The sequence below is a fragment of the Segatella copri genome (assembly GCF_003465495.1).
In the GTDB taxonomy this organism is placed as follows: Bacteria; Bacteroidota; Bacteroidia; order Bacteroidales; family Bacteroidaceae; genus Prevotella; species Prevotella copri_G.
Window position 1 is genome coordinate 1 of the sequence record NZ_QSAV01000015.1, and the last position, 57,671, is coordinate 57,671.

Below are 57,671 nucleotides of genomic sequence, written 5' to 3' on the forward strand. Positions count from 1 at the left end.
CTTATTTTTTAGCGGGCAATATGGAGAAGTAGATGGTTACACCTCTTTGCTAATTGGGATAAACCAATTCGAATAAATTTTCCTTATACAAAATGGTATTCTTAAACTACCATGTTCAAAACCAATGACTTCTAATGACACATCATCAAAACCACAAGAATAACTCTTATTCAAACTAAGATTCAAGGATTTGGTCATTCCCTGAAAACCTTCTAGCAATAAAACAACATCAGATATCGGAAGTGAAGAATCTTCAACTCCGAATATAACATCAATTTTTTCTATACTATTCATTTTTATCTCAATTTAGTGAGCATAAATATCCCATCATATGAAACCTTCATTTAACTCCCCAAGCCATCAGGGCTTGAAAGTAAGCAACACGTTACTTACTTCTCTTGCTATACATCATAGCAATACAACAATCCTCAATATCAAAAGCGGTTGCACCTATGAGTTTTATATTAACATAAATAACGAAAAGAGGATATGACTTGCAAGCCTTTAAAACTCTTTGCCTCCAAAATATTGTTCTAAGGGAAACGCCATTCGGAGTTGCTTGGCATTGGAGCTTTGACACCTTTGTTGACTATATCCAAATAGAAGTTGAGACTGGTGGATAAGAAAGCATCCAACTCCTATAGCAATACAACTCCATCCCCAGTGTTTACTGGGGATACAGAGTATTTTAAGAATTTGAACTTTTTCGATTTTTAAACAGGTTTAACTAAAAGTGCCTCTGTCATCAAGGCATAATCCCTTCTTCCAGCTACAATCATGTCAAAGAATCCCCTGAAGAAATTCTGCCATTATTCTTGCCATGCATCTTACGCCTACTGGCTTGCAGTTCTCCTGTAAGCTTGTCAACCTGCTTCTGCAAACTGGCAATCTTACGGTCTGACTCTTCCTTTTGCTCCTTCTGCTTATTACCCAAAGCAATATTGGCATCCAGAAGTGTCTGGACAGTCTGAACCAATTCATGTATTTGATCTAGATATTGTTTACGTTCCATATCCAATACGTATATCACCTACACTGCGTCCCCACTATATTACAAGTAGTTACACCTATCAGTTTTTTGAAAAAAGTTACAAAAGAAACCCATAAGTACCTCCCCACGCCTTCGGCGCAGGGAGGTGAGCGGTACGTTACTTACTCTTCTTGCTTTTCTTCGTCTTCTTCGAAGGCTTGGCGGTTCCTATCTCGCCCTTTTCCTGCATGTGCTTGAGGAGTCCTTCAAAGTCGCAACGTGCCGCTGCTTCCAATTCGACGTACTCATCTTGCTGGCCTCTGTTGTAAAGACCAGTGATTCTTAAATTAATCATAACTTGATTGAGTATTATAAAATGTAGAAGCAGTACGATTGTTTGGATTGTTAAGCGACAATCGTAAAACGCTTATTTTTCTTTGCTTAAGATGGGCGAGTAACCCGCCGTAATATTGTTCCTCATTGCAGTATCGCTCTGCACTTGTCGCCACTCGAATGAGGAATATTGTATTTATAAACCGAGACTTGGCTTATGGCTAAACATTACAGCGCACAAAATGATTCTGCTTCCTTACCGGTTCTGCGGCGATAGTCATCACGCATACGCTTTTCCATTTGTGCTATGTATTCTGCCTTCCGCTCTCTAGAAGCCTTGAAGCGACGCATAAAATCTGCTTTTTTTTCTTCTATGTTCATAACGTAAGCTTCTTATTAATTATTGTATTGCTTCGACTCCCCTGTCCCCCTCTTGCGAAGAGGGGGTCCTTACCCAATACCCAAGCCCTAAATCCCTACCATAGGGATTAGGGATGTAACCGCCCTCCGGTGCTCAGAACCGCTACGCTCTAAGGTTGGCGGACCATCAAAGGTCTTCGCCATGTTGTGCGGGATGGGACCGCCTTACTATAGCTTGCTGATTGGGGGCGGCTTGCAATTACCCTCATAAAGGCATGTTGGAGAACCTTGATATAGAGGATTAATCATTAAACTCTTCAAAGAATTGTTTTCTTTTTCCCTCTAATTCACAAGTCTTCTGACTCATAAATTGACAAGTGAAATCATACATCGGAATGGCAACACAATGCTCATCTGCCTTTTCAAACTTCAACTGATCTGAATAATAGCGTATCAGCTCTTCATAAGGAGTCAAGTCGGCAGCAAATAAGAAAACATATTCACAACCTACTATTTTCAACATTTCCAATATCTTTGGTACTATAAAATACCAAAATACAGTTGTTCCCAAATTCTGAGGTAAACCATATCCATCCCACACTTCACGATGAGCATCATTCGCACAAAAATGAACCAACTCAACTCCAGGGAATGTCTTGCCTACATTCTTTAGATTCTTACCAAATATCTTGGAGAATTCATCTGAATCAACTGACAAATGCAAAACTCTCGCAACATCCTCTTTCTTAATACCCTTCTTTGAACGAACGCTTTCAAGAATAGAAGCTATCGCCTTCTTGTTTTCTACAGACTGTGTTTCATCCAAACTCATGCGGAGAATCGTATCATAAAAATATTGTATCTCTTTCAAACGGTCACCCTCAATGAATTCATCATAAAGCAAATCTTCATGCGTAAACTGGTTTGTGGAATTGTTCCAAGTTAGTTAACAAGAAACGTCTTACTCGGAAACGGGCGGCATCTTCTTTGATGTCCTGGATATCCATTGATGTACCCTCTCCTTGCATCATGGCACGTTTCCAAGAATCTTCACCATGAATAAGATTGCTCAAACTTCTTGTTTTCTTTGCAGATAACAGTTCGAAAACACTATCAAAAATGGTCTTATATTCTGCTATAATGCTTGACGGCAAAACATCATGCAATGAATTTGATATATATGCGGCATGAACTTCCGGAATATATGGTCCGAGAGTATGAGCATAAAATATTGCTTCAAACAGAGGGCTCCCTGTTTGAACTATACACTCACGCTGCATAAAATAAAGCAAAATCTGCAACTTCATTTCAGCAATACGAGAGCCATACTGGTACTCGTAACGCTGACTGATATAAGATGCTATCGTATGTACATCAACCATAACGTTCCTTTCTTTTTGTTCGTTTACACGAAATGTTACCATTTTTGTGCAAAAATAAGGTTTTTCTGTGAAACTACCAAATTTTTGGGGGAGTTTTTGCTTCATATCCTAATGTCTCACACATCATCCAAATTAACATCCGCCAAGTCTGCTCCAATAATCGTCACTCGATTGTTGTATTTGCGTATCTCATGCCCATCCTTTATTTGCTTGGTGTAGCGATTGGCATCCAACTGGAGGCAACGACACACATTGCGACTTGCAGTTTCCATGTTCTTGTCGATAATGATGATTTGTGCATCGTGGTTCTCTCGCAACATATCACAGAAATAGTTGTCGGCAGAAGAGAATGAATAGCCAAGAATGATGATCTTACTTGCACGCAGCACCATCTGAGAAGCATGATACCATGTATCAATGTAATGCTTGGATATAACAGGGCGCAACTTTAATGGTGGCAAGAATGATGGGATGGGTATAGACTTGTGGTCTGGATCAAAACTTATCTCGGCTGCAAGTTGATTCTTGAAGAAATCTTCTAAATCAATGGTCGTTAAATCATCATGCAGAAAATCGTTCTTGTTCTCTACATCTACATACTCTTTGAGTGAGCCATGGAAATAGAGAGCAGTCGGAGAAGTTTGGGAAGCATACGATGTATAGTTGAACGTGATGACTTGGCAGTCTTTTCCGTCCAATTGGTCGTAAATAGTGTGGTTGTCTTTGTTCTCTACAGCCACATTCTCTTGTGCCTTTCGCTGCTCCTCGCTTACCAAGTATGCCCATAGAATCCAGGATATGTATAGATAGTCGCGGATATAACTGTTTTGCCCCGTATAAAATCCATAGAAATACCCTGCGAGCAATTGCTCTATATCGAGCATATTCTTATAGATATGGCGCAAGATGGGATTGTTCGACTCATGGATGCTTTTCTGAAGTATCTCCACGATGATGTTCTTGAATGTGTCGGTATAGTTGAGATGGCTTAAATCTATGATGCTGTCATCTTTTACAACCGTATCAAACACCTCTTCTATCAAGTTCATCGTCTCAGCATCTATCTCAGCTCCTTTCTTGAAGTCCAACACCTTTTTGAAAAGGCGAACGATAAGCATACCCAACTTGCGTTGTGACTCATCAAGGCTTGCGTTGTTGGCAAGCTCGTCGTTGATATTATGGCAAATGGAAACAATCTCCTTATCCAAGTCTTTTGCCAAACGGTCGATGGCTGTACTCACAAACTTGTCGAAGTGGAAATGTACTCTGCCTATTGCCTTACGCAAAATGGCATCAAGCGTCTTGCCTTCATCGGTTTCCAAGAAATCGACAATGCGAGGTATAAGGTCGGCTGATGTCGGCAAGCCTATTGTGGCATCCACTCCAGCACCGAGCACTACCAGACTAAGTGGCTTATCCTTGCTTCCCAATATTTTGCGAGCGAATTCCTCACCATAGAAATATTGGTTCTGAGTCATTGCATTGGGAGCAATTTGATTGGCTCCGTTGTTGATATCAAATGATGCATCTGCCATTTTCAAAATTTTAATGTTAGAAAGAGGGTTAGGATACTTTCCAAAGTATCTTAGGATACTTGGCGAAGTATCTTAGGATACTTGCCCATGTATCTTAAGATACTTTTTTGGGGGTGTTTTAGCGACCTACTTGACGGATAGTCTTTTTGCGGGCCGTCCAGGCAGTATTGATTGCCACCCGGATGTTGTCAATGGTCTGCCCTTTCTCCCATTTCGGAACGAAGGGAAGGAGAAGGGAAATGAAACTCTGCTTCACTATCAGATCATCGGTGAGGGATGGCTCTTGCTGTCGCATGGTTGCCACCACCTCGCCCAGGTCTCTCGCTGTCTTGCAGGAACGAAGGAGGGTGATGTAGCCTCGCAAGGATTCCACCTTATTTATATATATAGACAAAGCCTGTTCTTCCTCGGTGAGAGGTTGAGATGCTTCGCCATCCTTGGCAAGCGTCTTCTCTGCGAACTGGTCGCCATAGAAGTTTTGCTCTGCCTTTGTAGCGCTGGGGAGGATTTGGTTATTGCCTCCGTATATATTGAAAGTTACATCTGACATCATATAAAGGTAAAAAAGTAAAAGGGTAAAAAAGTAAAAAATGACTTGCTGGCTATGATTTCTTAATGATTTTCTTAACCTTATTCAATAGATATTCAACGTTTTTCAATGCCTTTCAACGGAATTGTTTTCGAACCACGGATGTTGTATCTTTGCAACAGCTTAAACGAAGAACGAAGAGTGATGAGTGATAATTTCTATACCCGGGGTGCTCGACATTCGAAGTTTGGAGTAGCTGACAATTTAAGTATTAACAATTTAAAAGAAAGGAATCGATTATGATTGAGTATTCTATTTACATGATGGGTAATCCTATCAAACCAGAGGAGCCTCAAAAGGCTTATGCCAAGAACCAAGTTCGTGAAATCTGGGACTTGAACAAGTTTTGCAAGCACATTGCATCACATAACGCTGGCTACAGCCGTGGTATGGTGAAAGCCATCCTGTCGGACATGTGCGACTGCATTGTAGAACAACTGCTCAACGGCAACAAGATTAAACTCGGTGAGTTTGGTGTCTTTAGCATCTCCATCAACTGTGAGGGTGCGGAGTCGCTGGAGAAGTTTACCGAGGAGAACATCAAGTCGGTGAACATCAAGTTCAACCCTGGTGTGGACTTTGAGAACCTTGTTGATCAAGCTGAGTTCAAGCTCGTGGCAAGCCGTGCTGGTCAAGCTGCCTTGCTCAAGGCTGAAAAGGCGAACGAGACTACCGTTGACCTGGAGGCTGCGAAGAAGAAGCCTACCAAGGACGACAAGAGTGACAACAAGCCATCGGGTGATGGTGGTGATACACCAAACCCTGGCGGTGGAAGCAGTACCGACTCTGGCACCGACGGTGGCGGTGATGGCCTGGAGTAGGATTCTCCCTGTGACTGCATCCTGCATAATGCAGGGTGTGGTCACCCCTTCAAACTTATGTTTCACTTTTAAACACATTTCTGATTATGAAGAATTTTAATGATGGTTCCAAGAAAATTTCTTGGGTTTCAATTTTGAATGCTGCTGTTCAAGCTTTGATTGCAGCTCTTACTGCACTGGGAGTAAGCTCGTGCGCAAATGCCTTATAGCAATGTTAAGTGTTGAATGTTAAATGTTGAATTATTAATTATGAGACAAAGTCAATATATGTCGGCTAACGACATTAAATATCTGGTTTTGCATTGCTCGGCTAGCCGATGCAATCAGGACTATAGTGTGGAACAGCTGCAACGTGACCATAAGGCTCGTGGGTTTTATGACATCGGCTACCACTTCTACATCCGTAAGGATGGAACGATGACGCAGCACCGGATGCTGTTGGAGGTTGGTGCTCATGCCAGACCTTATAATAGATGCTCTATCGGCATCTGCTATGAGGGAGGGCTCGATGAGCAAGGCAAGCCTTGCAACACCATGACCACTGAGCAGGAAACGAGACTCATTGATCTTTTCAGGAATCTGAAGATTCTCTTTCCGAAAGCGAAGATTGTGGGGCATCGGGATTTGCCGGGGACTACTCCCAAAGAGTGTCCGTGTTTGGATGCGGGCAGCTGGGCTGCTCATCATCATCTCGATTAATACTCTGTTACTGGCGAGGTACTTTTCCTCGTCAGTAACACTTGCTTAATATCTGACATTTTCATATACTCTATTCGATTTTTTGCAAGTATGCTTTAGGAATATATCCTGTCGTAACAGCACACAACCCCTTGATACTCACATAAAGTTTATGATCTTTTTTGATACGGACGACATAGCCTTCCGCTCCTTTCAAAGGACCTTCAATGACTCGGAACTTGTCGCCTTTGGTAAACTTGGGATTATACTCATCGTAAAAATCCAGTCCTTCAACACCAGAAGTTGCTACAATATTGAAGATTTTCACTTCACGTTCTGAAATTTTAGAAGGTTCTTTCAAGTTCTCAGAATTTTTGCCACGATAGAGCATCACTTTATTGAGAAATTTGCGTTCAATCTCTTCGGCATCTGTTCTCGTAGTACGGAAAAGAATGAGAGATGGCATAATAGGAACTTCCTTCACCAAACTCTTTTTCTTATTCTTGTCCCAATATTCTTGTTTCACATCATAAATATGCTCTATCCCTTTGGCAACGAAATATGCCTTGATAGGCTTTCCTTTCCCAAAAAATATCTTGAATGCGTACCAACTCTCCTCGTTGTCTGGTTGTATCATTGTTTATTTTTTTCTATTTTGATCAGGGTGTACTTCTCATTCCCCCGTGTCGTGAAATCATGTTTCAAAACACTTGGCAAGTAAGGGTTGGTTAGTCTATTTCCAATAACGGAAACCTCTAATCACAGACGTACTCCTGATCCAAGAGCATGATAGGCTGCAACCCTTGGAATGATTAGCTGTCCGATTCCTTTGTCCTCAAAATCCTTCCCTCAATCACTCCCGTTCTTCTGAATCTCTACATAAGAGATACAGAATCACCTTGCAAAAATACGAAAAATGTTGGAAACAAGCAAATTATGCGTGTTAAAAAATTAATATTGTTCTATAAAAATCAACATTTTTTTACTATTCTTTTAATACATAAATTCCTAAGTCGTTGATTGAACGAAAGTTTTCGACATTTCTGTATCTCTTATGTAAAGATTCAGAAAAATTGGTTCATTTTGGTTCATTTTACATAATCCCTCTTTTTATTCTTTTTTGTGGCTTATAGGGCTGCCAGTATCTTGGCGTTGGCATCATCTACTTCTGAGCTTTTGATGGAACGGAGATAGATTTGTGTGGTGTTTTCGGAATGATGTCCCAATGCCTCGCTGATGACAGAGATAGAGATATGATTATCTCTTGCCGTCGTTGCCCAGGAATGGCGGGCAACATAGAGGGTGAGCTTGCCCTTGATGCCTATCGTAGCTCCAAACTTTCTGAGGTGGTAGGAGATACGCGCTTCCGCATTGTGATATAGGCGTGCCTCATCCTGCTTTTTGTCAATAGTTTTATCCTGTCTTTTGTTTCCATCATCAACAAGGAAAGGAAAGAGATAAGATGAGGAGGCGGTCTGCGCCTGATACTTTTCCAACAACTCCTGCATCTCCTTCTCCCATCGGATGGTGAGACGCTGTCCTGTCTTTCTTCTTGTATAATGAAGATAACCGTCCTTGAGGTCAGATTTGCGGAGATGAGCCAGGTCGATGAAAGAGATACCACGCAGATAGAAACTCATCAGGAATGTATCTCTTGCCATCTCTTCCTTGGGATTGAGATCCTTGATAGATTGCAGATTCTTGATCTGGCTGACATTCTCTGTAGGTATGGCTCTCTTGCGAGTTTGGGCAATACCGGTATAGACATCCGAGAAGGGATGCTGCTGTGGCGTCAGTCCCTTTGCCACAGCTTTGTTGTAGGTGGCACGGAGGATGCGGAGATAGAAGGAGCTGGTGTTTTTGCATACCTCCGCCGTATGATGCAGGTATGCTTCATACGAGCGCATCACTTCTGCATCTATCTCTTTTAGGGCAATATCCTTGTTGTCACGGTATCGCTTAAAGCTGTTGAGGGATGCCTTGTAATGCAGCGAGGTGCGGTATTGCCCGTTCTTCAGCAACAGGGCGATGAGGAGGTTCATGAACTGGAATAAAGACTCTGATGTTTTCTTGTTTCTTGACATAATGACAGTGAATTTATGAAGTTTATTAATATATGATAGGGGAATGGAGGACTAGTTTTAGATAATTCAAGGTAAAATGTCGATATTTTACATAAAAATCGGACTGTCTGTAATTCACCGGCATCATGATGTTCAGAACAATCGCCTCTATCGTATAATGGTAATCATTATTACAAAAAACTCCGAAGAACCAAGATTGATTCTTCGGAGTTTTTTGTACACCCTTAGGGATTCGAACCCTAGACCCACTGATTAAGAGTCAGTTGCTCTACCAACTGAGCTAAGGGTGCCTCTGCTAAAAGCTTTGTTTTCAAAAGCGAGTGCAAAGGTAATACATTTTTCTGAAACCACCAAACTTTTATGGATATTTTTTGAAAAAATCTTTCATTTTATCCATTATGATTGGTTCATGAAAGCATTATTCCTTCAGCCAACCACCTATCAGACTGATGATTTCCTGTCTTGTAGGCTCTGGAAACGACAAGATGCGAGTTTTGTGCGAACCGCCATGACACATATAAACATGCAGGTTCTGGTTTACATGATGCAGATAAGGAAATCAGAATACAAATCCTGCATTGATATAGAATCCTACATTCTTACCCAAGCTAGAATAATTAGCCTGAATGCTTACCGGACCCAATACGAAATCATAGGATGCCCGCAAGGCTCCTCCCCACAAATCATCACCGATGAGAATATGGGAAAACTTGCGAGCTTCCTTGCCATACTCTCCCAAAGCGGTAAGATAGAACTTTCCTTTCACCCGATAGCGGAAACCGAGCTGACCAGTCACCACATTGCGCTTCAGCAGATGGACATGCTGCGCACTCTCCCATGCCACCTGCCAAGGCAGATAGTAACCGTCAGCTACTCCACCTGCATAATTCTGATAAATGGCTGGTACGGAACTGCCAAACAAGAAGCGGCTCTTGAGCTTAGGAAGCAGATAGAATCTGGAATTGAGACGTACGGCACATTCTCCTTGAAAAGCAACCTCGCCAAAAGGATTACCATCAGCATAATGTATTCCGTCATCCGTATGCAGAATGCCCTGAACCTGAATGCGGCTGCCACGGGTCGGAAAATAGCGGCGGTCGTAAGTATCCATCACAACAGATGCAAAGTAGTTCAGAAAATGGTCTGACGAACGTGTCTGGATGCTTCCGTCGCGTTCGAACATATCAGAATGATAATGATAATAATCAAACTGCACTCCCGACTTCAATCTGAAATTACCGATATCGCGGGTATAGAATCCAGCAAAAGAATGCGAAAGAAACTCCAGGGCATCCAACTTATGCTTGTCCGCATAAAGGTCGAAATCATAATGAGCCATACGATAGGAAATGCCTATTTTCGCTCCGAAAAGGTTGCCATAGGCATATTTCATTTCCAGATAGGGATTACGGGAAATGCGTCCTGTAAAGGCATAGTGGTGACGGGTAGAAAACTGCTGGTTATTGGATATCTGAGCAATGACGCTCGCCAGATCCTGCGTATCAAAACGTGCACCTACACTGATTCTTCTCGATTCGTTGGGTTCCAGCATGAATACCAGGTCATAAGGTTCCTCGTTAGACTGTCTGTATTCTACACGCGAAAAGATATTCAGTCCTCTGAGCATGGCAAGTGTGCCATCTATCTCCTCAGGACTGACTTCCGAATTCTCCCGTAAAGCTATTTTCTTTCTAATCCACTTTTCCTCCTCTCCGCTGATGCCTTCTAACCGGATGTTGCCTATATGATAAGCTTCCGTCTGAGAAGGTTTCTGCAGTTTGAGGCGTTTATCCTGCAATGTATCATCAGAGGCTACAGAATCACAAGCATCAGCATAGATATACTTTCTCAGAGCCATCAGCTCATCCCATTTCTGACGGGCAGCCTGTTCTCCCCGCTGTATCATCGTATCAATGGCTTCAGACTGGAAGCTGGCTGCCGAATAACCTTTCAGAGAAGGATTGATATAAAGATCGGCTTCAGCCATATTCTTCCGGTATTTGTTCTGACCCATCATACTTATGAGCTGTTCTACAACAGAAGAAGCCGATTTCAGCTCTTCCTTCTTCTTCCAACCGGTACTCAGATCCACACAGATAATCACATCCGCTCCCATTTCCTTTGCCACATCAACCGGCAGATTGTTCAAGGCGCCGCCATCCACCAGCATCTTCCCTTTCCATTCTACCGGAGCAAACACGCCCGGTATCGACATGCTGGCACGCATCGCCAATGGCAACGAGCCCGATGAAAACACCACCTCCTTGCCTTCTACCAGATCTACCGCCACGCAACGGTAAGGAATAGGTAGGTTGGAGAAATCATCCACCTGATGATACCCCACGGTAAGTTTAGAGAAAAGGTTAAAGATATTCTGCCCCTTCACATAACCGGTTGGCAACGAGACCTTCCTCTCTTTGGAAAGAGGAATATGAACGATATATTTCTCCCTTTCTTCTTTAGAAAGAAAAGTCTCCGATTCACGTTTCACCTGGTCGCTCAAAAGGAAAAGCCAGTTCTGGTTACGGTAGAGGCTATCAATATCCGCAGCATCGTAGCCGATAGCATAGAGTCCGCCCACGATGGAACCGATACTGGTTCCGGCAATATAATCTACAGGAATATCAGCCTCTTCCAGCACCTTGAGCACACCTACTTCAGCCGCACCCTTGGCACCACCTCCACCCAACACGAGCCCCACCTTCTTGCGTGGCTGCTGGGCTTGCAGAGGAGTATATGCAAAGAAGCAGCAGAATAAAACCAAAAAACATAATATCTTATCTCGATGTACCATCATATTGCTCCTTGTTTAAATGAATAACTGACACGGCAAATACTCTTCACTCTTCACCAACCCCTCTGAAATACCGATAAACAGGGCGGTTGGCGGAGGTGAAGAGTTCTCAGAAGCTCTTCACTCACTCTTCACCACTCTTCACCTAAATACTTTTTCAAGAATCCGACTTTATCTCCATTGCGCAATCTTCTGTTCTAATCTTGCAATTAAATCATCCACTGGATGACCATAGTTCGGGTCATCCAAGTGCTTGTCTATTTCTGCGCAATGCTCCATCACCTGCTCCAGCGAGCGCCCCATAGGATAGGAATCGGTGTCGTAAGCCTCATCCCATGATACTGATGATGCAGATGATGCTGCCGAACGATAAGCTGGCGATGGCTCACAGACCTTATCCCCCGCTACCTTAGATTCATCGATATGATATTTCTTTTCCTCCATATTTCTTTCGCTTTTAAATTCTACATTGCTTATTGGTGCAAAAGTACGAAGAAAGATTGGTATTCGCAAGAAAAATACTAGAAAATTGCAGAGAACGCTGAAATTTAATGGATTATGCGGATCAACATGGATAAAAAACGACCAAGTATTAATTTTTCTTCTTAAAATCTTTGGAGTATTAGCAAATATCTATATCTTTGCACATGAAATATTTAAAATTAACAATTATGGCAACACAAGTGAAGCGCATGAACGAGCGGATGCAGCAAGAATTAGATAAACTTTGGGAATCTGGCGAACTGAGCGATGAAAAAATGCAGAAACTGCAGTCAGAACATTTGCGCACGGCTTATAAAAATGCTTAAGACTAGACTTTTTATTTATGCGGAATGCCCAACAGGTTGAGCATTCCGCATATTTGGTCTAGTTCTATTCATCCTCTCCTGATAGTCTAAACTCTATCTCGTAATTTTCGATAAAGTTAGTTTCTTCTGCACTCAAACCATAAAGAGGACAAATCAAATCGTCTATCTTATCAATGATTGCCTTCGACTTACCTATCTTATATTCCTTATAAGAATCCACCTTATAAGTAGAGTCTCCCGAGGTTAGGCGCTTATTAGCATTCGCCTCTATATCGGCAAGATACTCCTTGTAAAGTTCATCCAACTTTTCTATCGTTTCATTAGATAATGGAGGAATCGGTGTACTCTCGATTTCACAATTCTTCCAATTTAAATTGTCGGAATAAATCTGATAGAACCAGAAAGATAGATTACTACTTAAAATACTCCCTATAGCATTAGCATATTTATCACCAAAATAAATTGCACGCTCAGCAGATGAACCAGTAGAATAATTGGTTACAACTTTAAAGTATCTACCACCTGCAAACCTATAATAAACTGCAGTTCCCGATTCTCTCACATAACTCTTCAACTTATCACAACCAGACAACTTCTTCAATATGTCCTTTTCCATCTCCAAGCTAATCTTAGGGATACGACCGAATAGCATCAATTCTTTGACTTCCACAAACTGCAGATGTTCTACCAACATCTGCAAATTGAAGTTCTTTCCTTTGCGATACATCTTGGTGGCATAGATGCCACTACAAGGCTTTCCTGTTTTGCGGAATGCCAAGATTGAAGTATTGACCATCGCATTCTTGAAAACCGGCTGTGGACGAACAGCGTATGAAGAGATATAAATATCATCACATTTGCTCTTCAGTATATTGTGAACGCCCGACAGAGAGTCACTGGAAGTCAGAGAGATAGGCACAATCATCGTCATGCAGCCATTTATCCTCATGATGTTATATGCCAATTCAATAAACATGGTGTAGGTATCCATAGACCCTTTCTGGACTGTCAGACTCTTATTATTCTTGTCCTTTAGCGTCTGGGTTGTCTGATATAACGATTTCAAAACTTTCTTCTGAACAACATCCAGTTTAGCGCCATAAGGTGGATTTCCTATCACAATATCGAATCCACCATTTCCCTCTGCACGTTTGAAAACATCATTAAACCATGTGTGCCATAAGAAGAAACAATTGTTTGCAGCAATATCTAGATCGAAGAGTTTATCTCTCAAGGCTGGATTGTTCGATTCGATAAGTCCCTCAACTGCACCCGAAATTTTACCACGCAACCTGATACGTTCCTCGTGATTGTTGGTTTCAAAATATTGGTCCAACCATTTTTTGATGAAAGTAGGATTGGTAGTTTTTTCTCTGAAAGTGATGGTATCTCCAACCTCGCCCACAATGCCACGCAAATCTACACCCTCATACCATTCAAACAAAGAGTTACCCTGCATAATCTTGAAATCCAAGTTAGGCAAAGTATGCGGGGTTTCCTCATCAACAACCAACGTGAGCCAAAAGCGGAGGCGAGCAATATCAACAGCACCTCGCTCATAATCTACTCCATAAATATTCTTCTGGATAATATGGCGCTTAATATCGGCAGCATTACTGAAATTCTCGATGGCACCACGACAAAGAAACAGTTCTTTCAATAAGCCCATAGGAAATGCACCCGAACCGATGGCCGGATCACATATCTTTACATCTTTCAAACGTTCATCAATGAATTGTGCAAAGTCAGACACACTTCCACCCAACAACTCCGCATCATAATTTCTCACGAAATCAGCCACTTGTTGTTTCTTTGCCTCATCATCAATATCAGTAACAAGATACGCCACCAGCGACTGACGGCACATATAACGTACAATTTCCTTCGGGGTATAATAAGCGCCCTTATCCTTATTGTCCTCCAAGAGATTCTCGAAGATACGTCCCAACATCTCCGGGTCTACACCCACCTGAGCATCATCTGGATCATTCTCATCTATCGTAAAATTATATTGATGCAAGAACTCTAGTAAATTTTCAAAATACTCACTCGGAAACTTAGTGGCAATCTCATCAAGTTCATCCCGTTCAAAAAGTCCACCATTAAGATAAGGCACCTTTACCTTACTTCCTTCAGGCAATGCCACATGCGTATCAAAGAGATCATCCTCTGCAGTGCGGTCAGTATCCAGACCATCTGCAAACAAAGGTTCCAGAACTTCATCCAAAAAATTCTCCTTCTGTTTCTCAGAAGAATACTCAAATAGATGAAGCATGAATTCTACATCTCCTTCACCCCAATTTTTATCCTTAGGTACACCCATCCAGCCTTTCTTCTGCAAGAAATGAAGGAACACAATGCGTCCCATCATCTTCTTTACATAATCGCGCACATACTTATCGTTCCGCCCAAAGGCCGCATACATCTGCTCGTGAGGTTCGTGTATTTTCTTCTCCTTCCATTTGCCACCACTCTTCACAAATCGCTTACCCGTAACATACTGTACAAACTGCTCGTAGAACTCCTTGTACTTGCCAAAGAATTCATCAGAAAGAGCCTCAACATCGAAGGCTTCCTCGATATCTTGCAATTCGATTTCTCCCTCTTTGTCCATCAGTTTCTGAAAATTATCAGCCACGGTACGACACGACTGCTTAGGGCCCAACATAAAGGTAAAACGTTTCTTGTCGGTTAACTCATCATTACGTGCCTTACTGCAGAAAGTGAATCGCCAATCCCAATTATCAGCATCCTCATAATGAAAAATCATGAAGGCACTGGAATATGTGGGCATAATACGACGAATCAACTGCTGAATACCCACCCTGTTCCGATTCATCAGTACATGACTAGACACGGTTATGTCGAAGATATTGATAGGATTGAAATCCACCAATATCGTCCCGACACAAACCACAGAAGAGATACCCGTACTATCGGCTAAAGGTTTCATTTCAGGGCGCTCATCGAATACCGACTGGTCGTAGAGGTCTGAAAAGTTCTCTTCCCCAAAAATAGGGAATACGATGTTTTCAAGGAAGGAATCCCTACCTTGATATTTTTGTTGGAAATATTCTTTTAAATCAACCATATTACTCATCATTTATAGGTTCATTTATTTACTTTTGTTGTTACTCTATGGCAATGTCAGTTATTTACTCAATGCCATATACACTTCTGCCTTTCCATTACGAACCTGCACTCGTTCAACAATCTTTTGAATCTCGCGTTCCAAGATATCATCTATTTCATCCTGTTTCAACTCGAAAAGCGAAGGCCCCGAATTCCGGTTCTTATCCAATGCTATCACCTTATTAATAATATCGATATTTCCATTGCTAATGAAATTGAATGCATTGGCAAGTATCTTGCGAGAAGACTTCGACAACGTTAGTTCATTCTTCATCCGAGTGATAATTTCCTTGGCTAGTGTTGCCTTCTCTGAATTACGTACATGTAGATTCACATGATTCAGCGCTCTATTCACCTCCAATTCAGCAGCAGCCTTTCTCTTATCCCAGTCATCAGGAAGCTGACACGTCTGCACATCAGGATTGGTTCTAAACTCACAATACATATCGATGCCAGACAACAACTGGGCTTTTCCGTCTTTATCCACCTTGACGAACATACCAGACAGTCTTTTGTTCCTTACCAAGAAATAGCTATTACCTTCGCCGGTAGGAATAGCAAGTTCAAGTCCACTCTCCTTTGCAACAATCTGTTCGAAACGAAGAGGATTGGCAGCCTTATATTCCTTCAGCTCGCTGATATATTTCTCCATAGGAGATTCCTCTCCATTCACCTGGATATTGAGATCGTAATGCATCACTTCCTCATCAGATGTAAACACCTGACTGTCCTCGCCAAAGAGTGTATGGAAAGACTGGAGCTTGGTATAGGCTTTCTGCACCAACTGTATCTGAGCATCGCCCTGTGCACTCGGCATGAAATTATATACATACACCGTATCTGCAGTGGAACCGATACGATTTACACGTCCAATACGCTGCATCAGTCGGGTTGCATTCCAAGGTGCATCATAGTTCAAGATGCAATTGGCACGATGTAGGTTAATACCCTCTGCAAGAACCTCGGTAGCAATAATTACCTGATAATCATCTTTCCAAGTTCCCTTGTAATTTGCATCAAAATTTTCTTGAATGGTCTGCTCCAAATCATCTCTATTAGAAGCCTTAACTGTAAGCACCCGAAGAGAAGGATTTGTTGTTTCCACTGCCAGTTTGATATTATCTACCGTATCTATCGCCTCACTGAAGATAACCAGTTTCTGAGCTGGATTACGCTGTTTGTCAAAGAGTACCCCAGTCAGACACTTTTTGAAAGCTTCCAACTTCGGGTCATAACTATAAGCATTCCAACGCTTACACAGGAATTCTATAATAGTCAAGTCCTTACGCAGACACTCGATATATTTCTCATTGAAGGAATCACGAGTCAACTCTCTATTTCGTTTTTTATCGTTTTTGCCATTCTCGTCCAAACGCTTGATCTTCTTTCTCAAGTCATCCACACATTCAGCAAATGTGCAGAGTCTTTTTTCACGAGCCAACTTTTTCTCTCTGTCCAATTCTGCATTAACGTTGATATCCGGACAGATAAAGATAGTATTTGCCTCCCACATTTCAATCATATTCTGGGTATATTGACGAAGATTGGCAAGTGAAGTTTTGAAAGCAGAAAAACTGCTCTCAATACGCTTCACAAGATTGGTTTGCATGATTTTAGCCAACTGGCGAGAATATCTGTCGGGATCTATATTACCACCCTTATAAAGAGCCTTGATATCAGAATCTAACAAGAACTCGATGGCACGATACCGATAATATCCCAATCCCTTACCTTGCATAAACTCCACCTTGATAGTAGGCGCAATACAGTTCATCGTCTCGGCAAACAATTTTGCTAAACCATCCTCCATCTTATATTTCAGCATGTGCGGACCGCTTATCTTTGGAAATTTCAGACTACCGCCATAATACCTCCTAATATCAGTACGAGTTCTGCGAACAAGAATATCCTCCAGAATATGATCACGAATATCCTGCGACAGTGCCTTCAATTCATCTCTTCGCAAAGCCTTTTCCTCTGCGGTTAATTCTCTCACTTCTCCATCTTCATCTTTTGGCGCAGCAATCAACTCAGCATATTTCTTGTTAATGGCTGAGAAATACCCTTCCAAGTTTCCGCCCCTTGCCTTTTTCAATGTACTGTCTGTGTGATTACGTTCGAAAAGATAAATCTGATTTTGTAAATCTGCAGGTCGGTTGTTCTGTGGAGTAGCTGAAAGTAATCCAATATAAGGATAAAAACCTGTGGCAGATCCGATATCGCCAATCAACTTGTTTAGAGATTGATACATGGCAGTTTGACTATTACGAAACCTATGACTCTCGTCGATAAGAATCATACCATAGTTTTTGAACTCCAAAGCTGAATCGAATTCTCCCGAATCTGCAGCATCATCTTCCACATCGGCAATATTACCTATGCTTCCCGTTGTTACGAAGTCTACCAGGGGCATCATTTTATTGTCCTTACCCTGATCAAACTCGTCTAAAGTTTCAAGCCATGCAGAACGAATGGCTGGAGGCGTTATCACTAATACTTTTCGCTCACGCCCATCATCATCCGGCATGGTAAGGAAATGCTTAATAACTAATGCACCAACTATAGTCTTACCTAATCCCACGACATCGGCAAGCATAAAACCGCCATGTTCTCGCATGATGGAAAAGCACTGTTTTACGGCTTGAATCTGATAATCCAACGGATCGTATCGCTCAGGCAAATAACTCTCAATCAACTGCTGCTGATTGAGATCTACAATATCACCAAACTTATAGTTGAGTAACTTGACGTAAAGTTCATAAGGAGTAAGTGGAGCATCTTCTGAGGCTCTCAGAGTAGTTTCTTTCTCCTCAGCTTTTTTATCTATTGGAGAACCATGCAAAACTTCTTCCAAGAAATACTGATTCCATGATTCTGATAGTTTCCATTTCTCATCAAACCAAAATACATGTCCCTTGGAATGAGAATATTCATTAGGTACAAGAGAAACCTTACCATTATCCCATTCCAGATAGTTCAGTTCAGAATTCCCCTGCAATCCTTTTTGGGTAAAGTTACTGCTGCCGATGATTCCCTTGGCAAAGTTCTCGCCTAAGAAAATATAGCACTTGGAATGAAAGAACTGCACATTTCCTTCATCATCTTTCTGATAGATGCGAATCTGCAACTTACTCTCAGTCTCATCATTCTTGCAATATTCTCTAATCATACGCACCACGCTTACATATTCTTCCTTCACCTCCAGTTCGTGAATATCCCGCTTGATGTAATCCTGAGGAAATTTGGCATCCTTATAAAGTGGATTTTTCAATTGGTTCACTCTTGCCACAGGGTCTGCTCCGATAAGCAATTGCACTTTCGTACCTTCCTTGTGTAAGAACTGTTCTAGAGTTTTGAGTACAAGCGAAGTACCGGGAATATCCCAATAACCTGTGGCAATTTTTATAGTACGACAAGCAGGATGTGCTGTCAATACACTGATAGCATTGACCATATTAAGAGCATCGTTAGAATTGTCGAGCAACAGACTATTGTCGATTTGATATAATTGTGAGTCCATAGGCAGCACGAAAAGTATCTAAGTCTCCATTGACTCCCCCAGAATGGAAAACAAAAAGCTGTTTTGTTTCTAAGATAAAAGAAATGGCGCAGGGAATCTACCGCTTACATCATCCTTGCCTATTGAGGTCGTAGGAAGAACCCTTTGTGTCAAGGATAAGAAGCCAATAGATACACCTACGCCAAATGGGTATATATATAAAGCACAGAGCATACCCTTCTTGACAAAAGGGTACACTCGTGCAAGTGTATATACACACAGCGGAGGCATCTATCGTCATCATCCATCTGAACACAAGTTGAAGTTTCCTACGTTTCAATAGGTCAGAAGGAAAACGCTGATAAACGTCTTTCTCGTTATGTTAGGCCAAGCATGAGATTAGCGCAAGCAACGCATTTGCCTACAATCTGCATGAATGACAAATGCAAAGGTAATGAAAAGAATCGAAATGACAAAGAAAAACTGAAAAATATCTTCCAATATTTGGTTAATCTGCTTTTTTTTAGTACTTTTGTGCCATAAATAACAACACGTGACTCTATCCTCACCATATATAAAAAGAGGTATAGTTTCATCTAAAACATAGAGAATATGACAAAGCTCGAAAAACTATATGCAAGTATCAAAGGTCTTCAAGATCTTGGCTTGCCGCTAAACCAGGAAACCTTGAAGGCTGCTGATGAATTGGAAGAGCAACTCATCAAGGAAGAAATTCTCCCTGCCATGTCGCAAGACATTGAACCTTTACTATCCAAGATACAGCGTGAACTGGTGCTCGTAGTAGAGTACAAGCCTGGCTCCCCTATCAGCGTGGCATTGAGTCGTAAGACCAATATCTCGGAAATCATCAATGCCAAGAAACTGGAGATTGACCCAGAAGTCTCTCATCGCGAAGGCATCCATCGCACACAGAAAATAGAACAAAAAGCGCCAAGAACAGGCATCTTAGTGCATACGCCCAACGGCACTACTATTCATGAGAAAGATGCAGCTTCTACTTTTACAGAAGCTATCAAGCAAGCTGGTATTCTCAATGTTCGCTCTCTTGGTTTAAAATATTGCGGTGTAAACATCGTCTCAACAACTAAGGACAAGAAATACGGAAAATCCCAACGTGAGGTTACTCCAGGACTATATGTCTTAACACATAGCAACACAAAAGATAAGAAGAAAATGCTTGATAAGATTTCTGTTGCCCTTAACCTAGGTTGGAAAATTGAAATCATATAAAAAGAGTCCATCTTTTTGTAATTTCAGCAATTCTCCTTGAAAAGTAATAAAAATAAGCTAGACTTGGATTAAGCAACACCTAGGAGAAAAGGAATACAAAACCTGTACGCAAAGGGTGCAGGGCCCTACGTGCCCGTTCCCTGGCCCATTTCATCAAAGACAACCCAGGGCTTAAAGAATTACGCATCTCCATGAAAGGATACGTAGATCAAGAATGGATGGAAAATATCCCTCTCATAGCCATTGGCACATATTTCGAGAGATAAAATTAAAAAGAGAAGAAGCAAACACGGAAATACTCTTCACTCTTCACCAACCCCTCCGAAACACCGATAAACAGGGCGGTTGGAAGAGGTGAAGAGTTCTCTGAAACTCTTCACCCACTCTTCACCACTCTTCACCTGAATACCTTTTCAAGAAACCTACTGAAAAGAATACAGTTGGCTACCTCCATCATAAATAAAACGCCCCGCCATTTTACGAATTGACAAGAATACTGCAAAAATCAGAGATAACAAAAAGATTCGCCACCTTTTTTATATTATCCCCCATTTTTCTTGCAAAATCAAAATATTCATCGTATCTTTGCAAATAGAATTTGTAGTAAGGCGAATAGCTCGCAAAAAGCTATCCTGAAAACATAGGAGATTAGATTATGACAGAAATGAACGATAGAAGATTGCCCGTAGGTATCCAGTCTTTTGAAAAAATTAGAAAGGAAGGATACCTATATGTTGACAAGACAGATATCATCTGGCAACTTGCCAACAGAAATAAAACGTATAATTACCTAAGCCGCCCACGCCGCTTTGGCAAGTCGATTCTCGTGGATACACTCCAGGCTTACTTCGAGGGGAAAAAGGAACTCTTCGAAGGATTGAAGGTGATGAAGCTAGAGAAAGACTGGACCTGCTATCCCGTAATTCGACTCGACATGAGTTGCGGAGGAGCTACCCCCGAAGAACTCAACTCCTATCTCGACGATGCCTTCTATAAACTCGAACAGAAGTATGAAGTTGCGGTACGTCCGGAGGTTTCCCTTGCCGTACGTTTCCAGAACATCATCGAAACGATGTTTCAAAAGACCGGAAAACAGGCGGTTATCCTCATCGATGAGTATGATTCTCCATTGCAGCACTCCTGGAAGACTCCTCAGCATGATGCCTGCACAGCCATCTACAAGTCCGTGTTTGCCGTCTTGAAAAAAGAAGACGAACACGAGCGTTTCGTCTTCATCACGGGCATCACCAAGTTCACACAAATCTCCCTCTTCTCCGTGCTCAACAACCTGAGCAACATCAGTTTTGATGCACCCTACGCCACCATCTGCGGTATTTCAAAGCAGGAAGCTGCCGAAAACTTCATACCTGAGATTGAGGCAATGGGAGAAGAAAATGGATGGACTCCAGAGGAGACTCTGAAGCAGCTCACGGCGTTTTACGACGGATATCATTTCTGCCGCAAAAATATGGTGGATATTTTCAATCCGTTTAGCCTCATCAATGCCCTGGATGATAGGGAATTGAGAAATTACTGGGCTTCATCAGGGGCCACTTCCCTATTGCCAAAGTTCGTGGATGACATGGAAATGAAGATGGAATATTTTGACCATTGCTTCATCGAGCGCGATACCCTGGAAACATCGGATGTGGTGAATGGCGGAGCCGAGCTCTTCCTCTATCAGTCGGGTTATCTCACCATCAAGGGTTACGACGATGGCGTTTACATCCTGGGCTTCCCTAACTTTGAAGTTCGCAAGGCATTATACAGCGTAGTGGTTCCAGCCTTGACCATGAAGTCGAATTCGGAAGTGGTTTCTGCGCAGAGCTTCCTCAGAAAAATGATGCAGGACGGCAATACCGCTGAAGCCAAGAAGGCATTAAAGGCTCTTATCGCCGATGTTCCATACAGCAACAAGAAGATGGCAAGTATGGATATGGAGGAACGTTACCGACTGATAATGAGTACGATATTCAGAGCCTTGGGCTTTAGGGTGGAAGTAGAAAGGATGCTGGCCACTGGCAGGATTGATATGATTGTAGAGGTTCCATCCTTCATCTACGTCCTGGAGCTGAAGCTATCGAACAATGGCGGCATTTCTGCTGCCGAGAGCCAGATAAAGGAAAAGAGCTACACAGAACCATTCAAGGCAGACAAACGCAAAGTTATCGCCCTGGCAGTGGAACTCGATGAAAAGGGCAAGGGATTGATAGATTGGAAAGAAGTGGATGAGTCTTTGTAATCAAGATAAAGCTCTTCACCCTACCCCAGATAAACAGGGAGGTTGACGGAGGTGAAGAGTGGTGAAGAGTGGGTGAAGAGTTGCTGATGACTCTTCACCTCCCGAAATGCCGATAAACACAGGGGATTTGGAAGGAAAGGTGAAGAGTGAAGAGATTTTTGCAGAATGCTAAACATAAATCATATTAATAGGATTGGGAAATCTGGTTTTCCCGTCTGAGATGACTGTCTTATAGGAACAGCTGACTGTTCCCTATTCTGCCAGTCGGCTGTTCGCCCCAAACAGCCGACTGACCATACGCAAACAGCACACTTATCTTTCAGAGATAAATATCAGAACATCGGAGATTTATCTGCCAAAAACAGCCATATCAAAACAAAAACGAAATGAAACTTCCCTGAAATTTGGAGGGTTTAAAAAAATATATTACCTTTGCACCCGCAAAAAAGATAAGATTATGAACGGATTGTATACTATATTATTATTGGTGCTGAGCAACATCTTCATGACGCTGGCTTGGTACGGACACCTCAAGTTGCAACAAACGGGCGTGAGCAGCAACTGGCCTCTTATCGGTGTCATCGCCTTCAGTTGGGCCATCGCCTTCTTCGAATATTGCTGTCAGGTACCAGCCAACCGCATCGGTTTCGTGGATAATGGCGGACCGTTTAATCTGGTCCAGCTCAAAGTGATTCAGGAATGCGTATCGCTTATCGTCTTCGCCATCATCGCCAATATCCTCTTTCAGGGACAGGGATTGCACTGGAATCATTTCGCAGCCTTCTGCTGCCTGATTGCAGCCGTTTATTTCGTATTCATGAAATAGCCGGATAAGGAGTTAACTCAATATAACTCCTTATCCGGCTAACTTTTTAGTTTTACACCTGCCCTACACCAGGTTATAGATTTCGCTCGGCGTCTTGCGCTTCAATACTTCCAGTTGGAAGTCCTTGCCGGCTATGATGCCTTTGCTGCGCAGAATCTGCTCCACGGTTTTGCGTGCCAGCTCAGGATGGTTGTTCTCCTCGCTGAGATGACAGAGCCAGACGTGATGAAGCTCCGGTGTAGCATAATTGGCAAGCGCCTCGCCACAATCGTCGTTGCTCAGATGACCGTTATCTCCCAGAATGCGCTCCTTCAGATACTGGGGATAATGACCCTGTTGGAGCATCTCTACACTATGGTTCGCCTCGAGTACAAGATAGTTGGCACGGCCGATAAAGTCGTGCATCTCTTCGGTAATATGACCCACATCGGTGATGAGACAGAAGTTTACACCTCCGCACTCCACGAAATAGCCAACATTGTCGGTACTGTCATGGGGTACGCCGAACGGAGTAATCTTAAACTCGCCCAGTGTGAAAGTTACGTTCTTCTCTATCACACGAGCATGGTTAGGCTCTATCTTCTTTCGAACACAATAGTTGCGCTCGATGCCTTGATGTACTTTACGGGTCGTATATACCGGTAGATGATAGTCAGTACTCAGACTCCCCACCGACTTTACATGGTCGGCGTGGTCATGCGTGATGAGGACGTGATGCACATCCTCGAAGCGAAGTCCATAGTTATGGAAATGCTTCTTCAATATTCTTATTCCTACTCCTACGTCTATCAGTATCGAATCCGTATCAGTGTAAAGATAATAGCAATTGCCACTACTTCCACTGCCAAAGGATATAAATTTCAGCATTTTAATTGTTATTTTCCATGCAAAGTTAGCAAAAAAGATTCTTATTACAAAGTTTTTTACTATCTTTGTGCCGAAATATCGCAAAAAAATAGAATTTTTAAGATTTGAGAATCATGATAAAGAAGTCGATGATAGGTTTATGCATAGCTGTGGCATGCATGACCGCAAGTATATTCAGCCTTTCGGGCTGTGAACCTCACGAAGGCAGCGAGGACCAGCTGAAGGCTGATGTTGATTCGTTTGCCAACTATTATTTCAACTGGCATTTCCAGAAAGCCGTGAAGTATTGCACCCAGGAATCGGAGCGCTGGCTGCGCTATGCTGCAAGTAATGTGAACGAGACCGACGTGGAACTGCTGCGCCAGAAACCGGAGGATGCCAGCATCGAGATTACGGATATTGATTTCGGTGACGATGAAACAAGTGCCACCGTTACCCTTACGGTTCATAATTTTCTGCTGATGGACAGCATCGGGCAGGATCCGCAGCTCATAGAACAGGCCGATTTCCAACTGCCGATGTGTATGGAAAAGGGACTCTGGAAGATTAAGTTGGATAAATTGCCTTGAAAAAAGTAAGGAGTTTCTGAGGGACATCATAATCAAAAAAGATGCCCTACAGAAACTCCTGGCTATAAACTGTTAACTATAAACTATTAGCTGCATTTAGAACGGCAGACCAACTGCGAAATGGAAGGCGAAATCGCGGTCTAGTTTCGGGTGGATAATCGCCCAATGCTCTTCCTTCGTTCCGTAGGCTGGATTGATCGCCTTCATACCCATATCCAAACGGAGGATGAAGTAATCGAAATTCAACCTGAGACCTAAGCCATAGGCTACAGCTATCTGTTTGTAGAATTCATCTATCTTGAACTGGCCACCAGGCTGATCCTGATAATTGCGAAGTGTCCAGATATTACCGGCATCGATAAACGCTGCACCCTCAAACTTCCAGAAGAGCGAAGTGCGGTATTCTGCATTCAAGTCGAGCTTCACATCACCCGTCTGGTTGATGAAATCTATTCTGCCGTCAGTTCCCTTAAACTTGCCCGGACCTAATTCTCTTACGCCCCAACCTCTTACCGAGTTGGCACCACCCGAGAAATAACGCTTTTCGAAAGGCAACACCGTACTGTTGCCGTAAGGATAAGCCACACCGATGCCCGCATGCAGCGCCAGAGCATTGCGCTTATCAAACTGCATCAGATGGGTATAATCTACATCAAACTTGGCATACTGGGCATAAGCTATATTAAATAATGTACGCTGCCCCTGGCTGTTCACCTTGAAACCGAAAGCCTTGGAAACACCGCTCAGCAGATTGCCCGAACTCTCTACATTCACTCGCACAGCATCTACCCCATCGCTATAACTCAAACCGAAACCCATCTTCATGATAAACAGGTCTTCGTAATTGTAGCGGAGGATGGCATTTCTGTTTTCTGCATTATCGAGATAGTCTCTCTTGAAAGTCTCGGATATCCATGGCATATACACATAGTTGAGATCGAGCAGGTCGAAACGCCAAGCCAGGTGATGACGCGGTTCTGTCCAGCGATAACGCCAGGCAGTAGAGAATACGCGGCGATGAAACTCCGGACGGTTCTGAAGATTCCAACTTGCCGACAACTCGCTGTTTGCCGTCTGTCTTCTTCTGAAATTTCTTGAAAGGAAAGGCGCCAAGAAACGAGGGAAAACCAGTTTGCCTTCAACCGAATATTCAGTATAGTTCTGGTCCTGATACCCCTCCAGACCGGTAATAGCCTCGTAGGCTCCACGAAGTTCTATGCTCAGCTGCTCACTACCTCTGAAGAGATTTCGGTTGGTATAAGTGAGCGATGCAGCAGCTCCCAAGTCGCCCGCCGTATTGGTTCCCTCCGGCTGGAAGGCGATGGTAGAAGGCTTGTTGGTACTGATCTGGATATTGCAATCCATCTGCCGGCTGATGCTGTTCCTCACCATTCCGTTCTCCGTAACATGGTTGCTGTCAGGAACTTCAGAGAAACTGATATTGGTATACTTCACCGCCTGCAGACGGGCAAAGTTGTTATAGGTGCGCTGCAAGGCAGCGGCACTGTAGGGACGGCCTTCTCTGAGGGCAGTGGCATTGAGCAAAACCTGATGGCGCAGATGGATTCGGTCGCTGTCATTACTCAGATAGTTGATGTTTCTGATTTCATATCGGGGATGATCAACCTCAGGAGCATTACTGTTTGCCTTATACTTCATCAGGTGGAGCGTCAGGGCGATATCCTTCTGTCCCGCAATCGTATCGGCAGAAAACTGGATAAAATCTTTATGAAAGCGGAAATAGCCATCATTGGTCAGAAGGCTGGAGATACGCCTGCGCTCATTATCCAATGTTTCTACCGTAAATCTCATACCCGGCTTAATCTGCTGATTATCGGGGTTATCGAGATGCAGAAGTTGCTGGATATGTTCATCTTCCACCTCATATTTCACCTTACCTATCATAAAAGGTTCTCCGGGATGCAACAGATAGGTAGCATCCAGTTTCTTTCCTTTCTTGGTGGTATAGAGCGACACCCCGGCATGCATGAAGCCCTGGTTCTGCATGGCAGTAAGCAGATCCTGACAGGAGAGCCGCGCCTGCAAAGTATCGTAGATGACAGGCTTCTTGCTGAAAGGATTCTTGAAGAGCGAGAAGAGTTTCGGTTTCTCTTTCTGGCGCACATACTGCTTGAGCGCCCCGGCATTATACCCTGCCGAGTCGCTCTTCACTTCCACCTTATTTAATATATACTCCCCTTCCGGCACCATTTTGCTTGAAGAACAAGATGCTATGAGCAGCGGCAAGGCAAGTAATGAAATCGTTTCTTTTTTCAAAATATCTATCGTTTTTGATATGCAAAGATAATGCAAAACAAATTAAATACAAAATATTTAGCACTTTTTATTTTGAAATGTCTATATTTTATGTTACCTTTGCACACATATAGACAAAAAATAAATGATTAGCAAGAATAAAATAAAGTACATACGTTCGCTCGAACTGAAGAAGAACAGAAATAAAGAAGGAAAGTTCGTGGCAGAAGGTTTCAAGGTGGTAGACGATCTGCTCGCTCTGCAACCTGCCGACCTAATTGTAGCTACCGGCGAATGGCTCCGGGGCAAACACTTCGGGGCAGAAACCGAAGTGATAGAGGTTACTGATGAAGAACTGAAGAAGGTGAGTTTCCTGCAACATCCGCAACAGGTGCTTGCCGTATTCAAACAGGCAACATCAGGAGATTACTCTATTAATACCAGCGAACTGAGTCTGGCGCTCGACGGCGTTCAGGACCCGGGCAATCTGGGCACCATCATCCGCATCGCCGACTGGTTTGGCATCACTCATATCTACTGCAGTCAGGATACTGCCGACGTATACAATCCGAAGGTGGTGCAGGCCACGATGGGCAGCATAGCAAGAGTGAAGGTAGAATACGGCGACCTGCTGGGACTGGTAGAATCACTTCCTGCCGACGTTCCCGTTTACGGCACCCTGCTCGATGGCGACAACATCTATCAGCAAAAGCTCGAAAACCGAGGACTTATCGTGATGGGAAACGAAGGAAAAGGCATCTCGCCAGACCTGGCAAAGAAGGTGAATCACAAGTTGCTCATCCCTAACTTTCCGGAAGGTAGAGCTACAGCCGACAGTCTGAATGTGGCTATCGCTACCGCCATTACCTGCTCTGAATTCAGAAGAAACTTTTAAAGGTAAAAGGGTAAAAAAGTAAAAGGGTAAAAAACAAAAGCGATAATTAAAAATTAAAACAAGATAGTTATGGAAGTAAATGAATTATTTAAGCACCGCAGTATAACTTCCTGCATGAGAGCATCATACGATACCATAACAAGTGACTTCAGATCACTCGTAAAACAGACATGGACTACCCATGTTCCATTTGCAGTATTGCTGGCTATCGTACTCTATTTCCTCCTCCCCAACAAACCGCTTCACGATTGGGGAGCCGTGAATCCGATGGCTTCGTTCATCCTGCAAACCATCATTTACGGAGCCACTATCGTAATGGCTATCGTATCATTCTGGCATCTTCTGCCAAGAAAGCAACTGTGTCCTAAGGGCGAAAAGCGCAAGATAGGAAAATCCCTCCTCCGCATTCTCCGCCACTTCGGTGGTTTCTTTCTGACCAGTTTTCTCGGCATGATTATCGTAGGCATCGCTACCTTTATCGCAGCCCTGCCTTCCATCATCCTCATCATCGCACAGTTCTATTCACAGCTTGGTGCACTTGATGGCGACCCGCTCGGTGTGCCGGGTTATTTCACCCCACTCCTCTTCCTGGTGTTCACCATCACCTTCCTGCTCATCATCTACGCCCTGAGCTGGCTCGGCATTTCACTTGCCTATCAATTCGGCTCTTACAAGGTGCAAGACGAAGAGAAGAAGAGAATGAAGGAAAGCCAGAAGATGGCAACCGCAGAAATTGAAAAATATTAATCGTATTAACATATATAAGAGACATGAAACAGACAAGATTACTCTTCATCGACCGCGATGGAACTCTGATTCAGGAACCAGAGGATGAACAGATTGACAGCTTCGAGAAGCTGGTATTCACCAAGGGCGTGTTCCGCAATCTCTCCTTCATTGCCCAGCACACCGACTACGAGCTGGTGATGGTGAGCAACCAGGACGGACTGGGTACCGACTCCTTTCCGGAAGATACCTTCTGGCCAGTCCACAACTTCATCATCCAGACCCTGGAGAGCGAAGGCATCCACTTTGCCAAGCAGCACATCGACCGCCACTTCCCTGAAGATAACTCGCCGATGCGCAAGCCAGGAACAGGCATGCTGACCGAATACATCGATAACCCGGCCTACGATATGGCAAACAGTTATGTAATCGGCGACCGTGAAACCGATGCCCAGCTTGCAGAAAACCTGGGTTGCAAGAGTCTGATTCTCGGAAAAGACGGCATGGACTGGGATAAGATTGCCGAGATTCTCTTTGCCGGTGACCGTATCGCAGAGGTGAAGCGCACCACCAAGGAGACAGATATCTACATCAAGGTAAATCTCGATGGTTCAGGCAAATGCGACATTTCTACCGGTCTCGGTTTCTTCGACCACATGCTGGAACAGATAGGCAAGCACGGCATGATGGATCTCACCATCCATACCAAGGGCGACCTCTATGTGGATGAGCACCACACCATCGAAGATACGGGTATTGCACTGGGCGAATGCCTGCTGCAGGCTTTAGGTGACAAGCGCGGAATAGAAAGATACGGCTACAGTCTGCCAATGGATGATTGTCTCTGTCAGGTAGCATTGGACTTCGGTGGCCGTCCATGGCTGATTTGGGATGCCGAGTTCCACAGAGAGAAGGTGGGCGAAATGCCAACCGAGATGTTCAAGCATTTCTTCAAGAGTCTGAGTGATGCAGCAAAGATGAACCTCAATATCAAGGCTGAAGGCGAAAATGAGCATCACAAGATAGAAGGCATCTTCAAGGCACTTGCCCGTTCGCTGAAAATGGCGGTAAAGAGAGACATCTACCACTTCGAGCTTCCTAGTTCTAAGGGAATGCTGTAAGGATTTTATAGTTAAGAGTTTATAGTTTATAGATGACTGTTGCTATAAACTATAAACTCTTAACTATAAACTATTATTAGAACTTTGTCATGAACTCCACAACAATCTTATCTTTTTCTGAAACTTTAGCTATACCACCTTTACGATAGAAATATTTCTCGTAGTTGATACGGATATCCGAGATGAATGGCTTGGCAAGACTCAGGGTTACACCGCCCGTAACACGATGGCGCTTGTAATCATTAATCTTCAAGGCACCCAGTTCTGTATCAGAACCGCCATATCTTGTACCATCACTGTGGTCGCTCATGAAATCATATCTTGCCAAAGGCGAAACCTTCCTGATAAGGCTCTTAGGATTAGCCACCGGAATATCATAGCATACGAAACCATCGAATGCATGAACATCGTGGAAAGCATCCTTACTGTAATGCTTGTAAAGATACTCAGCCTCAGCAATGAAACCACCCTTGTGGAAGGTGATACCGCCATCATACATCGTTACCGTAACATCAGATGGCTTGATCTTCTGGGTACTCAACACCAGGTTGACATTTGGGAAGAGGAACTGAGCCTTGGCTGAATAGTTAACGCCCTTGGTCCAGTAATCCTTCTGGTTGGTCAAACCCGAACCGTTGAAGATACCGGCATTCACCACAATTGGGAAACCTACATTCCAGGTGTATCCTATTTCGGCACCCACGTCGCGCACGTTGCCCACCTGCTTGGCGATGAACGAGCGGTTGGCGAAGTACTGCTGATGAGGAGAACGGTGAGCATCAATAGTGAATGGCACACGCTCCTGACCAATGGTAAGCTGCAGTGTCTTCCAAGGCTTGATGCGGGTATAAGCATCGAGCATCTTGATCTTACCCTCATCACAGAGATCAATCTCAGCCTTATAACTAACCTCCTTTGTTACATTTCCTGCTACATTGATACGGGCCGTACGCACCTCAAATCGTCCCTCCCCTTCCTCGGTTTGGTATTCATACTTAGAACGGATGGTTCCACCTATCTTCATTGTCTTGACGAATTCAGGCACATTGTTTCCAAGAGAACTCTTTTCTGAGTTTTGGGCATTCATTCCCATCGACACCATAGCGAGCGCCATCAACAGATACGTTTTCTTCTTCATTTTTACCTTATTATATATAGCATAATTGATTGTTACCAACAAGAAAGCAATCCCGTTATGAATTGAAATCCTACAAGATGCCTTTCTATTTCTTTTCGGCTGCAAAGATAAGGATAAAATATTTCTTTCACAAAACATAAGTATTAAAAAAGTGTTACATTGCCTGTTTACAAAGCGTGTAATATGATTGTAACGCCCGTAATATCGATGTAACATCATCGTCATAAACATGTAACCATCTTTTCGCTCTAGTTTAAAAATATCGCCGTACCTTTGCAACCGAAAAGAAATACAATTAACATATATGATTATATGAAGGAAAATAAAAAAGCGATTTTGGAGATTCTCAAGAAGAAGTCCAAGAAAGACGGTAAGTTTGAAAACTTGGTTCTCAACCTCGCCTTACAGAAGATTGACAGCGATAATTTTGAGTTTGACGGCGGGGCAGTCTATACCGCCGACAAGAAGCGCTTGGTTTACTACATGAACCATGATGCCAGTTTTACGATTCCCGAGGGAGTAGAGATTATCGGAGAGATGGCTTTCCGTGGCAAGAAACAATTGGCTCATGTCATCATCCCTAGTACGGTGAAGGAGATTGAACATGATGCATTCTATGATTGTGATGAATTGGATAACATTTATATACCAGCCAGCGTGAAAGCTATCAAAGCATACGCTTTCGCTGAATGCGACAAACTGAAGAAGATTACTTTCGCAGGAACTCCAGAAAAGTTGAGCCGTCATACTTTCGATGACTGCGACCAGTTGCACGACATCATCGTTCCAGCAGGCAGCAGCAAGTTCTTCCGTAAAGAGCTTCATTTTATCGACGGAGATACAGATTTCCTCGTTCTGGAAGTACCAGGCAAAGACTCTAAAGAACCTTCTAAGAACAAGAAGGACGAGAAAGTTTCTGAAAAGAAAGCTAACGCAGAGAAGAAAGAAAAGACTTCTGAAAAGAAAGCTGACTTAGAGAAGAAGGAAGCTGCTCCAGAAAAGAAAGTTGAAAAAAAGAATAAGAAAGAGTCTACAAAAATAAAATAACCCACAAACTTTCGAATGTGGTTCAAGAACGGACTGCAAGCCCAAAAGCCCCTAGCCCAGGGCGTATGGAAAGACATTAGAAAGTTAAATAACTCTATAATTAGCAAACGACTATGACCAAAGAAGAATTACTCAAAAAGGCATACGTAGAACGCGATATCAGTTGGATGTACTTCAACCATCGCATTCTCCAGGAAGCAGAGAAAGAGTACGTCCCATTGTTGGAGCGTCTCTCTTTTCTCGGTATTTATTCCAATAACCTTGACGAGTTCTTCCGCGTCCGCGTGGCATCACTCAACCGCATGCTCAACCAGAAGCTCGACAAGGATACCGAACAGCAGATTAAGAAATCACTTAAAACAATTAATAAACTCAATGAATCTTATTCGAAAGAATACACTGAGGCGGTGGATACGGTTTTCCGAGAGCTTGAAGTACACAAGGTTCGCCTGCTCAACGAAGACCAGCTCAACGACGAGCAGAAGGAATTCCTTACGCAGTTCTTCTACGACAAGCTCAATGGTTCTATCAACCCTATCTGGCTCAACGAGATAGACGACCTCTCCACACTGGAGGACAACCGCATTTACCTTGCCGTAGAAAAGGCTGAGGATGACAAGAAGAAGAAATATGCCGTAGTAAAGGTACCAGATAGAGTTTACGGACGCTGGGTAAAGGTGCCGGCAAACGAGGGTTTTGACAACATCATGTATCTGGACGATGTCATCAGATACTGTCTACCTCTGGTATTCCTCGGTTTCAAGGAGAGCACCTACCGTGCTTTCAGTTTCAAGTTTACCAAGGATGCCGAAATGGAGATGGACAATGATGCCGACTTCGGAACCATGGAGAAGATTGCACTGGGTGTAAACAGCCGTAAGAAGGGTGAAGCCGTGCGCGTAATCTACGATCAGGAGATGCCGAAGGAACTCCAAAAGAAACTCCGTGAGCGATTGAACACCAAGGAGTTGGATGCTTCACTAGCTGGCGGTAGATACCAGAACCACAAGGATCTGATGTCGTTCCCTGATTGCGGCCACAAGGAACTGAAGTACGAAAAATGGGCTCCTATCATGAAGCCTGAGTTCCTTTCCAACGAGAGCATCCTCGACCAGATTCGTGAGAAAGACCGTTTTATCCATGTACCCTACCATAGCTTCAACGGCTACATCCGTGTGCTCCGTGAGGCAGCTATCAAACCCGAGGTGAAGGCAATCAAGACCACCCTCTATCGCCTGGCAAAGGATTCAAAGGTAGTGAAGGCACTCATTACCGCTGCCCGCAACGGCAAGAAGGTAACAGCCGTAGTAGAACTTCTGGCACGTTTCGACGAGGAGAGCAACATCAAATGGAGCAAGCGCATGCAGGAAGAGGGCGTGAACGTAATCTTCGGTGTAGAAGGACTGAAGATTCACTCCAAGCTGCTCTATATCGAATCAAAGAAGGGCAACATCGCCTGTGTGGGAACCGGAAACTTCCACGAGGGCAATGCCAAGATCTATACCGACTATCTGATGATGACAGCCCGTACTAAGCTGGTAAACGAGGTGGCTAAGGTATTCGATTTCATCGACCGTCCATTCTCACCATTCCGCTTCAATGAGCTTCTCGTCTCTCCAAACTCCATGAAGAGCCGCATCCTGCGCATGCTTGATACAGAAATCAAGAATGCCAACGAGGGCAAGGAGGCTTGGGTGAAGATGAAGATCAACCACATCACCGATACCGATATGGTAACCAAGCTCTATCAGGCATCGAAGGCTGGCGTGAAGATAGACATCGTGATCCGCGGCAACTGTTCGCTGGTGCCAGGCATCGCCAAGCTCAGCGACAACATCCGCTGCGTGGGCATCATCGACCGCTATCTGGAGCACAGCCGCATCCTTATCTTTGCCAACGGAGGCAAGCCAAGATACTTCATCGGTTCTGCCGACTGGATGCCAAGAAACCTCATCAACCGCATCGAGGTACTCACCCCGGTATATGACGAGGATATGCAGGCAGACCTGCTCCGCACCATCTCCTATGGTATGAGAGATACGATGAACGGCAGAGTGGTAGATGGCAAGGGCGGCAAGGAGTTTGTGGAAGGTGAACCATTCCGCAGTCAGGAAGAACTTTATAAGGCATATAAATAATAAAGCATATAAATAATGATGAATTTAGCATCCATTGATATCGGCTCAAACGGAGCCCGACTCCTTATCAAGCGCTTCGATCCCGAGGCAATCCGAGAGGAAGACCGCATCAAAAAACTCATGTTCATCCGCATCCCATTGCGATTGGGTAAGGATGTATTCACCCTGGGAAAGGTTTCCAAGGAGCGTGAGAAGATGATGCTCCACATGATGAAGGGCTTCAAGCAATTCATGAAACTCAATGACGTAGAGGCATTTCGCGCCTGTGCCACTTCAGCCATGCGCGATGCCGAGAACGGCAAGAAGGTGCTCAAGAAGATAGAGAAGCAAACCGGCATCAAACTCGAAATCATCAAGGGGCAGGAGGAGGCACAGCTCCTCTACAACAACCTGGTAGAGAAAACAGACTCCAACGAGGGCAGCTTTGCCTACATTGATGTGGGCGGTGGTTCCACGGAGGTGAGTATCATCCATGACGGTGTGCTCGCCGAAAGCTATTCCTACAACATGGGTACTCTGAGAATGCTGAGCGGCAAGGTGACTGCCGAAACCGAAAAGCTCTTCAAGGAGAACCTGACGAGATATGCCGAGCAATACGGCGACATCAGGATCATCGGTTCGGGTGGCAACATCAACAAGTTGAACAAGCTGGCACGCCACAGCAAGCAGGACTCCAAAAACCTGACGCTTGCCGAACTGAAGCGTCTCTATTCGATGATGCAGCCCCTGAGCATCGAGGAGCGAGAGATTTCTTTCTCCCTGAAGGAAGACCGTGCCGATGTCATCATTCCTGCCGCTGAGATCTTCCTCAAGGCATGCGAATACCTGAAGTGTGAAAACATCATGGTGCCCAACATCTCCCTCGCCGACTCCATCGTGGATGGACTCTATGAGAAGATGATGGCAAAAACAGAGAAATAAACCACTTCATCCACAAATAAAAAAGATCCGAGACAGACTGGCTAGAAATAGCCGCTGTTTCGGATTAACTTTTTTATAATTCGGATAAAAGAGGTATTTGCTATACTTCAGATAAGAGAGTAAGTACGTATCCCTTTTTCTTCAGCGACTCAATCTTAACGGTCGCATCATGCTGAAGAGCATGACGGAGATACGTCATCTGCACATTCACAGCCAGGGAGTTGGCATAGCTCACGGTTCCCCACACCGCCTCCTGTATCATCTCCTTGCTTACTACATTACCGATATTCTTCGCCAGCAGACGGAGGATGTCGGCTTGTCGGCTGGTGATGAGCACACGAGAGGAACGGGTGCGAAGTTCATTGTTATTATAGCAGAAGGTGGTTTCACCGAAATGATACACCTCTTCTTCTATCGTCTCACTCTCATTCATGGAGAACCGCTCCTCTATTCTTGCCAGCAACTCTTCCGGATAGAAGGGTTTGGCAAGATAATCGTTTGCCTTCAGGGAGAAACCTTTCAGTCGATCGTTCTTCTCCGTACGGTCGGTGAGAAAAAAGATAAGCACCTTCGGGTCGATGGTTCTGATGCGTTCTGCCACATCATAGCCATCCATCTCCGGCATATTGATGTCGAGCAATACCAGGTCGGGCTTCACCTCCGGGAACTGTTCCCATGCCTTCTTGCCATTTCCGGCATAAGTCACGTCGTAGCCATGCTGCTGAAGGAAACTCTTCAGCAACATGGAATACTTCAAGTCATCGTCTGCAAATAATATCTTGATCATTTTTTCTGTTGTTTATAGCGTTAAACCGGATGCATCAGGAGTGCTGCGGGATGACGATTGAAATTCTGGTTCCCTTGCCCACTTCGCTCTGCATCATTTTCCTGCCCCCATGGGCCTTCACAATCATATCAACAAAACTCAAACCCAAGCCGATGCCCGGCTGCATCATATCCGGGTAAGCATTGCTGCGATAGAACTTCGTCCAGACTCTCTGCTGTTCATCGGACGAGATGCCGATGCCATTATCTGATACAGAAATCATGACTTCCCCCTTCACGGTATCTCGGCAGGCAACATGGATATTGACGATATCGCCGGAATACTTCACCGAGTTCTCCATCAGGTTGCTGACCACATTCAGAAGCTGGTCTCTATCTCCCATCATCAGGTCGGAAGTGCGCTGGTAATCGAGCGAAACATTCACCTCCTTCTGTCTGTTCTTTCGATACACAGCCACTAGATTCAGCAAGGCGGCATGGATATCGAAAGACGTTATCTGGAGCGGGATATGTTCCTCTGCCCTGATTACTTCCCGGAGTTTGGCGAGATAGGCGGTCAGGTTATCGCTTTCCTCTCTAACCGTCTCCATGATGAGAGCATTCTCATCCTTCTCATCTGTCTTTTGAGCAGAGAATACAGATACACACATCTTCAGCGTCTGCACGGGGCGTTTCAGCTCGTGAATCATCGTATGCACAAAGTCGCTTCGCATCTTATCCACCTTCTTCTGCAGGAGCATCACCTTGATGAGATAAGCTATGCTCAGGAGAAGCATGATGGTAACCAGCAGACTTCCTATCATCTGCCACATCATTCCCTTCAGGATGGGCAGCATCGGCACCTGCATCCTCATTTGCGTCGACTGATACTGGATAGGATTGAAAGGCACTTCTACCAGCATTTCGTGATGAAACAAGGTAGGAGGCTCTACGATTCTTGTCTGCCACAGACGATGCTTTCCCGTCTTCATCTCTGCCCCGATGAAATCATTGCCCAGTTTCCTACTGATGAAACGGTCAAAATGCGCCTTATCAAAACGGGTAAGCTGGTAAGTGATGTAAGTATTCAGGCAATCAAAAGAATTATTGGAATCCGTCTCACGCAAATCGAAAGTATCTCTCTTCTCCATCACATTACCGAATCCCGGCTTGCGATACACCACTCCACCAATGATTGTATCCGTATCCAGCGGAGAGCAAACCGTAGTACAGGGACTCTTGTAGTCTGAAAAATATGCCGTAACGACATAACCGATATGTGATTTTTCTTTTACCGCCGCTCCGATATTTGTCTGATAAGTGACTATTGCCTGTTCCGCCTTTTCGGCATTTTTCTTCCCCATCTCTCCCATCGAATAGGTCACGCTATTGTAGAGCCAATAGGTCTGCAAGCCTATCAGCAGGAAAGAGGAAAGGATGGCGAGCAGCCAGACTTGTTTGATTCTTCTATTCATATCATTTTTTCTTTTTTTCTGTGCAAAGGTACGAAGATTTCACTATATATAATAAGGTGAAGCAAGATTATTTTACCAGCGTAATATTTCAGTAATGATTATTTGCGATTTTGAGCCCGAAAAGCTGTTCCTTTGCAGATGAAAACAAAAACAAGGAAGAAAATGAAGAAAGAAACAGTTATATGTGCGATGCTAGCCACCGCCACCTGTGCAACATCACAAAACGGGAAATTCCCGACATCCGGAGTTTCCGCAGACTCAATACAGACGGAAAATGATTCGATCAAAGCTAACCAAGAAGCTGAGATCAAAGCTGATAAGGAGGCAGAGATTCAAGCCGTAACCGTAACAGGTCATCGCCCGATGTACAAAATGAGAAACGATGCCCTGGTTACCCGTGTCCGCAACACTCCTTTGGCAAAGGAGCCAACGCTGGAAGATGTATTGAAGCACATACCCGGCATGAAACAAACCGCAGATGGAAGCCTGGAGGTGAACGGACTGGGAGTCCCCACCATCTACCTCAACGACAAGAAGGCGACTTCAGCCGAACTCGCTCATCTCGATGTGAAGCTGATAGATGAAATAGAACTCATTACCACTCCTGGTGCAAAATATGATGCAACGACGGGAGCCGTACTGAGAATCCTGACGAGAAGAACAGACGAGGGTATATTCGGCAAGATGCAGGTGTATGATAAATTGAGCGAGGTGAATACCAACCACGAGGAATTGACCCTGGGTTGGGTAACGAAGAAGATTTCGCTCACAGGATTTTACGGCTACACAGACAACCGATACAATGTGCATCAGCCACAGGAAGCGCTCGTAAGAGCCAAAGATGGCGAATATCTCTTCGGAACCGACCGCCATGGCAAGAACAAGGCAAATTACAACGCTACGGAACTCAACTTCGACTGGTTAATCAGCAAGCAGCACGAAGTGGGAATACAATGGGAAGGGCTTTGGCTGAATAGCGGTAGAAGCGAGAAACAGCAGCAGTACTATCGCTATCCTAACCCAGCAGGAGAAGATACAAATAGAGAGATGAAGCTTTCTGATGCGGATGGCGAGATGAAGTATTTTGATGCGGAGAGCCAGCAATGGGGACACCAGCGCAGTCACCACTTCAACCTCTTCCATCTGGCTAAATGGTCGAAGCATCTCTCATCACAGATTTATCTGGACTATGCAAAGAACAAGGATTCTGACAGCCAGCCTATCACGGAGAAAGAAGGTAGCGAGATGCAGGAAACCCTCAACCGTTCCAATTCGCGCTACGATATCTATAGTGGAAGAATCGAAATCAAGCAACTCATCTCTGACAAACATTCCATCAACTATGGTGGCGAATGGAGCCTGATGGAAGGCAAGGGAAAAACCGAAAGTTCTGCCGATATGCTTGGAACTACGGAATACAAAAACCACGATACCAAGACGGCTGCTTACCTGCAATATCAGGGTGGAGTTGGCAAATGGACCTGGTGGGCAGGCATCCGATATGAGCATCTCACATCCCGATACACCAATCTGTCGGAGGAATCTCCCGACAATATGGAGCGTCATTACGACCAATGGTTTCCATCGTTCGGTATCTCTCTCAACGAACCATCGTGGCATCACTCGCTCAGCTTCCGAACTACCACCGCCCGACCTTCTTTCAGTCAGCTCAGTGGGAACATCTACTATATCTCGCGCTTTCAGTATCAGATCAGCAATCCGAAGCTGCAGCCTGTCAACACCTATCGTCTGACCTACTCCGTGCAGTGGAAAGATTTCATGGGAATGCTGAGATACACCCGTACCGACCACTCCATCATGTACATTCATGAAGTGCCGGAGGACAAGCCCGTGAGATACGTGAGTACATTCATGAACTTCAACAAGATGCAGAAATACATGGCCTATCTCAACTGGGGTCACGTCTTCGGCTGCTGGCGTCCGAATGTCAATGCAAGCATCACTTACCAGCGCTTCTCCGTAAATGATCATGGAGAGCTAATCAGTTACAACGGAGCAACTTGGAATGCATCGTTTGACAATTACTTCACGCTACCAAACGACTATCAGCTGTCACTCTCCTACAGTTTTGACAACGGAGGACAAGTGGGCAAAACGAAGTTCAGCCCCACTCAGAACTGGAGTCTTGGTGCCAACAAATCGTGGATGGACGGCAGATTACAGGTTGCCTTCAGTGCCAACGACCTCTTCCATCAGCAGCTCTTCAAGGAGCGAATCCACGAGCATGCCGTTGACTTCTCCCAGACTGAGGATTACAAGCTATGGAGCTACAAGTTGACCGTAACCTGGAAATTCAACAAGCGCAAGGGAAGATACAACGGCATGAACAGTGCGGAAGATGAATTGAACCGACTATAGCCGGACAAGACTCTCTTGTCTTAATGATCTTTATAATTTCAAGTATCCGGGTTATCCCACACCCAGCAGTTCTACTTCGAATATCAGGGTAGAACCGCCTGGGATGCCCGGCTGCGAGAACTTGCCGTAGCCCATTTCGGCTGGGATGTAAAGTTCCCACTGGTCGCCCACGTGCATCTGCTGCATGGCAACAATCCAGCCATCAATCAAGTCGCTCAACCGCATGGCGAATGGCGTGCCGCCACGGCTGGAATCAAACTTCTTGCCATTGATGGTCCAACCGGTATAATGAGCCGTCACGATGCTGCGTCGGCTAGGCTGTGCTCCCTTCGGGTCGCCCTGCTTCAACACCTTATAATATATACCACGAGGCAGCGCCATAACGCCCTCCTCCTTTGCCTTTTCCTCCAGCCAACGCTTGTTGGCCTCAACATATTCTCTTTTTGCCATAAATCTATTTGATACTTGATATACTATGATTTTTGCGCAAAGTTACAAAAATCTATCGTATCTGCAAAAGAAAAAGGAGAACTTTTTTTCTTTTATCAAAGAAAAGCAGTACCTTTGCACCCTAATCAACCAAAAATACGATATGCCACAATCACTACATATTGCAATTATTGGTGGGGGTGCCGCAGGATTCTTTGCGGCGATAGAGGCCAAGCGCAACTTCCCTCACGCCGACATCACTATATTCGAGAAGAATTCGAAGGTTCTCGCCAAGGTGGAAATCACGGGAGGAGGAAGATGCAATCTTACCAATTCCTTTGAGGAGATTTCCGACCTGAAACAGGCGTACCCTCGCGGACATAAACTGATGAAGCGACTCTTCAAGAGATTCGACTACCAGCATGCCTTCGACTGGTTTGAGGAGAACGGCGTGCCTCTGGTTACACAGGAAGACCAGTGTGTGTTTCCGCAAACGCAGGATTCACACAGCATCATTAACTGCCTGGTGAATACCGCCAAGCGACTGGGCGTGAAGATACAATGCAATCATCAGCTCACCGCCATCACCGAACTGGAGGATGAGCGCCTGCTCCTGGATTTCAAAATTTCAAAAGGAAAGGGAAATCTATCGGGTGCATCTTCTGTCTCTCATCCCGTTTCCGAAATCAGGCAGATTGCCTTCCACCGGGTAGCCATCACCACGGGCGGTCATCCGAAGATAGAGAACTTCAAGCATCTCTCTGATTTAGGACATGCGATAGAGCAGCCTATCCCATCGCTCTTCACCTTTAACATTGCCGACAAGGCTTTCAAAAATCTGATGGGCACGGTGGTAGAGCCTGTATATACCAGCATTCCGGGCACCAAGCTGAAGGCTGAGGGTCCGCTCCTCATCACCCATTGGGGCATGAGCGGTCCTGCCGTGCTGAAACTCTCATCCCATGCAGCCCGCCATCTGCACGAGAACAACTATCAGATCAAAATTTCCGTGAACTGGGTACACGAGAGCAACCGCTCGCTGGTGGAAGAGAACATCCAGGGCATCATCATCGCCAACCCGCAAAAGCAGCTAGCTAGCATCCGCCCTTACAATCTCCCATCCCGCTTCTGGCTCTTCCTGATTCAGAAAATGGGATATGCACCCGAAAAGAAATGGAGCGAAATGGGAAAGAAGGGTTGCAACCTGCTGATAGAAACCCTCACCAACGACCTCTATCAGGTAAACGGCAAGGGAGCCTTCAAGGAGGAGTTTGTTACCTGCGGCGGTATCAGCCTCAGCAACATCGACCTGCATACCCTGGAGAGCAAGGTATGCCCTCACCTCTTCTTTGCCGGCGAAGTGCTCGACATTGATGCCATCACCGGCGGCTTCAATCTGCAGGCAGCCTGGACCACGGGATATGTGGTGGGACAACATATCGGAGAATAGCCTATTCCTCTTTCGATACAAAGTCTTTCACGATGCGGGTGTATTCCTCGTGATGGTCGCGATATGCCATAGCATGAACGGAGCCTTTGGCGATGAAGATAGCTTTTCTGCCCTTCGTCTTTGCCTCGTAAAGGGGATGCAGCATGGCGTAGGGCACGAAGGCATCCTTATCGCCATGGATAAAGAGCATCGGTTTGGTGCTCTTGCGAACCTGCTCTATCTGCTGCGCCTCGGCAAACGACCAGCCGTAGCGATGCTGGCAAAGAGCTGAAGTGGTATTCATCAGCGGGAAGGCAGGCAAGCCAAACTGGTCTTTGAGCTGAGCGGAAAACTCATCCCACACGCTGGTATAGCCGCAATCCTCCACAAAGCACTTCACGTAATCGGGAGTCTTCTCTCCCGATACTGCCATCGTGGTTGCCGCACCCATCGAAATACCATGAATCACCTGACGGGTATTCATCACTCTTCGTTCTTCATTTTTCACTCTTTGTTCTTCACTCTTCACTTTAAAAATCTCATTGGCGATTTCCGACCATCTGATCACATCCCATCTATCCTTCCATCCCATCTGGATATGATCGCCCTCGCTCTCTCCATGTCCATACAGATCTGGCAGGAGCACATTATACCCCATATCGTGATTATAGAGATAGGCGATGTGCAGCATTCCCTCGGAGCGCACCTGATAGCCATGCACCACCACGGCAGTCTTTTCCGTAGTCTTCGGTGCATAGAGATAGATGGCATGTGCCTTGTAACCCGACGGCATCGTGACAAAGGTATCCTTCACGCAATGGTGCTGATACACAGAGTCCATCCAGCCAATCATCCAGGGGCACTCGTTCTTCATTCTGTTCTTCCAATGCTCAGCCGTCATTCTCTCCTCCTTCGGATAGTTGAGCGAATAATTGAGCATATAGTTGCTGGCACCATACAGTCCCAGCACCACAAGCACCACCAAGCCCAGAGCCGAAGCGATGCCTATCTTTCTTATCTTTTTCTGTTTCATCTTCATTCTTATTGCCATTACAAATATCTATTATAGAGTTTCCGCTGCAAAATTAAGGAAAAAGATGGAAATGGCAAAGAAACAGAGGAAAAATTCCTGTTAAATTGAAGCTATAATCTGCTCTTTTCTGCATTACCAGCACCCGTACCCTTATACTTGCTCTTGGTGGCATTGAAGTTATAAGTTACCGTCAGAGCAAAAGAACGAGAATTCATCTTGCACTTCTTGAACATAGACATACATGTAGCAAACGACTTCTGATTATCGTTCAGACCATGGAAGAGATTGTTTGCCTCCAACTGAATGCTAAGACTTTTCTTTAGGAACATCTTCTTGACAGAAAGATTCAAAGCACTGACACTACCCACTTCTGAGAAGCCAGAACTATGAGATGAAGATATGAAATAATCTACATTAGCCGACCAATCGTGACTCAAGGAAAACCAGTTGTTCAACCGGACAGAGAATTGAGGCTTGCGGAGATTACCATAATAACCATACTTCTCACCATTCACAAACTGTTGTTCAAAATCTAACTCCCACATCGGATGCCAGAAACCAAACACAGGAGTTGCCACTAAAGATAAGTCCATCACTTGTAAATAATCTATATTATAGGGCTTACTAAGCAGAATATCTGAGGTTGTATCATATAGCATTTCAAGAGTGGTTATGGCATGTTTGTTATAACCATAATTGGCAGAAAATCCTAACCAACCATACTGAACATCCCATCCTAAATTATATATATTGGTAGGAAGCAAGGAAGGATTGCCACCCTCGTAAATATAACGGTTGTCATATCTGGTAAAACCGGAAAGGACATCATAAGAAGGACGCTGAGTTTTCATCGATGCACTCCACTCCATCTGAAGTTTCCCCTTCTGATAACCAAGAGAGAATGTAGGGAACACATTATCGTATGTCCTACTCATCTCCCGTTCAGAGCAGTCATGACTTACATGCTCATATCTAGCTCCAGCCTGTAAGCCAATATGATTGCCTATAGCCAGATCAATATTGGCAAATGCAGCAAAGTTTTGCTCTTCTATCCTACTGTCAGAAGTGGCGATATACTCCTGTTCGTTCTGATAGAAATTATGAACATGACTATTGGTATATTCTGTTCCAACATTGAGATTTACTTTTTCAGAAAGAGGATAACCCAATTCCAACTTACCAGCCAACATGCGACGTTTGTTTCTTGTTATACTGTTCACATCACGTGAGCCAAGTTCCTCACTCATTTCTACGGCATCTTGAAAAGTCTTATCAGAAGACCAAAGAGCGGTAGCGTTCAGATTCACACTCATCTTGCCCAGTTTTCCCTCATAGTAGGCATCCGCCTCATGAACAGGACCTTGAATCGTACTACTTTCATCGTCATCATACTTCACTTTGCCTGCATGCTTCCCATCTTCCTTCACCTCATAGTCTGACTGCAGATTGAAATATTCATAGGTATTATTATAGACACTATAGAAGATACCCAATGAATTGTTATCATCTATCTGATAGTTCATTCCCCATTTTCCGTATGGATTATGGGAACGCAACGTTCCTGAATAGGGCATCGCCAAGTTTACCTGATGCTGATTACCCATAATAGTGGTCTCCGTAGTTTGAGAAAGATGACGATAGGTGTCATTCCATGCCAAGAGCGAGAAGATATCCAAGCCACCCATACGATAATTGAGATTTAAATTCTCTATCCAATTATTCTTTTCGGCGAAGGAATACTTGGAATAGAGACTGCCACTCAAACCCGTTCCCTGTTTTTTGATGGTATGTATGCGAATAACAGCCCCCACCTCGGCACTATATTGTGCACCAGGATTGGTAATGACATCCACACTTTTCACCTCCTTAGAAGAGAGATGCTGCAAATCCTTGGTATCGGTAACTTTTCTGCCATTGATATAAATCTCAGGAGTACCTTTTCCGAATACGCTACAACCTCCATCGGCGTTCACTCTTACACGAGGAATCTGTTTCAATAAGTCGGAAACCATACCTACATCGCTCAACAATGTACCCTGAACCTGGGTCTGGAATCCACCATGGGTCAACTTGGTACGAGGGCGAACCGCCTTTACTATCACCTTCTGCAGGTTCATCGTTGCCTCCTTCAGAGTAATTGAACCTATCTTACCAGTATTATATGTATTGCTTGTCGTAATATAGCCCACGCAACTTACTCTTACTATTACCTTTCTGGCTCCACAGGGAATCACGAACTGGCCGTTCTCATTCGTCACACCGCCATTAATCAATGAAGAGTCACGAACATTCAGCAGGGCTACATTGGCGAAATCTACAGGGCGTTTCTTTTTGTCTATGATACGGCCTATCATCTTGGTGGGAGTCTTCTGCGTACACTCCACAAAGATGTTTTCGCCATCTATCGTCATCTTCATCGGATAGAAGCCCATAATCTGGCGGATGGCATCCGGAGCAGTTCGCTTCACGATACTCGTTGTAACCGTGAAATCTTCCAGTTCATCATACATAAAGTTGATACGATAATCCTTGGTGCTCTTGGCAAGGATGGTGAGCGCTTCTGACATAGAAGTGTTGCGGAAGCTGCGGGTGATGCGTTGGGCATAGATGGTCTGAAGAGAAAGGCTCATCAAACCTGCCAGCAGCATGATATATCTTAATCTTTTCATCTTATTCCACGATTAAAGTTTGACCTTCATGACGAATATTCACTTTCTCGAAATGATTCATCAGTTCGATGATATCATCCAGACTCATGTTCTTCTCCAGTTGCAGGAAGAGACGGATATGGCGAGCCGACTCGTTCTGATAAGTTATCTGGAGATGAAAATGCTCGGCGATAGGAGTCAGGATATTCTGAAGTTCAGCGTTTTCGTAAACCAATGGAAACTGGGCAAGACTTGCAGAATCTGTTTTTTCTTCTAAGTTGGATTTCTGAGGAGCGGAAACCTGCTGGATAGAATCCTTTTGGGATGACACGAGTTCGGTATTGTTCTTATCTGATACCTGATGAGAACGGGTTACCAGATGAATGGCAGCAAAGGTGATGCCGGAGACGACAAGGACGGCTGCAACGGCAGCCACCTTTCTCATCGGGCTCCAGAGAGGAAACAACTTGGCGGTTTGCTGGGTTTCTGCATTCTGCCTCATCTCTTCTTTCTGCTGCTTTTCTTCTTTCAGCTTCATCTCATCTTTCAGTTTCTCCCATTCTGCATCAATCGAAGGCATCTTCATCTTTTCCTTCGACTTGGCGAAATCCAGAGACTGTCGGGTCTCTACCAACTGCTGATAGAGTTCGTTCACTTCCTCATCGCCCAGAAGTTCATCCTTCTGGGTTTCGGAATACTTTTCGGGATGCTCCAGGAAATCGAGGAGCATATCCCATTTCTGAGAATCCATCTTCTGAGGATTTATGTCAGATAATTCATGTTTCATTTTCTTTCCTTTCTTCATTTTAGGGTTATTGTTTTCCTTTCAACTTTTCTCTGAGCGTTCGCAAACCTTTTACGATATGCTTGTTCACTGCCGAGACGCTGATGCCCAGCTCCTCCGCCGTATCCTTATACGACATTCCTTCCCGATAGCACAATCGGATGACGGAAGCCGTCTGGTCGGTCAGGTTATGGTCGATGCAATCCACAGCAGCCTGCCATCGCTCTTCCAGACGAGAAGGTTCCTCCTCCGTCAATTTCTCTTCCGAGAGAGGGAGAAGCCGTTTCAGTCGTTCATCTCTCTTCTTTCTGGCTATAAGATTGATGCAGGCATTCTTCACGCTCCGCATCAGGTAAGCCCGGTCTGGAACCAGCTGTTTATCCCACAATCTGGAGAACACATCACTCACCACATCCCTCGCCTCCTCATTATCATGGAGCAAGGCAAAGGCGAAGCGATACATCTGCTCGTAATGGTCGTGGAATAGCCGTTCCATCCGCTGTTCATTTTCTTCTGTCATCACGTCATTTTCTTCTTGTTTCTACTCTTATATACAAGCTTTCCTGAAATCAATTACCCCTAAATTGAAGAAATCTTCTATTTTTTTCGAAAAACCTATGCAAAGGTAATAAAAAACACCATAAAACCAAGTAATTTGAACTATTATTGCAAGAAAACCCTGCAAAAACTTGGAACATAAAAAATAAAATCGTATATTTGTGGCAAAAATGGAAAAATAATGAAAACGACAAACGATTATATTACCATACTTCGCAAATACCTAAGCACCAAAGCTGATGCTTATGGTATTACAAAGATTGGAATCTTTGGATCTGTGGCTAGAAACGAACAGACCGAAGACAGCGATGTTGATGTTTGTGTGGAAATGAAAAAGCCAGACTTATTTACAATGGTTCACATCAAGGAAGAACTGCAAGAGCTCTTTGGTAAGCCTGTAGATATTGTCCGACTTCGCAATAACATGAATCCGATGCTTTTGAAGCAAATTAAAAGAGATGGAATCTATGCATGACGAAGAACTAATCATCACAATTTTGACATAGATGAATCTATTGTCTTAGATATAGTCAAAAACAAACTCCCTGGAATGTTAGAAACAATCAATAAGATGATAGAAGAATTATAAAAAACTTCGGTCAAGCAAAGAACAAGCCAACATGTTTTGCCTTCGCTTGACCGATTGTCATATATTCATTGTTTTAAGAGAGTTTCTTTCTAACAAAAACTACAAGCGGCTCTTTTCTTCATTACCAGCACCCGTACCCTTATACTTACTGCGCTTGGCATTGAAATTATACGTAACCTGCAAAGAGATGCTACGAGTATAGTTGTAGCAGTCTTTCATGGTACCCGAACCCTGTCCGTACATCGTCCAACGTTCCTTTGTAGTCTTGAAGATGTCATTTGCAGAAAGATAAATGATCCATGTGCGATTGGCAAACGACTTGTCGAACCGCAGATCGACGCTGTAATTACTCTTCATCATAAGAAATCCATCTGCATTGGGGGTTGCTGCATTCAGGCTGATAGCCGCGTTCATGGTTTCTGAAAGAGCGAAATTATTGTCGAGCAAGCACAACAGCAAAGGTCTGCTTAATGCCTTGCTGGCACCATACTTCCCGGTATCGAAGAACTGCTGTTTATAATAGAATCCCCACCTAGGACGAAAGATGCCAAGCTTTGGCGAAACATTGACAGAAGCATAAAGCAGCTGCTTATGGTCGAAATTCAACGACGTACTATAAGCAAATTCCTTTCCAGGATAGATATACTTGGTCCACTCTATCACATCCATCAGATATTTATACCCTGTGGAAACATTCAGCCACTTATATGTCATCATTGCCTCAACATTGAACACCTTCTCCGGTTGCAAGGTAGGATTTCCGCCTTCATAAAGGAAACGGTTGTCAAACTGCATAAAGTTGCCTAACTGTCGATAACTTGGACGATTTATTTTCTCGTTGACATTCAACTGCCAATTCCAGTTACCTTTGTTCCATGATATGCTGAGGTTAGGAAAGAAGTTGCTGTATCTTCTGCTCACATCATCCTGCTTGACTCCACCAGAGAAATAGTCGCGAATGATATTCTCGTAACGCACACCAAGATCAATGGTCCACTTGCTGAGGGACAGTCCATATTGTGCAAAGCCAGCAACATTTCTTTCATGGATATCCGTCTCTGTAGATGGCACCAACTGCTCTTCATTCAGGAACGTTCCATGAGAGTCGGTCTTCGACAGCTCTGTTCCTAAAGAAACATTTCCTTTCCACAGAGGAATATTCACAACCAACTTGCCTGCCCACATATCGCTATTCTGACGATTGCTTGAGTGTATCTCCTGATTGCCCAACTCCTTGCTACTTTCAATACTCTCGTCATTACGTCTATTATTGACAGTATAGTATGTGCCATTGAAATCGATGCCTACCTGTCCTATCTTTCCCACATAATAGATTTCTGCCTCATGTGAACTAAGGTGAGGCTTTGCAACCTCATTCTGCTCAATGCTACCCTGTGCCACACCATTCAGAAATACATCCTGTTGGCTAGCACTATTCGTCCTGCCATTCAACATGCCATAGTATCGATAAGAGCCACCGATAGAGTTGCTGTCGTTGAGCGAACAGTCGGCTGAGAGATATTCCGACAAGAAGCGGTTGTTGGTATCCAAATTAAAATGCTGGTCGTTGTGATAATGTTTGTCGGGCAAATTGATATCGGTGTTCAGATGATTATCCTCACCAACATGATAGTCCCTCGTCCATAAGCTATTGGCTATCTCGAATTTCCTGGTCTGATACCGGGCGTTGATAAGCTCGTAATCAGATATCCATTTGTTGTATTTACCCAAAGCATCCGCGCGTAAACTGAACCCATTGGCACGGCGCTCTTTGGTACGGATACGAATTACCGACTCCACCTCGGCATCATATTCTGAACCTGGACTTGTAATCACGGAAATCGACTTGATATTGTCGGGAGTGATGTTTACAATCTCATTATTGTCATTCACTCGCTTGTTGTTGATATAGACAATCGGTGTGCCTTTTCCAAACACGGATATCTTTTGTCCATCAACAGAGACACGTGGCAACAGGTTCAGGACATCAAAAGTGTTTGCCATCTTAGAAAGCAAGGTATGCTCTACGGCAACCTCCACTCCTCCAGGCGACATTTTATACTGAGGTCTTTCACCCTTCACTACAACTCCCTTGATTATCATCGTTTCAGGCTGCAATTTGATGATTCCCATTTCCGGATTGCTGTATATACGGCTGATTGTCTTATAACCAACGTATGTGATGCGGGCTAACACCTTCCGGGAATTACAAGGAATGACAAAACTTCCATTCTCATTACTCACACCATGTCCTACGATTGTGGAATCAATGGGCGACAACAAGGTTATATTTGCATATTCGGCAGCATTGCCACTCTCATCTACAATACGTCCCTTATAACGAAGTGTTGTCTTCTGCGTACACTCCACCATGATATTATCCTCCACCTGCGTCATCCTGATGGGATAGAATCCAATCAGCTGCATGATGGCATCGGGAACGCTTTGGTTCCTGATGCTCTTGGTTACCCTGAAATCCTCCAGTTCATCATACACGAAGTTGATGGTGTACTTATGCTGGCGGGCGTTCAAATCCTTCAACGCCGCAGAGAACGACACATTATTATATTGTCGGGTGATGCGCTGGGCATAAGACTGCTGAACCAAAAGCAACAGGAAGAGAAGAAGAAGCTCTCTGATAAGCTTGCCGTTAACGGGCATTGGTTTCCAAAAATCTCTCATAAATATATCCTCCTATCTTATTTCACCAACAATGTACCGTCAATATACTCTATCTGTATGCGGTCGAAAGCATTCAAAATCTCCAGGTTCTGCTCCAAAGTCTTCGTCTTGTTCCAGTTGAAGAAGAGACGGATGTGCTGGGCACCGGCATCCACATATTCCACCTTGACATGATAGAAACCGGATAGCTGAGCCAGAATGGTTCCCAATTCAGCATCATCAAACACCACGGGTTTCATATCAAGCGAATCCTTACTCTCTGCTGTTGCAGCACGAAGACTGTCATTCGACAGCGCCTGGGTTGTTGCCAACTGTTCTGTCGCAGCCTTGTTATCCGCTGTCTGATCAGAAGCCGGGAATCCCAACCAGCCGTTGTGAATCGCAGCCAAGGCTACACCCGAAAGGAAGATGATGCCGACGATGGATGCAGCAATCTTCACCCGGTTGCGATAAGCGCCTTTGGATTTGCCGGCATCTATCGCCATCTTATCCTCGTGATGTGCCTGAACAAACTCCTTCCAAGCCTCATCCACATCCACATTCTTCGGATTGGCTTTCTTGCCAGCCATTCTCGCCATCGCCAGTTCATGGAAGAACTCCTTCACTTCCTCATCGTCAAGCAGGCGCTCCACCTGCTCGTCGGTATATTTCTCGGGATGCTCCTGCATGTCAAAGAGCATCATCCGCTTTTCTTCTTTACTCATGTTTGTCATTGTCTTGCTCATTTAAATTGTTCCTTAATCCAGTCCATCGCCTTCGAGAGATGGTTGAATACCGTCACCTTGCTCACTCCCACTTCATCAGCCACCTCCTGATAAGATTTCTCCTGAAGATAGCGCAGACGGAAAATGAGTTGCCGGATAGGCGGTTCCAGATCTTCGATGAGAAGCATCAGCCGGTCGAGCCGTTCATCGGTCTCTTCTGAGAGAATCACATCGGTATCATCCAGCAGCAGCTTCGCCACCCTTTCCTTCACGCTCTTATGAGCTATCAGGTTGAGACAGCGGTTGCGTACGCTCCGCATCAAGTAACCGTCCTCACTCCCAGGCACCAGAACCACATCATCGGCAAGAATCTGGGCGAATACTTCGCTCACCACATCCTTGCTCTCGTCATCATCCGAAAGAATGCATCTGGCCAGATTGTACATCTTCGCATAATGCTGACGGAATAATTGTTCTATGTCCTTTTTTCTGTTCATATACTATCTATACAGTTGAGCCAAGCGAAAAACTAAGCAAAACATCAACTTTTTTGTTTTTTCCTTTAAATCCGAATCGAAATCACCAAGAATCTCCCCGGATTTGAATGCAAAAGTACACAATCTATCGGAGATAGAAGACAAATGGTAAGGATAAATCGATTTTCAGTTGATTTATTTGTTCATTCCAACATTTTTTAGTACTTTTGCCCACCAAATTACGAACAAGTAAATAAGATTGGTATAAAACAGGTATTACCAAGATAAAATAAAGAATAGATTAGATAAAGGAGAATAAGATTATGTCAACGATTATTTATCCATCACCGATATTCGGTCCGGTAAACTCCCGCCGTCTGGGAGTTTCACTGGGCATCAACCTCATGCCATCTGATGGCAAGGTCTGCTCATTCGACTGCGTTTATTGCGAATGCGGATTCAACGCCGACTTCCGTCCTAAGAAGAAGCGCCCTACCCGCGAGGAGGTAAGAGAAGGACTGGAGAAGGTTCTGAAAGAGCGCCACGACAACAACCAGCCTCTGGACGACATCACCTTCGCAGGAAACGGTGAACCTACGGGACACCCAGACTTCAAGGGAATCGTGGAAGATACGATGGAACTCTGCAAGAAATATTTCCCTGAAGCACAAGTATCCGTACTCAGCAATGCCACCTATATATATAAGGAGGAAGTGAGAGAGGCGCTGATGCTCGTGGATAACAACATCCTGAAACTGGATACCGTGGATATGGATTACATCAAGAAGCTGGACCGCCCTCAGCAGCCTAACTACGACGTGAAGGATGTAATCAAATATCTGAAGATGTTTAAGGGGCACGTCATCATCCAGACCATGTTCCTGAGAGGTGACGGTTTGGACAATACCAGCGAGCATTTCGTAGCTCCTTGGCTGGAGGCAGTGAAAGACATCCAGCCTCAGCAGGTAATGGTTTATACCATCGCCCGCGAAACACCAGACAAGTTGCTGGAAAAGGCACCAAAGGAAGCTCTCGATGCCATCAAGGACCGTGTAGAGGCACTGGGCATCAAGTGTACAGCCAGCTATTAAGAGATAATCAGGATAAGAAAGAAAAGCAAGTAGAAAAAAGAAAGAATGAAAGCGAAAAGTAATATCCTTATTATCAGCGACATGTGTGGCTACGGAAAGGTATCTGCCGCTGTTCAGATGCCTATCCTTTCTTATATGGGACTCGATGTGTTCAATCTGCCCACCATGCTCATCAGTAACACCTTCCCATACGGCAAGTATGCCATTCTGGAATGCACTTCGTATATCGAGGAAGCCTTGCAGAAGTGGAACGAACTGGGCATTCATTTTGATGCCATCACCACGGGTTTCATGGCTTCGGAGCGTCAGGCTAAGCTGGTGGCACGTTATTGCAGAGAACAGGCAGCACTGGGCACCGACATCTATGTGGATCCCGTGATGGGCGATTACGGCAAGCTCTATGGTGGAGCCAGTGAGAGTACCGTGAGATGCATGAAGGAGATGCTGAGCGTATCGCATCTCTGTTTTCCCAACTATACCGAGGCTTGTCTGCTGACGGATTCGGAATACAAGGAAGAGGGAATCTCGGAGAAGGAAGCCTATGAACTGATAGATAAACTGAGAGCCATCGGTTCCCACTCCGTACTCATCACCTCGTGCATCGTAGAGGGTCAGCATGCCGTAGTAGGTTTCAATCATCTTACAGAAGAGTATTTCCTCCTGCCCTACGAAGAAATCCCCGTTCAGTTCCCGGGCACCGGCGACATCTTCTCCAGCATCATCGTGGGCAGACTGAAGGATGGCGATCAGCTTCGCCATGCCACCCGCATCGCCATGGATACCCTGCGCAACTGGATAGACATCAACAAGGATGACAAGGACAAGAACCGAGGAATTCCGATAGAAAGGCATCTGGGGGACTTGTAGAAGAAATTGAAAGGTAGAAAAACAAGGAATTGATAAAGAGGAAAAAGGGGAACCTGCAAAAACAGATTCCCCATTTTTTATAGTCGATTGATAATAGAGTTATCATTCTGAATCTGGCCTTTACGAGCCTTATACTTATTGTGAAAGCTATAAGTCAATGTCAGGCTATAACGGGAGTATGCCTTCTGATAGAACTCATAGTCGAGGACAGGATTGAGCTGATAGCCTTTCTGACGAAAAGTATGGAAGACATCAAATACGCTGAAACCCAGCGACAAGGCATCCTTCAAGAATGTTCGATTATACCCTAAACACACGTAGCCAAGAGGATGACTTTTATAGTTTGCATCTATCGTGCTCGTAGAATAATTTCCCTCCACAGAAATACTACCAATCTTCTTGAAGGTGAAGTAATTGACACAATTTCCTTTTACCACCCAAATGTGCTTTACATTATAACTCTTTGGAATATCGTCATAATAGCCAGCCAACCCCATGTTGAGATTCCACCAAGGCAAGATTTTCCCATTGAAAGCATAATAAGCCCTCACGATGGTCTCTGAGCCAAAATTGGTTATATCACGATAAGTCTTGTCACCAATCGTCTCAAAATACTCAGCTATCACATCTTTCCTATGCTTATACGAGAAAGACAGAGAATGGTTACCATGCGTCAACTCCCATATAAGGGAGTTACTGATAGATGGCTGCACATTCGGATTGCCAGTTGTATAAAGAACGGCTGAAATACGTTCCTTGTTATTGGTAAGATCACCAAACGAAGGACGGTTGATACTGCTGCTATATGTAAGACTCATACTACTCTTGTCATTGAACTTATAAGACAAGTATGCATAAGGAAACCAATTGGTATATCGCTTATCCACCTCTGTTTTATCAGTCAAGCGATTGATGCCCTTCTGCCAAGTATTCTCCATTCGCATACTTAGATAAGCAAACACCTTCTCTCCAAAGTTCTTCGACAACCCGAGATAAGCAGCCGCAACCTGTTCCTGATACTTCCAATCGCTTGAAGTCAAATCTCCCTCCACGAGATTGTTCCTGATGTTCAATCCTGTGGTTCTGATATTATTCTCATATTTAGAACCTAAGCGAAGCGCCAAACTGCTAGGGAAATTATAACGGAAATCCGTCTGCAAACTTCCTGTATTGGCATTCGAGGTTGATTGATTATACTCATCCGTATGCAAAGGCTCATAATCTTTATAAGATGCTACGAAACTATTGCCCTTATTGGCATGCTTATAATTATAGTTGCCTAATACCTTTAGATAACTGTCTTTCTCATCTATTTTCCAATTGTAAGAAAGCACCGCATTCAGATAATCCGTATTATTACGGTCGTTCATATCAGAAACACCTTGATACAACATTTTATTGGCATCAGTAAACTTACAGTAATCACCCGCACTAACAGCATGCCCATTATTGATATTTCCATTCAGCTCAGCGCCAAAGAGATGATGATGCTTCTTATCAATGGCATAGATACTACCCACACGATAGAAATATAACTTTTGCCTATTATCATACGTTTGAGCAACAAGATGATGAGTATCTGTCTCCATAAAATGATGTCGTGTCTCACCATATAGGGCATTTCTTGCCCAGATATAATAAGTAGAGGCATAAACATTCCAACGCTCCGTTCCCAAATTAAGATTCAATAATGGATAATAGGAATAAAACTTACTCGATTCTGGGCTTAGATTTCCCACATATCCCGTGATACTTCCATTAAAACCAGCCCGAATCCTTGTCCTGATATGAACAATGCCACCCTTAATGTCGGCATCATGCTCAGCACCATGCGTATCTTGTATCTCAATGCTTTGGATATCATCAGCTTTGATGCTTGAAAGGAAAGACTTCAGTTCCGTTCCTGCCAGTTTTCTGTCATTTACGAAAATGGTTGCCTCTGTATTATTCACCTTGATATTCACTCCTCCGGAAGCATCATCCTGCACCATCACCTTTGGAGCATACTTCAACACATCCGTGGCATTCATAGCCCCGATATTCTTCAGTTCACTCACATTGAAAACGGTCTTGTCTTCCTTGCGTTGGAACAAAGGCTTGTAGGCTTTCACCACCACCTTATTTAATGTATAGGCATCACGGAACAACCGGATACTGCCCATCTTGCCCACATTCACCCGTTTATACTGGGTCTTATAGCCAACATAGGAGAAACGGGCGATGACCTGCTTCTGATGAACAGGAATCACGAAGTCGCCAGAAAGATTGCTCACACCCCCATTCACATAGCTGGAATCCCTGACATCCAGAAGAGCGATATTGACAAATTCCATCGGTGAGCCCTTATCATCCAACACCCTTCCTATCAGCTTCTGGGGTTCCTTCTGGACACACTCGAAATAGATTTCATCCTTGTCGAAGGTGGCACGGATGGGATAAAAGCCAATTACCTGGGTTACGATATCACGGACATCCTTGTTCTTGAAAGAAGTACTGACGGTGAAATCCTCCAACTCATCGTAGATAAAATTGATTTTATATTGGGGTTGAGCCTTGTCTAGCCAGACCAAGACCTTACTGAACGAAGCCTTGTCGAAAGTATGCGACAAGCGTTGTGCATAGCCTGCCATAAGCGCCATACACAGAAATATCATAAATATGATTCTCTTCATAGTTTCTCTCTTTTTCACAGCTCCTGTCGGATAGGAACAAATCATGCGTATTTACTCTACAATCAACATCTGATTAGCCACATCAAAGGAAAGATGTACCTTATCAAAGTGATTGATCTTGTCGATGATATCCTGCAGGGAATCCTTGCTATCCCATTGCAGATAAAAACGGATATGTGCTGCTGCCTGGTTGCGATACTCCACCTTTACCTGCATCTTGTCGGCAATATATTCCAAGATGCCAGACAACTCAATATCCTCAAAGACAACAGGGGCTTTCTTGGTTGGTTCTATCTTCAGCCAAGCGTCATCTACCGCAACTTTTGCTTTCTGTTTATGCGATGTCTTCACGCTATCCGTCACCAAAGCCGTCTCATTCTTTTCTGCACGGTTCACAATATGATAAGCCGCATACGAAATGCCCGAAAGCATCAGCAATCCCACAAAGGCGGCTGCTATCTTCATCCAGGAAGATTGCCCTGTCGGATGATACGCTTTTTCGGAAATATCCAAAGCCTCATCCCCTTGCTTGGAATCAGTATCAGCAAGCTTTGCCTCAAACTCCTTCCAAGCTTTATCCACATCCACAGAGTCTTTCGCCTTCTCATAGGCAAAAGCCCGCTTCAGCAGAACTAACTGATCGTCATTACTCTTGTTGGTCATAACTCTGAATCTTTAAATTGTTCTTTAATCATCTTCGTAATGTTGGAAAGATGTTTCCAGACTGCCACTCGGCTGATACCCAGTTCCTCTCCTATCTCTCCATACTTCATCCCTCCCAGGAATCGCATCTTGAAAATGCACTGCTGTTGTGGGGTGAGATGGGTCTTGGCAAAATGCAGCATCTGCTCCAACCGGAGTTCATCTTCTTCTGGAGATGCAGCCATCTGTTGTTCGCTGGCATAAAGCATAGCCATACGCTGCCGGTTCGTTTTTTGTGAAATGCGCTTAAGGCAACTGTTTCGAACACTCGTTAGCAGATAGTGCTCGACGGTATCTGGCAACAATACGGTATCAGATTCGAGCAATCGTTCAAAGATGTCGCTAACCACATCCTTGCTCTCTTGCTCATCGTAGAGGATGCTGACAGCCATCCCATACATCCGCCCGTAATACTGCCTGAACAGTGTTGATATTTCTTTCTTTTCCATCACGATTTTTACTAGCTATTACCCTCGAGTAGAGAAAATGCTAACCTATGAATCCAACTTTTTTTGCAAAAGTACTCATTTTTATCTTAAAAAAGAAAAGATAAGGAGGATATTTATTTTACTGTTTCAAATATTGCACTTGATTATTTGCATATATCAAATAATAATTGTAAATTTGCGGTGGAAATATAAACTTCGAAGATTATGGCAAAGGAAAGAATCTATCCCGTTGGGGTGCAAACCTTCAACGACATCATAGAGGAAGGTATGATCTATGTAGATAAAACCGCCCTCATTTACAATATGGCAAAGAAATACAAATATGTGTTTCTTAGCCGTCCACGCCGTTTTGGTAAGTCCCTGCTAAGCAGTACGCTGCGCTCTTACTTTGAAGGAAAGAAAGATCTTTTCAAAGGACTCGCTATCGAAACTTTTGAAAAAGAATGGATAGAATATCCTGTACTCCATTTCGATCTGTCAACCTTCAAGAACTGCGATTTATCTCTCTTTCCTGAAAAATTCGACATGCAATTACGCAGGTTCGAAAAGCAATTCGGAATAGAAGATATGAGGAAAAGTGCCGGCAACAGATTAACCCAGCTCATAGAACAGGCAGAATCGATGACCGGCAGAAAAGTCGTTATCATTATTGACGAATACGATGCTCCTCTACTTGATGTGTTGCATGATGAGACCAAACTGGAAGCTGTAAGAACTATCATGCAGGAGTTTTATGCGCCTATTAAAGCCAACAGTTCGCATATTCATTTTGCCTTTATCACGGGAATCACAAAATTCTCTCAACTCAGCATCTTCAGCACTATCAATAATCTTACCAACATCAGTATGGATCCGGAGTTTTCTACCATCTGCGGCATCACCAAGGATGAACTGGACACCATTCTGAAAGAAGATATTGCTTTGCTGGCTAGCAAAAATCATGTATCATTCGAAAG

General features: G+C 44.1%; 50 protein-coding genes and 1 tRNA gene (1 of these 51 running past the window's edge). 20 read left to right on the forward strand and 31 right to left on the reverse strand.

Features of this window, described 5'->3' with window-relative positions:
* Window positions 1–36: 36 nt before the first annotated feature.
* The 8 genes from DWV53_RS05940 to DWV53_RS05970 form a co-directional block, all read right to left on the reverse strand.
* Complete coding sequence (locus DWV53_RS05940) at window positions 37–294, reverse strand: hypothetical protein (RefSeq protein WP_118152334.1); 258 nt, start codon at window positions 292–294, stop codon at window positions 37–39.
* Window positions 295–775: 481 nt separating this feature from the next.
* Window positions 776–1,012, reverse strand: coding sequence for a hypothetical protein (locus DWV53_RS05945; protein WP_147468744.1), 237 nt, complete (start codon window positions 1,010–1,012; stop codon window positions 776–778).
* Between the two features lie 136 nt (window positions 1,013–1,148).
* Window positions 1,149–1,325, reverse strand: coding sequence for a hypothetical protein (locus DWV53_RS15690; protein WP_181992425.1), 177 nt, complete (start codon window positions 1,323–1,325; stop codon window positions 1,149–1,151).
* A 206-nt stretch (window positions 1,326–1,531) separates the two neighbouring features.
* Window positions 1,532–1,684, reverse strand: a complete 153-nt coding sequence (locus DWV53_RS05950) for an ABC transporter ATP-binding protein (RefSeq protein ID WP_118152338.1) — start codon at window positions 1,682–1,684, stop codon at window positions 1,532–1,534.
* 280 nt (window positions 1,685–1,964) lie between these two features.
* Window positions 1,965–2,567: a hypothetical protein gene (locus DWV53_RS05955; RefSeq protein WP_181992426.1), complete on the reverse strand. Its 603-nt coding sequence runs from the start codon at window positions 2,565–2,567 to the stop codon at window positions 1,965–1,967.
* Between the two features lie 4 nt (window positions 2,568–2,571).
* Window positions 2,572–3,150, reverse strand: a complete 579-nt coding sequence (locus tag DWV53_RS05960; RefSeq protein WP_259318917.1) for a Panacea domain-containing protein — start codon at window positions 3,148–3,150, stop codon at window positions 2,572–2,574.
* Between the two features lie 11 nt (window positions 3,151–3,161).
* Window positions 3,162–4,580: a hypothetical protein gene (locus tag DWV53_RS05965; protein WP_118152340.1), complete on the reverse strand. Its 1,419-nt coding sequence runs from the start codon at window positions 4,578–4,580 to the stop codon at window positions 3,162–3,164.
* Window positions 4,581–4,698: 118 nt separating this feature from the next.
* Window positions 4,699–5,133: a hypothetical protein gene (locus DWV53_RS05970; RefSeq protein ID WP_259318918.1), complete on the reverse strand. Its 435-nt coding sequence runs from the start codon at window positions 5,131–5,133 to the stop codon at window positions 4,699–4,701.
* Between the two features lie 275 nt (window positions 5,134–5,408).
* Between DWV53_RS05970 and DWV53_RS05975 the strand changes: the two genes are divergently transcribed.
* The 3 genes from DWV53_RS05975 (at window position 5,409) to DWV53_RS05980 (ending at window position 6,689) form a co-directional block, all read left to right on the forward strand.
* Complete coding sequence (locus tag DWV53_RS05975) at window positions 5,409–5,990, forward strand: HU family DNA-binding protein (RefSeq protein ID WP_118152343.1); 582 nt, start codon at window positions 5,409–5,411, stop codon at window positions 5,988–5,990.
* Window positions 5,991–6,076: 86 nt separating this feature from the next.
* Window positions 6,077–6,199: a smalltalk protein gene (locus tag DWV53_RS15695; RefSeq protein WP_153073502.1), complete on the forward strand. Its 123-nt coding sequence runs from the start codon at window positions 6,077–6,079 to the stop codon at window positions 6,197–6,199.
* A gap of 40 nt (window positions 6,200–6,239) precedes the next feature.
* Complete coding sequence (locus tag DWV53_RS05980) at window positions 6,240–6,689, forward strand: N-acetylmuramoyl-L-alanine amidase (RefSeq protein WP_259318919.1); 450 nt, start codon at window positions 6,240–6,242, stop codon at window positions 6,687–6,689.
* Window positions 6,690–6,759: 70 nt separating this feature from the next.
* On the opposite strand, the gene DWV53_RS05985 is transcribed toward DWV53_RS05980, so the two are convergent.
* From DWV53_RS05985 to DWV53_RS06005, 5 genes are all read right to left on the reverse strand, one after another.
* Window positions 6,760–7,305 (reverse strand): transcription termination/antitermination NusG family protein, encoded by a 546-nt coding sequence (locus DWV53_RS05985; RefSeq protein ID WP_118152347.1) that lies wholly within the window; start codon window positions 7,303–7,305, stop codon window positions 6,760–6,762.
* Window positions 7,306–7,795: 490 nt separating this feature from the next.
* Window positions 7,796–8,752 (reverse strand): tyrosine-type recombinase/integrase, encoded by a 957-nt coding sequence (locus DWV53_RS05990; protein ID WP_118152349.1) that lies wholly within the window; start codon window positions 8,750–8,752, stop codon window positions 7,796–7,798.
* Window positions 8,753–8,969: 217 nt separating this feature from the next.
* Window positions 8,970–9,042, reverse strand: a tRNA-Lys gene (locus tag DWV53_RS05995).
* Window positions 9,043–9,311: 269 nt separating this feature from the next.
* Complete coding sequence (locus DWV53_RS06000; protein ID WP_118152351.1) at window positions 9,312–11,549, reverse strand: patatin-like phospholipase family protein; 2,238 nt, start codon at window positions 11,547–11,549, stop codon at window positions 9,312–9,314.
* A gap of 168 nt (window positions 11,550–11,717) precedes the next feature.
* Complete coding sequence (locus tag DWV53_RS06005; protein ID WP_118152353.1) at window positions 11,718–11,990, reverse strand: hypothetical protein; 273 nt, start codon at window positions 11,988–11,990, stop codon at window positions 11,718–11,720.
* Between the two features lie 227 nt (window positions 11,991–12,217).
* On the opposite strand from DWV53_RS06005, the gene DWV53_RS15700 reads away from it, so the two are divergent.
* Window positions 12,218–12,355: a hypothetical protein gene (locus DWV53_RS15700; protein WP_181992427.1), complete on the forward strand. Its 138-nt coding sequence runs from the start codon at window positions 12,218–12,220 to the stop codon at window positions 12,353–12,355.
* A 64-nt stretch (window positions 12,356–12,419) separates the two neighbouring features.
* Here the strand turns inward: DWV53_RS15700 and DWV53_RS06010 are convergent, their stop codons facing one another.
* Together DWV53_RS06010 and DWV53_RS06015 are read right to left on the reverse strand one after the other, a co-directional pair.
* Window positions 12,420–15,446, reverse strand: a complete 3,027-nt coding sequence (locus tag DWV53_RS06010; RefSeq protein ID WP_118152411.1) for an Eco57I restriction-modification methylase domain-containing protein — start codon at window positions 15,444–15,446, stop codon at window positions 12,420–12,422.
* 60 nt (window positions 15,447–15,506) lie between these two features.
* A complete protein-coding gene (locus DWV53_RS06015; protein ID WP_118152355.1) occupies window positions 15,507–19,007 on the reverse strand; it encodes a helicase-related protein in 3,501 nt (1,166 codons plus the stop codon).
* Window positions 19,008–19,598: 591 nt separating this feature from the next.
* Between DWV53_RS06015 and DWV53_RS06020 the strand changes: the two genes are divergently transcribed.
* The 3 genes from DWV53_RS06020 (at window position 19,599) to DWV53_RS06030 (ending at window position 23,305) form a co-directional block, all read left to right on the forward strand.
* Window positions 19,599–20,237 (forward strand): hypothetical protein, encoded by a 639-nt coding sequence (locus DWV53_RS06020; protein ID WP_259301829.1) that lies wholly within the window; start codon window positions 19,599–19,601, stop codon window positions 20,235–20,237.
* A 664-nt stretch (window positions 20,238–20,901) separates the two neighbouring features.
* A complete protein-coding gene (locus tag DWV53_RS06025) occupies window positions 20,902–22,479 on the forward strand; it encodes an ATP-binding protein (protein WP_259318920.1) in 1,578 nt (525 codons plus the stop codon).
* A gap of 457 nt (window positions 22,480–22,936) precedes the next feature.
* Entirely contained in the window at window positions 22,937–23,305 is a 369-nt protein-coding gene (locus DWV53_RS06030; protein WP_040553814.1) for a DMT family protein, read from the forward strand.
* Window positions 23,306–23,368: 63 nt separating this feature from the next.
* Here DWV53_RS06030 and DWV53_RS06035 read toward each other — a convergent pair whose 3' ends face one another.
* Entirely contained in the window at window positions 23,369–24,172 is an 804-nt protein-coding gene (locus DWV53_RS06035; RefSeq protein WP_118152359.1) for an MBL fold metallo-hydrolase, read from the reverse strand.
* A 104-nt stretch (window positions 24,173–24,276) separates the two neighbouring features.
* Between DWV53_RS06035 and DWV53_RS06040 the strand changes: the two genes are divergently transcribed.
* Window positions 24,277–24,741, forward strand: a complete 465-nt coding sequence (locus tag DWV53_RS06040) for a hypothetical protein (protein ID WP_220432001.1) — start codon at window positions 24,277–24,279, stop codon at window positions 24,739–24,741.
* 96 nt (window positions 24,742–24,837) lie between these two features.
* Here DWV53_RS06040 and DWV53_RS06045 read toward each other — a convergent pair whose 3' ends face one another.
* On the reverse strand, window positions 24,838–26,952 hold the full coding sequence (locus DWV53_RS06045; RefSeq protein WP_259318927.1) for a BamA/TamA family outer membrane protein: 2,115 nt from the start codon (window positions 26,950–26,952) through the stop codon (window positions 24,838–24,840).
* A gap of 190 nt (window positions 26,953–27,142) precedes the next feature.
* Here DWV53_RS06045 and DWV53_RS06050 point away from each other — a divergent pair, with 190 nt between their 5' ends.
* From DWV53_RS06050 to hisB, 3 genes are all read left to right on the forward strand, one after another.
* Window positions 27,143–27,892 carry an RNA methyltransferase gene (locus DWV53_RS06050; RefSeq protein WP_118152365.1) on the forward strand — a complete coding sequence of 250 codons (750 nt, stop codon included), beginning with the start codon at window positions 27,143–27,145 and terminating at the stop codon, window positions 27,890–27,892.
* Between the two features lie 69 nt (window positions 27,893–27,961).
* Entirely contained in the window at window positions 27,962–28,639 is a 678-nt protein-coding gene (locus DWV53_RS06055; protein WP_118152367.1) for a DUF975 family protein, read from the forward strand.
* A 23-nt stretch (window positions 28,640–28,662) separates the two neighbouring features.
* Window positions 28,663–29,739 (forward strand): bifunctional histidinol-phosphatase/imidazoleglycerol-phosphate dehydratase HisB, encoded by a 1,077-nt coding sequence (hisB, locus tag DWV53_RS06060; protein WP_118152369.1) that lies wholly within the window; start codon window positions 28,663–28,665, stop codon window positions 29,737–29,739.
* A gap of 76 nt (window positions 29,740–29,815) precedes the next feature.
* Here hisB and DWV53_RS06065 read toward each other — a convergent pair whose 3' ends face one another.
* Window positions 29,816–30,877 (reverse strand): porin, encoded by a 1,062-nt coding sequence (locus DWV53_RS06065; protein ID WP_118152412.1) that lies wholly within the window; start codon window positions 30,875–30,877, stop codon window positions 29,816–29,818.
* 312 nt (window positions 30,878–31,189) lie between these two features.
* Here DWV53_RS06065 and DWV53_RS06070 point away from each other — a divergent pair, with 312 nt between their 5' ends.
* The 3 genes from DWV53_RS06070 (at window position 31,190) to DWV53_RS06080 (ending at window position 34,983) form a co-directional block, all read left to right on the forward strand.
* Complete coding sequence (locus tag DWV53_RS06070) at window positions 31,190–31,924, forward strand: leucine-rich repeat domain-containing protein (RefSeq protein WP_118085699.1); 735 nt, start codon at window positions 31,190–31,192, stop codon at window positions 31,922–31,924.
* Between the two features lie 113 nt (window positions 31,925–32,037).
* A complete protein-coding gene (locus tag DWV53_RS06075) occupies window positions 32,038–34,062 on the forward strand; it encodes an RNA degradosome polyphosphate kinase (RefSeq protein ID WP_118152370.1) in 2,025 nt (674 codons plus the stop codon).
* A 15-nt stretch (window positions 34,063–34,077) separates the two neighbouring features.
* Window positions 34,078–34,983, forward strand: a complete 906-nt coding sequence (locus tag DWV53_RS06080) for a Ppx/GppA phosphatase family protein (protein ID WP_118152371.1) — start codon at window positions 34,078–34,080, stop codon at window positions 34,981–34,983.
* 100 nt (window positions 34,984–35,083) lie between these two features.
* Here the strand turns inward: DWV53_RS06080 and DWV53_RS06085 are convergent, their stop codons facing one another.
* Together DWV53_RS06085 and DWV53_RS06090 are read right to left on the reverse strand one after the other, a co-directional pair.
* Entirely contained in the window at window positions 35,084–35,770 is a 687-nt protein-coding gene (locus DWV53_RS06085) for a response regulator transcription factor (protein WP_118152372.1), read from the reverse strand.
* Between the two features lie 34 nt (window positions 35,771–35,804).
* Window positions 35,805–37,223 (reverse strand): sensor histidine kinase, encoded by a 1,419-nt coding sequence (locus DWV53_RS06090; RefSeq protein WP_118152374.1) that lies wholly within the window; start codon window positions 37,221–37,223, stop codon window positions 35,805–35,807.
* Window positions 37,224–37,385: 162 nt separating this feature from the next.
* On the opposite strand from DWV53_RS06090, the gene DWV53_RS06095 reads away from it, so the two are divergent.
* The gene (locus tag DWV53_RS06095; protein WP_181992428.1) at window positions 37,386–39,602 is read left to right on the forward strand and encodes an outer membrane beta-barrel protein; all 2,217 of its coding nucleotides are present in this window, start codon (window positions 37,386–37,388) and stop codon (window positions 39,600–39,602) included.
* A 51-nt stretch (window positions 39,603–39,653) separates the two neighbouring features.
* Here DWV53_RS06095 and DWV53_RS06100 read toward each other — a convergent pair whose 3' ends face one another.
* Window positions 39,654–40,052, reverse strand: a complete 399-nt coding sequence (locus tag DWV53_RS06100) for an FKBP-type peptidyl-prolyl cis-trans isomerase (RefSeq protein ID WP_022121977.1) — start codon at window positions 40,050–40,052, stop codon at window positions 39,654–39,656.
* A gap of 142 nt (window positions 40,053–40,194) precedes the next feature.
* On the opposite strand from DWV53_RS06100, the gene DWV53_RS06105 reads away from it, so the two are divergent.
* Window positions 40,195–41,481 carry an NAD(P)/FAD-dependent oxidoreductase gene (locus tag DWV53_RS06105; protein ID WP_118152378.1) on the forward strand — a complete coding sequence of 429 codons (1,287 nt, stop codon included), beginning with the start codon at window positions 40,195–40,197 and terminating at the stop codon, window positions 41,479–41,481.
* A 1-nt stretch (window position 41,482) separates the two neighbouring features.
* Here the strand turns inward: DWV53_RS06105 and DWV53_RS06110 are convergent, their stop codons facing one another.
* The 4 genes from DWV53_RS06110 to DWV53_RS06125 all read right to left on the reverse strand — a co-directional run bounded on the left by DWV53_RS06110 (window position 41,483) and on the right by DWV53_RS06125 (window position 46,445).
* Window positions 41,483–42,493, reverse strand: a complete 1,011-nt coding sequence (locus DWV53_RS06110; protein WP_259318921.1) for an alpha/beta hydrolase — start codon at window positions 42,491–42,493, stop codon at window positions 41,483–41,485.
* A gap of 110 nt (window positions 42,494–42,603) precedes the next feature.
* The gene (locus DWV53_RS06115) at window positions 42,604–45,162 is read right to left on the reverse strand and encodes an outer membrane beta-barrel protein (RefSeq protein WP_118152382.1); all 2,559 of its coding nucleotides are present in this window, start codon (window positions 45,160–45,162) and stop codon (window positions 42,604–42,606) included.
* Between the two features lies 1 nt (window position 45,163).
* On the reverse strand, window positions 45,164–45,928 hold the full coding sequence (locus DWV53_RS06120) for a DUF4974 domain-containing protein (protein WP_181992429.1): 765 nt from the start codon (window positions 45,926–45,928) through the stop codon (window positions 45,164–45,166).
* Window positions 45,929–45,953: 25 nt separating this feature from the next.
* Window positions 45,954–46,445, reverse strand: coding sequence for an RNA polymerase sigma factor (locus tag DWV53_RS06125; protein ID WP_254887767.1), 492 nt, complete (start codon window positions 46,443–46,445; stop codon window positions 45,954–45,956).
* A gap of 219 nt (window positions 46,446–46,664) precedes the next feature.
* Between DWV53_RS06125 and DWV53_RS06130 the strand changes: the two genes are divergently transcribed.
* Window positions 46,665–46,958: a nucleotidyltransferase family protein gene (locus DWV53_RS06130; protein WP_089544535.1), complete on the forward strand. Its 294-nt coding sequence runs from the start codon at window positions 46,665–46,667 to the stop codon at window positions 46,956–46,958.
* 213 nt (window positions 46,959–47,171) lie between these two features.
* Here DWV53_RS06130 and DWV53_RS06135 read toward each other — a convergent pair whose 3' ends face one another.
* Genes DWV53_RS06135 through DWV53_RS06145 form a run of 3 tightly spaced genes read right to left on the reverse strand, consistent with a single transcriptional unit; the run spans window position 47,172 to window position 50,955 of the window.
* Window positions 47,172–49,754, reverse strand: a complete 2,583-nt coding sequence (locus tag DWV53_RS06135) for a TonB-dependent receptor domain-containing protein (protein ID WP_259318922.1) — start codon at window positions 49,752–49,754, stop codon at window positions 47,172–47,174.
* Between the two features lie 17 nt (window positions 49,755–49,771).
* A complete protein-coding gene (locus DWV53_RS06140; RefSeq protein ID WP_259318923.1) occupies window positions 49,772–50,458 on the reverse strand; it encodes a DUF4974 domain-containing protein in 687 nt (228 codons plus the stop codon).
* A gap of 17 nt (window positions 50,459–50,475) precedes the next feature.
* On the reverse strand, window positions 50,476–50,955 hold the full coding sequence (locus DWV53_RS06145) for a sigma-70 family RNA polymerase sigma factor (RefSeq protein WP_118152389.1): 480 nt from the start codon (window positions 50,953–50,955) through the stop codon (window positions 50,476–50,478).
* Between the two features lie 302 nt (window positions 50,956–51,257).
* On the opposite strand from DWV53_RS06145, the gene DWV53_RS06150 reads away from it, so the two are divergent.
* On the forward strand, window positions 51,258–52,025 hold the full coding sequence (locus tag DWV53_RS06150) for a radical SAM protein (protein ID WP_118152391.1): 768 nt from the start codon (window positions 51,258–51,260) through the stop codon (window positions 52,023–52,025).
* 45 nt (window positions 52,026–52,070) lie between these two features.
* Window positions 52,071–52,892 (forward strand): bifunctional hydroxymethylpyrimidine kinase/phosphomethylpyrimidine kinase, encoded by an 822-nt coding sequence (locus tag DWV53_RS06155; RefSeq protein WP_118152393.1) that lies wholly within the window; start codon window positions 52,071–52,073, stop codon window positions 52,890–52,892.
* A gap of 77 nt (window positions 52,893–52,969) precedes the next feature.
* Here DWV53_RS06155 and DWV53_RS06160 read toward each other — a convergent pair whose 3' ends face one another.
* From DWV53_RS06160 to DWV53_RS06170, 3 genes are read right to left on the reverse strand one after another with little or no spacing between them, the layout of a single operon-like run.
* The gene (locus DWV53_RS06160; RefSeq protein ID WP_181992430.1) at window positions 52,970–55,564 is read right to left on the reverse strand and encodes a TonB-dependent receptor domain-containing protein; all 2,595 of its coding nucleotides are present in this window, start codon (window positions 55,562–55,564) and stop codon (window positions 52,970–52,972) included.
* Between the two features lie 51 nt (window positions 55,565–55,615).
* The gene (locus tag DWV53_RS06165; protein WP_118152397.1) at window positions 55,616–56,227 is read right to left on the reverse strand and encodes a DUF4974 domain-containing protein; all 612 of its coding nucleotides are present in this window, start codon (window positions 56,225–56,227) and stop codon (window positions 55,616–55,618) included.
* Entirely contained in the window at window positions 56,224–56,715 is a 492-nt protein-coding gene (locus DWV53_RS06170) for a sigma-70 family RNA polymerase sigma factor (RefSeq protein ID WP_118152399.1), read from the reverse strand. Before DWV53_RS06170 ends, DWV53_RS06165 begins: the two co-directional genes overlap by 4 nt.
* A gap of 204 nt (window positions 56,716–56,919) precedes the next feature.
* Here DWV53_RS06170 and DWV53_RS06175 point away from each other — a divergent pair, with 204 nt between their 5' ends.
* Window positions 56,920–57,671, forward strand: partial view of an ATP-binding protein gene (locus DWV53_RS06175; RefSeq protein ID WP_118152401.1) — the start only. 835 nt of this gene lie beyond the right edge of the window; the window shows 752 of its 1,587 coding nt (coding positions 1–752); it begins with the start codon at window positions 56,920–56,922; its stop codon lies beyond the right edge, outside the window.

What these genes read in the sequence shown, in the direction of transcription:
- DWV53_RS05940 (WP_118152334.1), bottom strand. Translation starts at nt 294, where the DNA reads ATGAATAGTATAGAAAAAATTGATGTTATATTCGGAGTTGAAGATTCT.
- DWV53_RS05945 (WP_147468744.1), bottom strand. Translation starts at nt 1,012, where the DNA reads ATGGAACGTAAACAATATCTAGATCAAATACATGAATTGGTTCAGACT.
- DWV53_RS15690 (WP_181992425.1), bottom strand. Translation starts at nt 1,325, where the DNA reads ATGATTAATTTAAGAATCACTGGTCTTTACAACAGAGGCCAGCAAGAT.
- DWV53_RS05950 (WP_118152338.1), bottom strand. Translation starts at nt 1,684, where the DNA reads ATGAACATAGAAGAAAAAAAAGCAGATTTTATGCGTCGCTTCAAGGCT.
- DWV53_RS05960 (WP_259318917.1), bottom strand. Translation starts at nt 3,150, where the DNA reads ATGAAGCAAAAACTCCCCCAAAAATTTGGTAGTTTCACAGAAAAACCT.
- DWV53_RS05965 (WP_118152340.1), bottom strand. Translation starts at nt 4,580, where the DNA reads ATGGCAGATGCATCATTTGATATCAACAACGGAGCCAATCAAATTGCT.
- DWV53_RS05970 (WP_259318918.1), bottom strand. Translation starts at nt 5,133, where the DNA reads ATGATGTCAGATGTAACTTTCAATATATACGGAGGCAATAACCAAATC.
- DWV53_RS05975 (WP_118152343.1), top strand. Translation starts at nt 5,409, where the DNA reads ATGATTGAGTATTCTATTTACATGATGGGTAATCCTATCAAACCAGAG.
- DWV53_RS15695 (WP_153073502.1), top strand. Translation starts at nt 6,077, where the DNA reads ATGAAGAATTTTAATGATGGTTCCAAGAAAATTTCTTGGGTTTCAATT.
- DWV53_RS05980 (WP_259318919.1), top strand. Translation starts at nt 6,240, where the DNA reads ATGAGACAAAGTCAATATATGTCGGCTAACGACATTAAATATCTGGTT.
- DWV53_RS05985 (WP_118152347.1), bottom strand. Translation starts at nt 7,305, where the DNA reads ATGATACAACCAGACAACGAGGAGAGTTGGTACGCATTCAAGATATTT.
- DWV53_RS05990 (WP_118152349.1), bottom strand. Translation starts at nt 8,752, where the DNA reads ATGTCAAGAAACAAGAAAACATCAGAGTCTTTATTCCAGTTCATGAAC.
- DWV53_RS06000 (WP_118152351.1), bottom strand. Translation starts at nt 11,549, where the DNA reads ATGATGGTACATCGAGATAAGATATTATGTTTTTTGGTTTTATTCTGC.
- DWV53_RS06005 (WP_118152353.1), bottom strand. Translation starts at nt 11,990, where the DNA reads ATGGAGGAAAAGAAATATCATATCGATGAATCTAAGGTAGCGGGGGAT.
- DWV53_RS15700 (WP_181992427.1), top strand. Translation starts at nt 12,218, where the DNA reads ATGGCAACACAAGTGAAGCGCATGAACGAGCGGATGCAGCAAGAATTA.
- DWV53_RS06010 (WP_118152411.1), bottom strand. Translation starts at nt 15,446, where the DNA reads ATGGTTGATTTAAAAGAATATTTCCAACAAAAATATCAAGGTAGGGAT.
- DWV53_RS06015 (WP_118152355.1), bottom strand. Translation starts at nt 19,007, where the DNA reads ATGGACTCACAATTATATCAAATCGACAATAGTCTGTTGCTCGACAAT.
- DWV53_RS06020 (WP_259301829.1), top strand. Translation starts at nt 19,599, where the DNA reads ATGACAAAGCTCGAAAAACTATATGCAAGTATCAAAGGTCTTCAAGAT.
- DWV53_RS06025 (WP_259318920.1), top strand. Translation starts at nt 20,902, where the DNA reads ATGAACGATAGAAGATTGCCCGTAGGTATCCAGTCTTTTGAAAAAATT.
- DWV53_RS06030 (WP_040553814.1), top strand. Translation starts at nt 22,937, where the DNA reads ATGAACGGATTGTATACTATATTATTATTGGTGCTGAGCAACATCTTC.
- DWV53_RS06035 (WP_118152359.1), bottom strand. Translation starts at nt 24,172, where the DNA reads ATGCTGAAATTTATATCCTTTGGCAGTGGAAGTAGTGGCAATTGCTAT.
- DWV53_RS06045 (WP_259318927.1), bottom strand. Translation starts at nt 26,952, where the DNA reads ATGGTGCCGGAAGGGGAGTATATATTAAATAAGGTGGAAGTGAAGAGC.
- DWV53_RS06050 (WP_118152365.1), top strand. Translation starts at nt 27,143, where the DNA reads ATGATTAGCAAGAATAAAATAAAGTACATACGTTCGCTCGAACTGAAG.
- DWV53_RS06055 (WP_118152367.1), top strand. Translation starts at nt 27,962, where the DNA reads ATGGAAGTAAATGAATTATTTAAGCACCGCAGTATAACTTCCTGCATG.
- hisB (WP_118152369.1), top strand. Translation starts at nt 28,663, where the DNA reads ATGAAACAGACAAGATTACTCTTCATCGACCGCGATGGAACTCTGATT.
- DWV53_RS06065 (WP_118152412.1), bottom strand. Translation starts at nt 30,877, where the DNA reads ATGAAGAAGAAAACGTATCTGTTGATGGCGCTCGCTATGGTGTCGATG.
- DWV53_RS06070 (WP_118085699.1), top strand. Translation starts at nt 31,190, where the DNA reads ATGAAGGAAAATAAAAAAGCGATTTTGGAGATTCTCAAGAAGAAGTCC.
- DWV53_RS06075 (WP_118152370.1), top strand. Translation starts at nt 32,038, where the DNA reads ATGACCAAAGAAGAATTACTCAAAAAGGCATACGTAGAACGCGATATC.
- DWV53_RS06080 (WP_118152371.1), top strand. Translation starts at nt 34,078, where the DNA reads ATGATGAATTTAGCATCCATTGATATCGGCTCAAACGGAGCCCGACTC.
- DWV53_RS06085 (WP_118152372.1), bottom strand. Translation starts at nt 35,770, where the DNA reads ATGATCAAGATATTATTTGCAGACGATGACTTGAAGTATTCCATGTTG.
- DWV53_RS06090 (WP_118152374.1), bottom strand. Translation starts at nt 37,223, where the DNA reads ATGAATAGAAGAATCAAACAAGTCTGGCTGCTCGCCATCCTTTCCTCT.
- DWV53_RS06095 (WP_181992428.1), top strand. Translation starts at nt 37,386, where the DNA reads ATGAAGAAAGAAACAGTTATATGTGCGATGCTAGCCACCGCCACCTGT.
- DWV53_RS06100 (WP_022121977.1), bottom strand. Translation starts at nt 40,052, where the DNA reads ATGGCAAAAAGAGAATATGTTGAGGCCAACAAGCGTTGGCTGGAGGAA.
- DWV53_RS06105 (WP_118152378.1), top strand. Translation starts at nt 40,195, where the DNA reads ATGCCACAATCACTACATATTGCAATTATTGGTGGGGGTGCCGCAGGA.
- DWV53_RS06110 (WP_259318921.1), bottom strand. Translation starts at nt 42,493, where the DNA reads ATGAAACAGAAAAAGATAAGAAAGATAGGCATCGCTTCGGCTCTGGGC.
- DWV53_RS06115 (WP_118152382.1), bottom strand. Translation starts at nt 45,162, where the DNA reads ATGAAAAGATTAAGATATATCATGCTGCTGGCAGGTTTGATGAGCCTT.
- DWV53_RS06120 (WP_181992429.1), bottom strand. Translation starts at nt 45,928, where the DNA reads ATGAAACATGAATTATCTGACATAAATCCTCAGAAGATGGATTCTCAG.
- DWV53_RS06125 (WP_254887767.1), bottom strand. Translation starts at nt 46,445, where the DNA reads ATGACAGAAGAAAATGAACAGCGGATGGAACGGCTATTCCACGACCAT.
- DWV53_RS06130 (WP_089544535.1), top strand. Translation starts at nt 46,665, where the DNA reads ATGAAAACGACAAACGATTATATTACCATACTTCGCAAATACCTAAGC.
- DWV53_RS06135 (WP_259318922.1), bottom strand. Translation starts at nt 49,754, where the DNA reads ATGAGAGATTTTTGGAAACCAATGCCCGTTAACGGCAAGCTTATCAGA.
- DWV53_RS06140 (WP_259318923.1), bottom strand. Translation starts at nt 50,458, where the DNA reads ATGAGTAAAGAAGAAAAGCGGATGATGCTCTTTGACATGCAGGAGCAT.
- DWV53_RS06145 (WP_118152389.1), bottom strand. Translation starts at nt 50,955, where the DNA reads ATGAACAGAAAAAAGGACATAGAACAATTATTCCGTCAGCATTATGCG.
- DWV53_RS06150 (WP_118152391.1), top strand. Translation starts at nt 51,258, where the DNA reads ATGTCAACGATTATTTATCCATCACCGATATTCGGTCCGGTAAACTCC.
- DWV53_RS06155 (WP_118152393.1), top strand. Translation starts at nt 52,071, where the DNA reads ATGAAAGCGAAAAGTAATATCCTTATTATCAGCGACATGTGTGGCTAC.
- DWV53_RS06160 (WP_181992430.1), bottom strand. Translation starts at nt 55,564, where the DNA reads ATGAAGAGAATCATATTTATGATATTTCTGTGTATGGCGCTTATGGCA.
- DWV53_RS06165 (WP_118152397.1), bottom strand. Translation starts at nt 56,227, where the DNA reads ATGACCAACAAGAGTAATGACGATCAGTTAGTTCTGCTGAAGCGGGCT.
- DWV53_RS06170 (WP_118152399.1), bottom strand. Translation starts at nt 56,715, where the DNA reads ATGGAAAAGAAAGAAATATCAACACTGTTCAGGCAGTATTACGGGCGG.